General features: G+C 71.1%; 60 protein-coding genes (1 of these 60 cut by a window edge). 28 read left to right on the top strand and 32 right to left on the bottom strand.

Annotated features, from left to right (window positions below; all coding sequences use genetic code 11):
* The 12 genes from NE235_RS31620 to NE235_RS31565 all read right to left on the bottom strand — a co-directional run.
* Positions 1 to 58, bottom strand: partial view of a TOMM precursor leader peptide-binding protein gene (locus NE235_RS31620; RefSeq protein ID WP_252809462.1) — the 5' end (the start) only. 539 nt of this gene lie to the left of the window's left edge; only the first 58 of its 597 coding nucleotides appear in the window; it begins with the start codon at positions 56 to 58; its stop codon lies off the left edge, out of view.
* 5 nt (positions 59 to 63) lie between these two features.
* Positions 64 to 1,374, bottom strand: a complete 1,311-nt coding sequence (locus tag NE235_RS31615) for a YcaO-like family protein (RefSeq protein ID WP_252809459.1) — start codon at positions 1,372 to 1,374, stop codon at positions 64 to 66.
* Between the two features lie 23 nt (positions 1,375 to 1,397).
* Positions 1,398 to 2,348 (bottom strand): ATP-grasp domain-containing protein, encoded by a 951-nt coding sequence (locus NE235_RS31610; protein ID WP_252809457.1) that lies wholly within the window; start codon positions 2,346 to 2,348, stop codon positions 1,398 to 1,400.
* Between the two features lie 17 nt (positions 2,349 to 2,365).
* Positions 2,366 to 3,040 (bottom strand): GAF domain-containing protein, encoded by a 675-nt coding sequence (locus tag NE235_RS31605; RefSeq protein ID WP_252809455.1) that lies wholly within the window; start codon positions 3,038 to 3,040, stop codon positions 2,366 to 2,368.
* Positions 2,979 to 3,890, bottom strand: a complete 912-nt coding sequence (locus tag NE235_RS31600; protein ID WP_252809453.1) for a S8 family serine peptidase — start codon at positions 3,888 to 3,890, stop codon at positions 2,979 to 2,981. The genes NE235_RS31605 and NE235_RS31600 overlap by 62 nt, the downstream gene beginning before the upstream one ends.
* Positions 3,887 to 6,913, bottom strand: coding sequence for an AAA family ATPase (locus NE235_RS31595; RefSeq protein WP_252809450.1), 3,027 nt, complete (start codon positions 6,911 to 6,913; stop codon positions 3,887 to 3,889). The genes NE235_RS31600 and NE235_RS31595 overlap by 4 nt, the downstream gene beginning before the upstream one ends.
* 102 nt (positions 6,914 to 7,015) lie before the next feature.
* Positions 7,016 to 7,198: an aroma-sacti cluster domain-containing protein gene (locus NE235_RS31590; RefSeq protein ID WP_252775655.1), complete on the bottom strand. Its 183-nt coding sequence runs from the start codon at positions 7,196 to 7,198 to the stop codon at positions 7,016 to 7,018.
* A 25-nt stretch (positions 7,199 to 7,223) separates the two neighbouring features.
* Positions 7,224 to 8,510, bottom strand: a complete 1,287-nt coding sequence (locus tag NE235_RS31585; RefSeq protein ID WP_252809448.1) for an MFS transporter — start codon at positions 8,508 to 8,510, stop codon at positions 7,224 to 7,226.
* The gene (locus NE235_RS31580) at positions 8,507 to 9,088 is read right to left on the bottom strand and encodes a flavoprotein (protein WP_252809447.1); all 582 of its coding nucleotides are present in this window, start codon (positions 9,086 to 9,088) and stop codon (positions 8,507 to 8,509) included. The genes NE235_RS31585 and NE235_RS31580 overlap by 4 nt, the downstream gene beginning before the upstream one ends.
* Positions 9,085 to 10,452 (bottom strand): radical SAM/SPASM domain-containing protein, encoded by a 1,368-nt coding sequence (locus NE235_RS31575; RefSeq protein WP_252809444.1) that lies wholly within the window; start codon positions 10,450 to 10,452, stop codon positions 9,085 to 9,087. Before NE235_RS31575 ends, NE235_RS31580 begins: the two co-directional genes overlap by 4 nt.
* 82 nt (positions 10,453 to 10,534) lie before the next feature.
* Positions 10,535 to 10,741 carry an aroma-sacti cluster domain-containing protein gene (locus NE235_RS31570; protein WP_252809442.1) on the bottom strand — a complete coding sequence of 69 codons (207 nt, stop codon included), beginning with the start codon at positions 10,739 to 10,741 and terminating at the stop codon, positions 10,535 to 10,537.
* 74 nt (positions 10,742 to 10,815) lie between these two features.
* Complete coding sequence (locus tag NE235_RS31565) at positions 10,816 to 11,004, bottom strand: aroma-sacti cluster domain-containing protein (protein ID WP_252809440.1); 189 nt, start codon at positions 11,002 to 11,004, stop codon at positions 10,816 to 10,818.
* A gap of 356 nt (positions 11,005 to 11,360) precedes the next feature.
* Between NE235_RS31565 and NE235_RS31560 the strand changes: the two genes are divergently transcribed.
* Positions 11,361 to 13,379, top strand: a complete 2,019-nt coding sequence (locus NE235_RS31560; RefSeq protein ID WP_252809438.1) for a B12-binding domain-containing radical SAM protein — start codon at positions 11,361 to 11,363, stop codon at positions 13,377 to 13,379.
* Positions 13,380 to 13,533: 154 nt separating this feature from the next.
* Positions 13,534 to 15,369 carry a RiPP maturation radical SAM C-methyltransferase gene (locus tag NE235_RS31555; protein ID WP_252809436.1) on the top strand — a complete coding sequence of 612 codons (1,836 nt, stop codon included), beginning with the start codon at positions 13,534 to 13,536 and terminating at the stop codon, positions 15,367 to 15,369.
* Positions 15,370 to 15,393: 24 nt separating this feature from the next.
* Here the strand turns inward: NE235_RS31555 and NE235_RS31550 are convergent, their stop codons facing one another.
* The 4 genes from NE235_RS31550 to NE235_RS31535 form a co-directional block, all read right to left on the bottom strand.
* Entirely contained in the window at positions 15,394 to 16,362 is a 969-nt protein-coding gene (locus tag NE235_RS31550; protein ID WP_252809434.1) for a zinc-binding dehydrogenase, read from the bottom strand.
* Between the two features lie 32 nt (positions 16,363 to 16,394).
* Positions 16,395 to 16,823 (bottom strand): type II toxin-antitoxin system VapC family toxin, encoded by a 429-nt coding sequence (locus tag NE235_RS31545; protein ID WP_252809553.1) that lies wholly within the window; start codon positions 16,821 to 16,823, stop codon positions 16,395 to 16,397.
* Complete coding sequence (locus tag NE235_RS31540) at positions 16,810 to 17,079, bottom strand: hypothetical protein (protein ID WP_252809432.1); 270 nt, start codon at positions 17,077 to 17,079, stop codon at positions 16,810 to 16,812. Before NE235_RS31540 ends, NE235_RS31545 begins: the two co-directional genes overlap by 14 nt.
* Positions 17,080 to 17,238: 159 nt before the next feature.
* Positions 17,239 to 18,423, bottom strand: coding sequence for an NAD(P)-dependent malic enzyme (locus NE235_RS31535; protein ID WP_252809430.1), 1,185 nt, complete (start codon positions 18,421 to 18,423; stop codon positions 17,239 to 17,241).
* A gap of 335 nt (positions 18,424 to 18,758) precedes the next feature.
* On the opposite strand from NE235_RS31535, the gene NE235_RS31530 reads away from it, so the two are divergent.
* From NE235_RS31530 to NE235_RS31515, 4 genes are all read left to right on the top strand, one after another.
* Positions 18,759 to 19,589: an ABC transporter substrate-binding protein gene (locus NE235_RS31530; protein ID WP_252809428.1), complete on the top strand. Its 831-nt coding sequence runs from the start codon at positions 18,759 to 18,761 to the stop codon at positions 19,587 to 19,589.
* Positions 19,590 to 19,732: 143 nt separating this feature from the next.
* Positions 19,733 to 20,629 carry an ABC transporter substrate-binding protein gene (locus tag NE235_RS31525; protein ID WP_252809425.1) on the top strand — a complete coding sequence of 299 codons (897 nt, stop codon included), beginning with the start codon at positions 19,733 to 19,735 and terminating at the stop codon, positions 20,627 to 20,629.
* Complete coding sequence (locus NE235_RS31520) at positions 20,622 to 21,584, top strand: amino acid ABC transporter permease (RefSeq protein WP_252809423.1); 963 nt, start codon at positions 20,622 to 20,624, stop codon at positions 21,582 to 21,584. Before NE235_RS31525 ends, NE235_RS31520 begins: the two co-directional genes overlap by 8 nt.
* Complete coding sequence (locus NE235_RS31515) at positions 21,581 to 22,363, top strand: amino acid ABC transporter ATP-binding protein (RefSeq protein ID WP_289849473.1); 783 nt, start codon at positions 21,581 to 21,583, stop codon at positions 22,361 to 22,363. The genes NE235_RS31520 and NE235_RS31515 overlap by 4 nt, the downstream gene beginning before the upstream one ends.
* Before the next feature lie 4 nt (positions 22,364 to 22,367).
* Here the strand turns inward: NE235_RS31515 and sodX are convergent, their stop codons facing one another.
* Positions 22,368 to 22,715, bottom strand: coding sequence for a nickel-type superoxide dismutase maturation protease (gene sodX, locus NE235_RS31510; RefSeq protein WP_308206180.1), 348 nt, complete (start codon positions 22,713 to 22,715; stop codon positions 22,368 to 22,370).
* An 87-nt stretch (positions 22,716 to 22,802) separates the two neighbouring features.
* On the opposite strand from sodX, the gene sodN reads away from it, so the two are divergent.
* The 3 genes from sodN (at position 22,803) to NE235_RS31495 (ending at position 24,744) form a co-directional block, all read left to right on the top strand.
* On the top strand, positions 22,803 to 23,204 hold the full coding sequence (gene sodN, locus NE235_RS31505; protein ID WP_252809421.1) for a superoxide dismutase, Ni: 402 nt from the start codon (positions 22,803 to 22,805) through the stop codon (positions 23,202 to 23,204).
* Positions 23,205 to 23,459: 255 nt separating this feature from the next.
* Complete coding sequence (locus NE235_RS31500; RefSeq protein WP_252809420.1) at positions 23,460 to 23,879, top strand: ATP-binding protein; 420 nt, start codon at positions 23,460 to 23,462, stop codon at positions 23,877 to 23,879.
* 106 nt (positions 23,880 to 23,985) lie between these two features.
* Complete coding sequence (locus NE235_RS31495) at positions 23,986 to 24,744, top strand: RNA polymerase sigma factor SigF (protein ID WP_252809547.1); 759 nt, start codon at positions 23,986 to 23,988, stop codon at positions 24,742 to 24,744.
* A 92-nt stretch (positions 24,745 to 24,836) separates the two neighbouring features.
* Here the strand turns inward: NE235_RS31495 and NE235_RS31490 are convergent, their stop codons facing one another.
* The gene (locus tag NE235_RS31490) at positions 24,837 to 25,214 is read right to left on the bottom strand and encodes a hypothetical protein (RefSeq protein ID WP_252809418.1); all 378 of its coding nucleotides are present in this window, start codon (positions 25,212 to 25,214) and stop codon (positions 24,837 to 24,839) included.
* Positions 25,215 to 25,297: 83 nt separating this feature from the next.
* Here NE235_RS31490 and NE235_RS31485 point away from each other — a divergent pair, with 83 nt between their 5' ends.
* Entirely contained in the window at positions 25,298 to 26,224 is a 927-nt protein-coding gene (locus tag NE235_RS31485; protein WP_252809416.1) for a diacylglycerol/lipid kinase family protein, read from the top strand.
* 257 nt (positions 26,225 to 26,481) lie between these two features.
* Positions 26,482 to 26,736 (top strand): WhiB family transcriptional regulator, encoded by a 255-nt coding sequence (locus NE235_RS31480; protein WP_252809415.1) that lies wholly within the window; start codon positions 26,482 to 26,484, stop codon positions 26,734 to 26,736.
* A 159-nt stretch (positions 26,737 to 26,895) separates the two neighbouring features.
* Here NE235_RS31480 and NE235_RS31475 read toward each other — a convergent pair whose 3' ends face one another.
* Complete coding sequence (locus tag NE235_RS31475) at positions 26,896 to 28,407, bottom strand: histidine kinase N-terminal domain-containing protein (RefSeq protein WP_252809413.1); 1,512 nt, start codon at positions 28,405 to 28,407, stop codon at positions 26,896 to 26,898.
* A gap of 38 nt (positions 28,408 to 28,445) precedes the next feature.
* Here NE235_RS31475 and NE235_RS31470 point away from each other — a divergent pair, with 38 nt between their 5' ends.
* From NE235_RS31470 to NE235_RS31450, 5 genes are all read left to right on the top strand, one after another.
* Positions 28,446 to 29,612: an 8-amino-7-oxononanoate synthase gene (locus NE235_RS31470; RefSeq protein WP_252809411.1), complete on the top strand. Its 1,167-nt coding sequence runs from the start codon at positions 28,446 to 28,448 to the stop codon at positions 29,610 to 29,612.
* Between the two features lie 15 nt (positions 29,613 to 29,627).
* Positions 29,628 to 30,380: a GntR family transcriptional regulator gene (locus NE235_RS31465; protein WP_252809409.1), complete on the top strand. Its 753-nt coding sequence runs from the start codon at positions 29,628 to 29,630 to the stop codon at positions 30,378 to 30,380.
* 92 nt (positions 30,381 to 30,472) lie between these two features.
* Positions 30,473 to 31,126, top strand: coding sequence for a Uma2 family endonuclease (locus tag NE235_RS31460; protein WP_252809408.1), 654 nt, complete (start codon positions 30,473 to 30,475; stop codon positions 31,124 to 31,126).
* A 94-nt stretch (positions 31,127 to 31,220) separates the two neighbouring features.
* The gene (gene bioD / locus NE235_RS31455; RefSeq protein ID WP_252809406.1) at positions 31,221 to 31,958 is read left to right on the top strand and encodes a dethiobiotin synthase; all 738 of its coding nucleotides are present in this window, start codon (positions 31,221 to 31,223) and stop codon (positions 31,956 to 31,958) included.
* A gap of 103 nt (positions 31,959 to 32,061) precedes the next feature.
* Positions 32,062 to 32,823 (top strand): hypothetical protein, encoded by a 762-nt coding sequence (locus NE235_RS31450; protein WP_252809404.1) that lies wholly within the window; start codon positions 32,062 to 32,064, stop codon positions 32,821 to 32,823.
* A gap of 4 nt (positions 32,824 to 32,827) precedes the next feature.
* Here the strand turns inward: NE235_RS31450 and NE235_RS31445 are convergent, their stop codons facing one another.
* Positions 32,828 to 34,984 (bottom strand): transglycosylase domain-containing protein, encoded by a 2,157-nt coding sequence (locus NE235_RS31445; RefSeq protein ID WP_252809402.1) that lies wholly within the window; start codon positions 34,982 to 34,984, stop codon positions 32,828 to 32,830.
* 120 nt (positions 34,985 to 35,104) lie between these two features.
* Here NE235_RS31445 and NE235_RS31440 point away from each other — a divergent pair, with 120 nt between their 5' ends.
* From NE235_RS31440 to NE235_RS31415, 6 genes are all read left to right on the top strand, one after another.
* Positions 35,105 to 35,779, top strand: a complete 675-nt coding sequence (locus NE235_RS31440; RefSeq protein ID WP_252809400.1) for a response regulator transcription factor — start codon at positions 35,105 to 35,107, stop codon at positions 35,777 to 35,779.
* Positions 35,776 to 37,146 carry a sensor histidine kinase gene (locus NE235_RS38445; RefSeq protein WP_252809398.1) on the top strand — a complete coding sequence of 457 codons (1,371 nt, stop codon included), beginning with the start codon at positions 35,776 to 35,778 and terminating at the stop codon, positions 37,144 to 37,146. Before NE235_RS31440 ends, NE235_RS38445 begins: the two co-directional genes overlap by 4 nt.
* On the top strand, positions 37,143 to 37,754 hold the full coding sequence (locus tag NE235_RS31430; protein WP_252809397.1) for a hypothetical protein: 612 nt from the start codon (positions 37,143 to 37,145) through the stop codon (positions 37,752 to 37,754). Before NE235_RS38445 ends, NE235_RS31430 begins: the two co-directional genes overlap by 4 nt.
* A gap of 109 nt (positions 37,755 to 37,863) precedes the next feature.
* The gene (locus NE235_RS31425) at positions 37,864 to 38,124 is read left to right on the top strand and encodes a DUF3311 domain-containing protein (protein WP_252809395.1); all 261 of its coding nucleotides are present in this window, start codon (positions 37,864 to 37,866) and stop codon (positions 38,122 to 38,124) included.
* Between the two features lie 7 nt (positions 38,125 to 38,131).
* A complete protein-coding gene (gene mctP / locus NE235_RS31420) occupies positions 38,132 to 39,751 on the top strand; it encodes a monocarboxylate uptake permease MctP (RefSeq protein WP_252809393.1) in 1,620 nt (539 codons plus the stop codon).
* A 78-nt stretch (positions 39,752 to 39,829) separates the two neighbouring features.
* A complete protein-coding gene (locus tag NE235_RS31415) occupies positions 39,830 to 40,381 on the top strand; it encodes a GNAT family N-acetyltransferase (protein WP_252809391.1) in 552 nt (183 codons plus the stop codon).
* 101 nt (positions 40,382 to 40,482) lie between these two features.
* Here NE235_RS31415 and NE235_RS31410 read toward each other — a convergent pair whose 3' ends face one another.
* The 6 genes from NE235_RS31410 to NE235_RS31385 all read right to left on the bottom strand — a co-directional run bounded on the left by NE235_RS31410 (position 40,483) and on the right by NE235_RS31385 (position 45,978).
* Positions 40,483 to 40,695, bottom strand: a complete 213-nt coding sequence (locus tag NE235_RS31410) for a biotin/lipoyl-binding carrier protein (RefSeq protein ID WP_252809388.1) — start codon at positions 40,693 to 40,695, stop codon at positions 40,483 to 40,485.
* 97 nt (positions 40,696 to 40,792) lie between these two features.
* Positions 40,793 to 42,124, bottom strand: a complete 1,332-nt coding sequence (locus NE235_RS31405; RefSeq protein WP_252809386.1) for an acetyl-CoA carboxylase biotin carboxylase subunit — start codon at positions 42,122 to 42,124, stop codon at positions 40,793 to 40,795.
* 95 nt (positions 42,125 to 42,219) lie between these two features.
* Positions 42,220 to 43,488, bottom strand: a complete 1,269-nt coding sequence (locus NE235_RS31400; RefSeq protein ID WP_252809384.1) for an HD-GYP domain-containing protein — start codon at positions 43,486 to 43,488, stop codon at positions 42,220 to 42,222.
* A gap of 39 nt (positions 43,489 to 43,527) precedes the next feature.
* Entirely contained in the window at positions 43,528 to 44,868 is a 1,341-nt protein-coding gene (locus tag NE235_RS31395) for an HD-GYP domain-containing protein (protein ID WP_252809382.1), read from the bottom strand.
* Positions 44,869 to 45,094: 226 nt separating this feature from the next.
* Complete coding sequence (gene rsrA / locus NE235_RS31390; protein ID WP_252809381.1) at positions 45,095 to 45,361, bottom strand: mycothiol system anti-sigma-R factor; 267 nt, start codon at positions 45,359 to 45,361, stop codon at positions 45,095 to 45,097.
* Positions 45,358 to 45,978: a sigma-70 family RNA polymerase sigma factor gene (locus tag NE235_RS31385; RefSeq protein ID WP_406567655.1), complete on the bottom strand. Its 621-nt coding sequence runs from the start codon at positions 45,976 to 45,978 to the stop codon at positions 45,358 to 45,360. Before NE235_RS31385 ends, rsrA begins: the two co-directional genes overlap by 4 nt.
* 244 nt (positions 45,979 to 46,222) lie before the next feature.
* On the opposite strand from NE235_RS31385, the gene NE235_RS31380 reads away from it, so the two are divergent.
* Positions 46,223 to 46,984: a methyltransferase domain-containing protein gene (locus NE235_RS31380; protein WP_252809377.1), complete on the top strand. Its 762-nt coding sequence runs from the start codon at positions 46,223 to 46,225 to the stop codon at positions 46,982 to 46,984.
* 114 nt (positions 46,985 to 47,098) lie between these two features.
* Here the strand turns inward: NE235_RS31380 and NE235_RS31375 are convergent, their stop codons facing one another.
* Positions 47,099 to 47,431 (bottom strand): TraR/DksA family transcriptional regulator, encoded by a 333-nt coding sequence (locus NE235_RS31375; RefSeq protein WP_252809375.1) that lies wholly within the window; start codon positions 47,429 to 47,431, stop codon positions 47,099 to 47,101.
* Positions 47,432 to 47,452: 21 nt separating this feature from the next.
* A complete protein-coding gene (locus NE235_RS31370; protein ID WP_252809373.1) occupies positions 47,453 to 48,175 on the bottom strand; it encodes an SOS response-associated peptidase in 723 nt (240 codons plus the stop codon).
* Between the two features lie 138 nt (positions 48,176 to 48,313).
* Here NE235_RS31370 and NE235_RS31365 point away from each other — a divergent pair, with 138 nt between their 5' ends.
* Positions 48,314 to 48,838 (top strand): DoxX family protein, encoded by a 525-nt coding sequence (locus NE235_RS31365; protein ID WP_252809371.1) that lies wholly within the window; start codon positions 48,314 to 48,316, stop codon positions 48,836 to 48,838.
* 51 nt (positions 48,839 to 48,889) lie between these two features.
* Here NE235_RS31365 and NE235_RS31360 read toward each other — a convergent pair whose 3' ends face one another.
* Positions 48,890 to 49,615, bottom strand: a complete 726-nt coding sequence (locus tag NE235_RS31360; RefSeq protein ID WP_252809369.1) for an ATP-binding cassette domain-containing protein — start codon at positions 49,613 to 49,615, stop codon at positions 48,890 to 48,892.
* A gap of 181 nt (positions 49,616 to 49,796) precedes the next feature.
* Here NE235_RS31360 and aroA point away from each other — a divergent pair, with 181 nt between their 5' ends.
* Together aroA and rsgA are read left to right on the top strand one after the other, a co-directional pair.
* Positions 49,797 to 51,053, top strand: a complete 1,257-nt coding sequence (gene aroA, locus NE235_RS31355) for a 3-phosphoshikimate 1-carboxyvinyltransferase (protein ID WP_252809367.1) — start codon at positions 49,797 to 49,799, stop codon at positions 51,051 to 51,053.
* 3 nt (positions 51,054 to 51,056) lie between these two features.
* A complete protein-coding gene (rsgA, locus tag NE235_RS31350; RefSeq protein ID WP_252809366.1) occupies positions 51,057 to 52,076 on the top strand; it encodes a ribosome small subunit-dependent GTPase A in 1,020 nt (339 codons plus the stop codon).
* A 121-nt stretch (positions 52,077 to 52,197) separates the two neighbouring features.
* Here the strand turns inward: rsgA and NE235_RS38440 are convergent, their stop codons facing one another.
* Positions 52,198 to 52,878 carry a pentapeptide repeat-containing protein gene (locus tag NE235_RS38440; RefSeq protein WP_252809364.1) on the bottom strand — a complete coding sequence of 227 codons (681 nt, stop codon included), beginning with the start codon at positions 52,876 to 52,878 and terminating at the stop codon, positions 52,198 to 52,200.
* Positions 52,879 to 53,547: 669 nt separating this feature from the next.
* On the bottom strand, positions 53,548 to 54,231 hold the full coding sequence (locus NE235_RS31340; RefSeq protein ID WP_252809360.1) for an HAD family hydrolase: 684 nt from the start codon (positions 54,229 to 54,231) through the stop codon (positions 53,548 to 53,550).
* 82 nt (positions 54,232 to 54,313) lie between these two features.
* Between NE235_RS31340 and hisN the strand changes: the two genes are divergently transcribed.
* Together hisN and NE235_RS31330 are read left to right on the top strand one after the other, a co-directional pair.
* Complete coding sequence (hisN, locus tag NE235_RS31335; RefSeq protein WP_252809358.1) at positions 54,314 to 55,117, top strand: histidinol-phosphatase; 804 nt, start codon at positions 54,314 to 54,316, stop codon at positions 55,115 to 55,117.
* 307 nt (positions 55,118 to 55,424) lie between these two features.
* Positions 55,425 to 55,613 carry a hypothetical protein gene (locus tag NE235_RS31330; RefSeq protein WP_252809356.1) on the top strand — a complete coding sequence of 63 codons (189 nt, stop codon included), beginning with the start codon at positions 55,425 to 55,427 and terminating at the stop codon, positions 55,611 to 55,613.
* Between the two features lie 151 nt (positions 55,614 to 55,764).
* Here the strand turns inward: NE235_RS31330 and NE235_RS31325 are convergent, their stop codons facing one another.
* Positions 55,765 to 55,944 carry a DUF397 domain-containing protein gene (locus NE235_RS31325; protein WP_252809354.1) on the bottom strand — a complete coding sequence of 60 codons (180 nt, stop codon included), beginning with the start codon at positions 55,942 to 55,944 and terminating at the stop codon, positions 55,765 to 55,767.
* Between the last annotated feature and the right edge of the window lie 223 nt (positions 55,945 to 56,167).

Here is a 56,167-nt window from a genome sequence, read left to right as displayed (position 1 = left end):
CGATCTCGACGCGTGCGGCCGTGGCGGCTCGTACGGCCGTGGCGGTGTCATCGTCCATGGGCCTCACGCCATCGGTTGCGGGTAGGGGTTGAGGCGCCGCTCGGGCAGGGGCGGCAGGCCCAGCCGCTCGGCGGCCGTGCGGAGCCTGGGGTGGGCGCGGTACTGCACCAGCGGGCGAGCCGACATGGGCTGCAGCTCGGGCACGATCACCCGGACGGCGACGTGGCCGCTGTCCCGCAGTTCGCGCGTCGTCAGGTCGACCAGGAGCACCGTCATGTCCAGCTCCGCCAGCCGCCGCAGCAGGAACTCCAGGCGCGCGCGGTCCGAGCCCGGGTCACCGCCGGGCGGACGGGACGCCGGGAGGTCACCGGGCCGGTGAGGTGCCGGGAGGTCGCCGAGCAGGAACCCGAACGCGTCGCGGCGGGCCCGCGCGGCCATCACGGCCGCTCCGTCGTCCACCACCCGGTGGTCGGCGTACCGGCGGGGCGGCGCGGGCCGGCTCTCCATCCCCAGCCGCAGTCCCATGGCCTCCATCAGGGCGTGCTCGGCCAGCGAGGCGCCGTCGAACCCGCAGGCCGCGCCCACGAGCTGACCGGTGCGGGGGGCGTGCTCGGCCGTCTGCAGGCAGTACACGACCGGCACCCCGACGTCGGTGGTGGCGTCGTACAGGAACGACGCGATGCCGTGGTCGGCGCACCAGGCGACGATGGACCGCGCCGGTTCCGGCAGGCGGTCCTCCGCCAGCCGCGGAAGGGGCCGCCGCAGCAACCAGGTCAACGCGAGGGCGTCGCGTTCGATCAGCTCGCACAGCGCGTTCACCGCGGCCGCCTCGACGGTGCGGTGGACGGCGCAGCCGGTGGAGATGGGGATCCAGAAGTTCTCGGCGTCCAGCTCGGGGAACGTGAGGAACACCAGTACGGCCGGGACGAGCACCGGCCGGCCCGTGCGCAGGTCCGTGGCCGTGGTCCAGCGGATCGGCCGGGTCCGGTCGATGGCGTGGACCGGGCACCCCGGACGGCGCAGTTCCCGGGGTGAGCAGCGCGCGATGAGGTCCAGGTCCAGCGCGTCGCCGCCCAGCTCGGCCGCCGAGGCCAGGATCACGCCGCGTTCGGGGGCGACGAGACCCGCGTAGCGCTCCAGTGCCTCGGCCACCGCGAGCAGCCGCGCCCGGTCTGGGTCGCCGTACGCCCTGCCGGTTCCGTGACCGGCGCGCGCGTCGGCGCGGAACGGCCTGGTCACGGCCGACGGGTTGCCGGTGGACGCGGTGTACAGCACGCATTCGTTGGGCATCCAGCCGTAGGTGTTGACCCGCCGGGGCCGGCCGACCGCGCCGTACGGCCCGGCCAGGTCCAGCAGCGCGGACGCACCCTCCACGCGTGTCTCCTCTCCGGTCGTGATCACCCGGCCATCACCGTCAGCAGGTCGAACCCGGCCCGCCTGACCGTTCCGCCGCAGGCGGTGTGCAGGTCGCGGAGCATCAGCGCGAGCGCCCGGCTGACCGTGCGGACACCGGCCTTGGCCTCGTACCATCGCCAGTCGCCGTCGGCGTTCACCTCCAGGAACACCGCGCCGCCGTCGGTCGCGAGCACGTCGAACGCGCCGTAGCCGAGGCGCCAGCGTTCGGCGAGCCCGGTGACGGCCGCGGCCACGTCCGCGGGAGCGGCCACGGCACGGACGGCGACGGTGTCCGGATCCCGCCAGATCGCGTCCGGCGTGGGCTTGCGCACCTCGAAGGTGATCAGCTCGCCGCGCATGGCGTAGACGCGGTACTCGGCCGTGTGCCGCACGTACTCCTGGACGACGAGCGGGATCCTCGAGGTCGCGGCGAGCCCGGCGATCTCGGCGCGCGGCAGGACGCAGGGGAGGAAGCCGTGCAGCGTTCCCGGCGCCGACTCGACGAAGTGCGCGTCCAGCACCTTGACGACGAGCCGGTCGCCGGGCAGCCGGTCGGCGGCGCCGGCCACGTCGGTGCCGACGATGGTCGCCGGGACTCCGACTCCGCTCGCGGCGGCCCACGTGAGCTGTTCCAGGAGTCCGAGGCGCGGGCCGGGCAGCGCCGCGGGGGCCGACCTGGCGAGCTGGGCGGCGAGGGCGAGCCAGCTGTCGCGGTGCAGCACGTCGACCGGGGTGCGCGCGGGCGCCATGGCGGAGGGCCAGAACCGGCGCGTCCAGCTCGCCGTGGGGCGTACGGACCGGCCGCCGATCCGGATGGTCGCCGGGACGGTCGGCTCGACCTGGATCGAGCCGAGGTCGTCGGCGTCGATCCGCAGGGCCGGGACGCCGAGCAGGGTGAGGAGCCGTTCCAGCTCCGACACCTCCGCGTCCGCCGCCCGCGTGAAGAAGACCACGCTTCCCTCGTCCGGTGTCACGCGTTCGGCCGCCCACCGGTGACGACGTCGGCGGCGGCCTTCAGCAGGGTGGTCGCCAGCGTCACCGCGGCCGGGTCGGCCGTGCTCAGCCCCTCCCCGATGCGGTCCACCAGCAGGTACGGGTCGTCGGCGGCCGGGCGGGGGCCGGCCTGCCGGGGGACGGCCGGGCGCCGGCGCGCGCGGATGAAGATCTCCAGGCTGATGGCGGCCTGGACGGCGAGGAGCCCGAGCAGGTCCAGGTCGGTCAGCTCGCTGCGGGAGGTCTGCGAGGCGTCGAGGACCTCCAGCACCCCGAGGCAGTCCTCGCCGCGGATCAGCGGGGCGGCCATCAGACTGTCCGGCACGTAGCCGGTGGAGGCCGCCGCGTCTCGGGCGAACCGCGTGCTGCCGGACAGGTCGTCGACGTACATCGGCTGGCCGCTCGTCGCCACCCACCCGGCGATGCCGGTGCCCGCGGGAAACCGGGTCCCCGGCAGGTGCGCGTCGCCCTCCCCCGCGACCGCCTCGAAGACGAGCTCTCCGCTGTCATCGTCGATCAGGAAGATCGAGGACGCCGCCGCGCCGAAGACGTTGCGGGCGATCTCCACCACCGAGTGCAGGAGCTGGCGTTCAGTGAGCGACACGGTCGGGTCCGTGCGGGTGTCCGGGAGCGAGTAGTTCTGCAGCGGCATGGTCGACTCCGATGACGTTCTTGGCGGTCTGGTAGAGCACGGCCCTGAGCTGGAACGGCGTGAGCCAGCGGTGCTTGCTCAGGATCAGCGCGCACAGCCCGGTGATGTGGGGGGCGGCGAAGCTGTTGCCGGAGCTCCGGGTCCGCCCGCCGCCCGGCCACGCCACCGGGACGCCGACCCCGTTGGCGTAGAACTCCACGGGCGGCGACGGGTTGTAGTAGTGCAGGAAGGGGTCGCCCTGGTCGTGGCTGGCCACCGAGATGACCGAGGCGAACGGCCAGGGGTAGCTGGGGACCGGCATGTTGTGCGCGGAGACCACCAGCACCGAGCGCCGGAAGTACGCCCGGTCGGCCAGCTCGTGCAGAGCCGGGACGAACTCCGGTTTCCGCGTCGCCAGGCTCAGGTTGATGACGTCGAACCCGGCGTCGATCGCCCACTCCAGGCCCGCGAGCAGCGCCCGGCCGGTTCCGGCGATCGAGTCCGTCAGCACCCGCATCGACGACAGTGACACCGCGGGCGCCATCGACCGGACGATGCCCGCGCACGCGGTGCCGTGCCCGGCCGTGTCCATGGGCTCGGTCGGCACGACGCTCGGGTCGCCGTCCTCGCCGAAGACGACGGTCATCGCCTCGTCCACGGGCGCCACCTGCGGGTGGGTGCCGTCGACCCCGCTGTCGACGACGCAGACCCGGATGCCGCCGCCGTCGGCGCCGCCCCACGCCCAGTCGGGGGTGACATCCTCCAGGTGGACGACGGGCAGGGTCTGGAGCGGCACCTGTGACGTCGGCACTCCGAAGGCGGGGACGCCGGGGAAGTGCTCGGTGGCCGGCCGATGCCAGGGAAGCGTCATGCCGCGCCGCCCGTCTCCGCCGCGGCCCACCGACGCGCCGCGCCCGCGGGGAGGTCCGCGCCCTTCGCGGTGTAGCAGGTCTCGGCCTCGGCGACGGCCCACGCCGCCTCGTCCGCCCGGCCCGCCGCACGCGAGATGACGGCGTACTCGAACCAGGCGTCACCGCGCAGGCAGGGATCGTCGGTCTCCAGCGCGTCGAGCGCCCAGCGGGCCCGGTGGAACCCCTCACCGGGGCGGCCTGCCGCGCAGGCCAGCCGGGCGCGCAGCAGCCGCAGCCAGACCCGCGCGCGGGCGACCAGCTCGTTCTCGTCCAGGTCGGAGATGGCGCGGGCGGCCGCCTCCTCGCGGCCGGCGCGCAGCATCTCCCGCGCCGCGTACACCTCGAGCGTCAGCGCGGGCTGGAGATGGCCCTGGCCGCGCAGCATCCCGGCGGCCTCGGCGAACCGGCCGCCGGCGGCGGTGTGCTCGCCGAGCAGCGACAGCAGCACGGCCTCCGACTGGTTGATCGCGATCTCCGGCAGGGCCGCGTGCATCGCCGAGGCGTCCTCCCGCGCGGACGCCAGCGTCGCGCGCGCACCGGCGACGTCCCCGGAGAGGGCCAGCAGGCGGGCGCGCGTGGTCAGGATGGGGATGAGAAGGAGCCGGTCGGCGGTGAACCGCCGGCACAGCTCGTCGCACAGCTCCAGTCCCTCGCCGACCGTGGTCGGGGACCACTGGACCAGCTCGCACAGGGCGCTGGACAGACGGTCCGCGATCCAGGGCTCGTCCAGCCGCCGCGCCCGGTCGAGGGCGTCGCGGAACGCCGACTCGGCCCGGCCCACCCGGTCCGCGCTGAGCTCGACGAACCCGTGGAACTGGTGGAGCAGGCACCAGTTCAGGTGGTCGTCCGGCCGGTCGCGCAGTTCCGCCTCGTAGCGGTCCAGGCTCGCCCGTGCGGCGTCGAAGCCGGTACGTCCCAGGCGGAAGCCGACGATGTCGCGTTGCAGGCCCACCGTGATCCGATGCGCCGCGTCGGCGCGCCGGACGCCTTCGTCCAGGACGCGCAGCGTTCCGTCGCCGTCGCCGCGCGCCAGGATCGCCTCGCTCAGGCGGATGGTCACGTCCGCGTACCGGCGACCGCGCTCGGTCAGCAGGCGCAGCGCCCGTTCGAACAGCGACCGGGAGGCCCCGGTGTCGCGCCGGTGCAGCGCCGTCGTCCCCTCCTCGACGAGCAGCCGTACCGCGCGGTCGGAGAGCACGGCCAGGCGCGGGTCGTCCGGGCCGACGTCGCGGTAGAGCAGCGCGCTCCGCTCCGCGTGGTACATCGCCTCGCCGGGCGGCCCCGCCCGGTCCGACAACAGCGCGTGCCACCGTGCCCGCAGCGTCTTCGCCGTCATCCCGTAACACGTGTCGCGGATCAGCTGCTGCGCGCACTGCAGCCGGCCCGACGGGAGCCGGTGGACGAGGCCGCGCCGCGTCAGGCCGGCGAGCGGGCGTGCCACGTCGCCGCTGGGTGCCCCGCCCTCACCGCCGAGCGCGCGGAGCTGGTCGAGGTCGAAGTCGCGGCCGCAGGCGGCGGCCCACTGCAGCGTGCGTTTCTCGTCGGCGGGGAGGGCGTCGATCCGCGCGCGCAGCAGCGCCGCGATCGTGGGCGGGAGCTCCGGCACGGCCGGTTCGCCGTCCGCAGGCGTGACCGGGTCACCGCATGCGGCCATCGCCGGGTCACCGTCCGCGAGGGCGCCGATCAGCATCGTGGCGAACAGCGGGTTCCCCCCGCTGCGCTCGGCGATCCCGGCCATCGCGGGCCGCTCCTGCTGTGCGGTCACCTCGGCGAGGCCGGACGACAGCGCGCCCACCAGCGTGGACGTGTCGGCCGGGCCGAGGGGCCGCAGCCGGATCGTCCGCCCGGTGCTCGGCGGTGGCTCGTCCCGGGTCACGCGGACGACCAGGATGGGCAGGCCGGCCAGTTCGCCGGTGAGGTTCTCGATGAGGGCGGCGAGCATGGGCTGGGCCCACTGCAGTTCCTCCCAGACGAGGATCAGCGGCCGGTGCTCCGCGAGCGCGGTGAACAGCCGGACGGCGGCCCAGCGGATCTCCTCGACGCCGGCGGGGAGCCGTCCCGGGTCATCGCCGCCCGTGACGGCCGACAGCGTCCGCCGGGCCTGTGCGTCGTCGCCCAGCAGCCGTTCGACGGACGGCAGGCCGCCGGGCATCGAGTCGCGCAGCATCGACTGCAGCGGGTGGAACGTGATGTCCCGGCCGTATGGCTGGCAGGAGCCGGTCAGGACGACGGCCTCGCCGGGCGGGATCCGCGCGAGGAACTCCTGGACGAGCCGTGTCTTGCCGATCCCGGGCTCGCCGGCCACCAGGACATGGCGGCACTCCCGTTCGGCCACCACCTGCCGGTAGCAGGCGGTCAGGCTCGCCAGCTCCGCCGAGCGTCCGATCAGCGGGGCCCGGACCAGCGCCTGTTCGGGGGGCGCGGGCGTGACCTGCCACACCCGCGCCGGTTCGGCCTTGCCCTTCAGGGACAGCGGCCCCAGCTCCTCCAGGCCGACGCGGCCGCGTACGAGGTGCGCGGCCTCCGCGTTGATCAGGATCTCGCCCGGGGGCGCCGCGCTCTGCAGCCGGGCGGCGGTGTTGACGGTGTCGCCCACGATTCGCAGGTCGACGCCCGGACCGCTGATCACCGCGACCTCTCCGGAGGCGACGCCGCAGTGGACGCTCAGCCGGAGGCCGGGGAGCCGCCACTCCGCGGCGAGGCGGGGAACCGCCTCGACGATCGACATCGCGGCCTGCGCCGCCCGGAGGGCGTCGTCCTCATGGGTGACCGGCAGGCCGAACACGGCCATGACCGCGTCGCCGATGAACTTCTCGATCACGCCGCCGTGCGCGGTGACGGCGTCGCCGCACACGCCGTAGTAGCGCCGGAGGACGCCGTGCAACAGCTCCGGGTCGAACCGCTCACCCAGGACCGTGGAGTCCACGAGGTCGATGAACAGCACGGCGACGCTCTTGCGGACGTCGGGGCCCGGTTCCGTCACCTCCACCACGGCGCCGCAGAACGGACAGAACCGATGGCCTTCGGACAATCTTGCGCCGCAGGCGCGGCACGCCGTGTGGTCGGACACCGAGGCTCGCTTTCGTCACAGCAATTTGAGTTCCTGGCCCTGGACGTCCGGGGCCGCTTCGTCGAGCCGGTGTTTGATCCGGTTGAGCAGCCTCACCTCGTCCTCGGTGAGCTCGGCCAGGACCCGTCTCTGGTCCGCCGAGAGCAGGTCCACCCAGTGACCGCTCTCCCGCAGGGCCGACAGCGCGTCGAACGCCATTCGCCTCTCCCCCTCTCTGATCGCTTCAACCGGCCGGCCCGGCGGTGCCGGCCACCGGTTCCAGCTCTTCGGTGTACCGGTCGCCGGGGTTGACGTTCCGGAAGGTGGAGTGGGTGACGGCCCACAGGATCGCGACGGCGATGGCGCAGCCCGCGACGGGGAACAGCACGCTCACCCCTAGCCGGTCCACGGCCCAGCCGGACAGCGCGGCCGAGATCGGGAACGTGCCGGACATCGCCAGCAGCATGACGCTCATCACGCGGGCCAGCAGGTGCCGCGGGGCCCAGAGCTGCAACATCGTCATGAGGACGATCCCCGACCAGCCGTTGGCGACGGAGAAGGCGGTGATGCACACGGTCGCTCCGGCGAGCCCGCCGGTGAACGGCACCAGCGCGACGGACAGGCCCATGACGAGCCCCAGGATCGCCAGGAGGTACGCCGACCGCAGCCCCTGCCACTCCAGGCGGGCCAGCAGCGACCCGGCGATGAGGCCGGCGCTGAGCCCGGCGAGCATCGTGCCGTACCCGCCGGCGCCGTAGTCGCGGTGCGCGAGCGCGGGCAGCGCCACCTCCGAGACCCCGGTGTACACGAGGTTCCCGATGGCCGCCGTGACGAGCACGATCTGCAGGAACCGGCCGCGGAACAGGACGGCGCGGAACGTCACCGCCTGCTCCGCGTCCCGGTCCTGATCGGCGCTCGCCTTCGGCACCGCGAGCGCGTACAGGGTGGCCGCGGAGACCAGGTAGGTCGCGGCGTCGACGAACAGCGCGGGGCCGGGACCGAACGCGGAGATCAGGATGCCGCCGAGGGCCGGCCCGAGCAGGCTGCCGAGCCGGGTGGCGGTCGAGGACATCGAGTTCCCGGCGGTCAGGTCCGCGTCCGACAGGACCGACGGCAACAGCGCGAAGGAGGCCGGCACGAAGAGCCCGCCGCAGGCGCCGAGAACGAGCGCGATGGGGGCCAGCCACGCGAACGACGGGGTGACGGCGTAGGCCAGCACGCCGAGCAGCGCGGTCAGCGCGCACCGGACCAGGTCCGTCGACAACATGATCGGGCGCGCGCCGTACCGGTCGGTGAGGATGCCACCGAGGGGTATCGTCACGGCCCGGCTGATCCCGTAGCAGGCCAGCACGGAGCCGAGCAGGACGGGCCCGCCGGAGACGGACAGGATCAGCCACGGCAGCGCGATCGCCGTGCACATGTCCCCGATGCTGGAGGTGAACTGCCCGGCGACCAGCCGGGGGAACCCCCGTACGGCCATGGGGCCCGTGGTCAGCGGCGACTTGATCGCGGCGATCAGTGTCCGGATCACCGCGCCTCCTCGTCCGGCACGGCGGTCAGGTGCGGCGTGATGATCTCTTCGACGATCCCGGCGACCTGCGCCGGCGACGGCAGCCCCGGCCCGGTACGGACGGCCTCGCTCGCGATCTCCCAGGCCGGCGCCATCACCGGGTCGGCGACGTGATATCCGTCCGCCCGCAGCCGGGCGACGTTCCGCTGCACGCTCGGCTTGCGCCACATCGCCGCGTTCATGCTCGGGAAGAAGATCGCCGCGCCCTCGTGCGCCAGCAGGGTCGCGGTCAGCAGGTTCCCGGCGAGACCATGCGCCACCTGCGCCAGCGTGTGCGCGGTCGCCGGCAGCACGATGAACCGGTCCGCCCAGGCCGCCAGCCGCGCGTGGCCGGGATCGAGATTGCCGTCCCCTTCGCCGTACGCCGCGTCGCTCACCAGCCGTACGGTCTCGATCGGCAGCAGCCGGGCCGCGGTGCCCGTCATGACGACGTGCACCCGGACCCGCGGCAGCCGCCGCAGCGCGATCAGGTATCCGGGCAGATTGATCACGTTGGCCGCGCCGCTGGCGCCTACGAGCAGGTTGAAGTGGCTCTTCACAGCGGCATCAGGCCATCCGCCGGGACCGGCCGCAGGCCGAGCCGCCCGGCCATGAGGTCCAGCCGTCCCTGGGCGTTGTGCCGGTAGCTGGGGCACGGCGGATTGCCCTCGTGCCAGGCCTTGGGGCACGAGCCTCCGCAGGTGGGCAGGAAGACACAGTCCCTGCACCAGGATCTGCCCTCCGCGACCTCGTCGTGCCAGTCGTCGAACTCGCCCTTGGGGCGGATGTCCGGCAGGTCGGCCTGGGCGATGTGGGCGAGCACGCTGGTCCGTTCCGCCTCGGGCACGAGCGGGTGGTCGGTGCAGGAGAAGATGTTCCCGTTGCCGCCGATCAGCTCCGCGGTCCGCTTCACCGCCGGGCAGGTGATCCTCTTGGCGAGCGCGGGCAGGCGCGAGAACGGCAGGCCGTGCTCCTGCATGGCCGCCAGCCAGGAGAGCTCGCGTTCGGCGTAGTCCTTACCGGCCAGCTCGATGGCCGAGACGTCGTTCCCCCAGGGGCGCACCCGCGCGAGGGTGAAGTTCACGTTCGGGGAGGCGAACCCCAGCTCGGCCATCAACTCGATGTACCGGTGGATCACGTCCTGGTTGTGCACGTCGACGTTGGTCCGGAAGTCGAACGTCACGTGCTTGTAGTCGGCGTTGTCGAGCGCCGCGCGAACGGTGCGGATGATCTTCCAGAACGATCCGCGTCCGCTCTTCATCGGCCGGTGGACGTCGTGCACCTCAGGCGGGCCGTCGACCGTGAGGAAGAACTTCGCTATGCCGCACTCCCTGATGAGGACGTCCAGGTTCCTGGCGTTCAGCAGGGAGCCGTTGGTCACCATGGCGGACGTGTAGTCGACGCCCTTCTCGGCGGCGGCGCGCACGAAGTCGGGGGCGAGATCGCGGATGACGGCGTATCCCATCATCGGCTCGGCGCCGAACCAGTCGACGTTCAAGTGCCGGGTCGCCGGCAGCCGCAGGGCGCGCAGCACCCGCGCGCGGATCCGGTCGCGGTGGTCGGCGGTCAGCCGTCCGCGCACGTGTTCCTGCCCGCAGTACGTGCACCCCATGTTGCAGTACGACGTGGGCAGCAGGATGAAGCTCGCCGTCGAGGTGTCGAGGGCGGCGGTCCGGTTGCGCTCCAGGATCGCCTCGAGCTCGTCCTCCCCGTCCGGCACCACGGCCTGCGCCTGTCTCAGCTGGGCGAGCGTGGCCGGCGGGATGGCGTCCAGATCCCCGGCCCGTACGGCGTCGGCGATCCGTGGCACGACGAACAGCGCCTGCGCGGTCCGCGTCGCGTAGAGGATCGAAACCCGGAGCCCGTCGTCGTCACCGTAGACATGGTCGCTGACGACCACATATCGGCTGACCTTCTCCCTCATGCCCTCCACCTCACAGCGTTTGTTCTCCCGACCCGCCGGAGTGGCGGGCCGGGAATTCCGCCAGCGCGGTTCGGGAGATCCGCTAGCAGAGACAGTTGTTGTTGTTGCCGCCGCTGCCGGGGTCGGTGGTCTGGCCCTCGACGTCCGGCGCCACGGCGTTGAGCCGTTCCTGGATGGCGCCGGCGACCCGCAGCTCTTCCGGGCTGAGGTCTTCGAAGACGGCCCTCATCGGCTCGGGGAGCCGCTGCAGACCGGCCGCGTTGAGCGGGGCGAGCGGGTCCTTGGACATGCGTACCTCCTGAGGATTGAAGGATCTGCCGGATCAGTGGCCGATCCGCCTGTAATGGCGAGCCGTAATTGCCGCTAGCAGAGACAGTTGTTGTTGTCGTTCTGCTGGCCTTCGACGTCCGGCGCCACGGCGTTGAGCCTTTCCTGAATGGCGCTGGCGACCCGCAGCTCTTCCGGGCTGAGGTTCTCGAACACGGCCTTCATCGGCTCGGGGAGCCGCTGCAGACCGGCCGCGTTGAGCGGGGCGAGTGGGTCCTTGGACACGCAAACCTCCTGGTGATCGGGGACTGCCGCGAACATATGTCGCGCCCAGGCCGCCGTCCACCCCCGTGACGACCGGATTCTTAAGACACATCTCACGGCGTTCTAGAACCACTCGCCGGTGGTCTTAAGAACAGCACGATGACCGCGACTTCCCATTACCTGGACACCATGCCAAACTCGCGATCATTAATCCGATGGGCGGCTCCAGCGCGATCGCGGAGGAACAGGTGTCCACATTCCTGACCGAAAGACCTGCGATACGCAGCCGGCGGCGCCGGGAAAGCGACCTGCCGTATCTGTTGATCAATCCGCCGCTGACCGATCCGACTCAGCCCTATCATTCGATTCCGTATCTCGTGGCGGCGGCACGGCGCGCGGGATTCTCCGGCGGCCGGTGCGTCGACGCCAACATCGACGCGCTGAACCACCTGGCGCGCCCGGAGAACGTCGGCCGGCTGCTGGAGCGGGCGGCCGCGGTCAGGAGACGCATCGAGGCGTCCGCCGATCTCACCAGGGCGGACGAGCTCGACTACCGCGCCGCGCTCGGTGCGGAGGGGCTCAGCCCGGACTTCGTCAGCAGGGCCATCGACATCTTCCGTGACGGCCGGTCCTTCTACCACCATCCGACGTACCGGCAGGCCGTCCTGGCGATGAAGCGCTGGCAGGAACTGCTCGGTCTCGACGGGGTCCCCAAGAGCATCGCCGACTTCCAGATCCTGCCGGGCCCGGTGGTGAACCTCTCCTGCTACGCGGACCTGTGCGAGCCCGCCGTGATCGACCGGCTGACCGGGCCGTTCGACCCCTACGTCCGCGGGCCGTTCCTCGACCTGATCGGGGAACGCGAGTGGCGGGTGGTCGGGCTGTCGGTCGCCTACACCGGGCAGCTTCCGATGGCGCTGCGCCTCGCGCGGGAGATCCGCGCGCGGCGCCCGGAGACCGTCATCGTGTTCGGCGGCACCGAGGTCTGCGATCACGTCCGTTTCGCACGGGTCCCCGGGGACTACTGGCGGATCTTCTCCGACGCCGACCTCATCGTGCCCGGCGAGGGAGAGACGCCGTTCTGCGAGATCCTCACCGCCGTACGGGACGGGCGCGATCTCGCCGGCATCCCGGGCGTGCTGACGCGCGAGGACACGTCGCCGGCCCCGTCGATCAACTACGAGAACGTCGCGGAACTGCCGACGCCCGCCTATGACGTCTGGGACTGGGATGCCTACTGGTCGCCGGAGCCGGTGATCCTGTACAGCCCCACGCGGGGCTGCTACTGGAACAAGTGCACCTTCTGCGACTACGGCCTGAACTCCGACCGCCCGACCTCACCGTCGAGGGAGCGTCCCGTCGAAGCGGTGATCAAGGACCTGGAGGAGATCACCGGGTTCGGCCGGACCGTGTACTTCGCCGTCGACGCCATGTCCCCGCGGTACCTCCGCCTGCTCTGCGACGCCATGAAGGAACTACGCGATCCGGTCCGCTGGAGCGCCGAACTCCGCCTGGAACGGACCTTTCCCAAGCGGGACATGGCCAAGCGGCTCAAGGACGCCGGCTGCGTCGCCATCTCCTTCGGCTACGAGTCGGGGTCGCAGCGCGTGCTCGACCTGATCGACAAGGGCGTGCGGCTCACGGACGTGCCGGACATCCTCCGCGACCTGGTCAAGAACGACATCGGCGCCCAGATGATGGGATTCACCGGGTTCCCCAGTGAGCGCGACGACGAGGCGGCCCGCACGTACGACTTCCTACTCGAACACGACGACCTGTGGTCGCTCGCCGGAATCGGGACGTTCTCCCTGACGCCGGGCTCCATGGTCGCCAAGAATCCCGACGCGTTCGCCGTCGAGATCCTCCCGCTCCCGCCGAGCGAGGACGTCGCACGCTACCTGCCCTGGCGGGACACGACCCAGGGAGCGAACCGGTGGCCCGGGGAGATCGACCGGCGGGTCGACGACGAGCGCATGAGCCTCATCCGGCGCACGTCGGACGACCGGCCGTTCGTCGGCGGAATCGACACGGCCCACACCCTGCTGTACTTCGCGGCGTTCGGGCGCCGGCTCTGGCCGGGCCTGCCGCAGGACGACCCTCAGGTCGACCTCCTGCCGATCGCCGACCCGACGATCCCGTTCGCCAACATCGAGGCGTTCGCCGACTTCGAAGACGTACGGGACCAGTTCTTCCTCCTCAAGCGCAACGGGGGCGCGAGCAGTACGTCGATCGCTCCCTGGCTCGGCGGACGGGGCACCGCGCGCCGAGGCGACAGCTCGGTGGCGATCCTGCCCTCCGGCACGACGTTCACCATCCCGGTCGCCGGACAGGGGCTGACCCGCGACCGCCTGCGGGCGCTCATCAAGCTCACCGCGCGGCTCAACGGCGACATCTGAGCGCGCACGGCGCTCTTTCGCAGAGGAGGAGAAATTGCACCCAAGGGCCGGCGCCGGTGACCCGGCGGGAACCGGGGCGAGGACCAGAATGCTGCCACTGGCGCCGAAGGATAAGTCCGCACCGGTTCCCGGGCCCCCGCCACGGCCCCTCCGGGTGGCCCTGGTCAACATGCCGTGGTGCTGGGTCGACGCGCCCTCCATCCAGTGCGGTCTGCTGCAGGCGATCGTCAAGAGGGCCGGCCACCACTGTGACGTGCTCTATCTCAACCTCGAGCTGAGCGCACTGCTGGGCAACGGGATCTACGACCGGATCGCGCGGATGAACGACGACCGGTTCCACCAGCTGGGCGAGTGGCTGTTCTCCTACGCCGCCTTCGGGGAGATCCGGCCGGAGGCCGACTACTTCGCCGAGTACCCGGAGGTGCCGGCGTTCTGGTCGAAGGTCCTGGAGAACGGCCCCGACCAGTTGATCACTTTCCGCCGGGAGGTCCTGCCCGCCTGGATCGAAGGCTGCCTCGACTCGGTGGACTGGTCCTCCTACGACGCCGTGGGATTCTCCTCGACGTTCCTGCAGAACACCGCCTCCCTCGCGCTGGGACGCCGGCTGAAGGACCGCTTCCCGGACCTGCCGCTGATCTACGGCGGCGCGAACTTCGACGGCGGGATGGGCATCGCCTACGCCGAGGAACTGCCGTGGCTGGACTACGTGGTGTCCGGGGAGGGCGACATCGCCCTGCCCGCGCTGCTGCACGACCTCGCCGCCGGCGTGTCCCGCCCGATCCCCGGCGTGCGCCGCCAGGGAGCGGATCACGACGACGTCGGCGAGACCGCGCGCACGTACGACCTGAACACCCTTCCGGCACCCGACTACGACGACTATTTCCGCACCCTGGAGCGGCACGACCGGTCACGCGTCCTGGGCGAGGACGAGGTGCGGCTGCTCGTCGAGTTCTCCCGGGGCTGCTGGTGGGGGCAGAAGCACCATTGCACCTTCTGCGGCCTGAACGCCCTCGGCATGAACTACCGCAGCAGGGCCGGCGGGCGGGCGCTCGCCGACCTGGAGGGACTCCTCCGATCCCATCCGGTCCGCCGCGTCGACGCGGTCGACAACATCCTCGACATGGCGTACCTGTCCTCGTTCTGCGCCGAGCTGGCGGAGCGGCGCTGGGACCTCGACCTGTTCTTCGAGGTCAAGGCGAACCTGACGCGCGAGCAGCTCGCGCTCATGCGACGGGCCGGCATCCGGCGGATCCAGCCCGGCATCGAGAACCTGAGCACCCACGTTCTCGGGCTGATGCGCAAGGGCTCCAGCAGGCTCATCAACGTCCGGCTGCTGAAATGGGCGTGCTACTACGGCATCTCCACCGAATGGCACATCTTGCGCGGCTTCCCTGGCGAGACCGACCAGGACTACATCGAGCAGGCCGCGCTGGTCCCGCTGCTGCACCACCTGCAACCGCCCACGGGCCAGCTCGGCATCTGGCTCGAACGCTTCAGCCCCTACTTCACGGACCCGTCATTCGCGATCTCCGGCGTCCGCCCGCAGGCGAGCTACGCGTACGTCTACCCGCCCGAGCTGGACCATTCGCGGATCGCCTACTTCTTCGACTTCGAAGCCCCGGACGTCGCCTCCGCGGACAGCCACGAACTCCTGACGTCCGCGGCCCTGGAGTGGAAGCGCAGATGGGCGAGCGGCGACCGGCCGGTGCTCTTCTACGAGCGCCTCCCCGGCAGGCTGAAGATCCTCGACACCCGTTCGGGCCGGCCGCGGAAGGCGGTGCTGCACGGCTGGCAGGCCGAGGCGTACGAGGCGTGCGGCGACACCGCGCGGGCCGGCAAGCGCGTCCACCAGTCGCTGCTCGACCGGGGATTCGACCTGTCACTCGGCGAGGTCACCGGCTTCCTCGACGACTGCTGCGGGCTGGGCGTGATGATCTCCGAGGACGGCAAGTACCTCTCGCTGGCACTGCCGGAGAACCCCGGCTGGTAGCCGGGAGTGGTCCTAAGACCAACGTCACACGGTGAAAACGATCTTCCCGAAGACGTCACCCTCGATCATCGCGGCGAACCCGTCGCGCGCCTCGCCCAGCGGAAGCGCGCGGTCGATCCGCGGGCGCACCCCGGTCTTGTCGAGGAAGCGCGCGAGCCGTACGAGCTGGTCACGGGTGCCCATCGTCGAGCCCACCACCGACAACTGGAGGAAGAACACGCGGTTCAGCTCGGCCGGCGGCACCTGGCCGCTGGTCGCGCCGGACACGACGATCCGGCCGCCGGGGCGCAGGGACTTCAGCGAGTGCGACCAGGTGGCCTGGCCGACCGTCTCCATCACCGCGTCGACCCGCTCGGGCAACCGCGCCCCGGACTCGAAGACCTCGTCGGCGCCCAGCGCGAGGGCGCGCTCGCGCTTGTCCTCGGAACGGCTGGTCGCCCAGACGCGGTACCCGGCCGCCGCGCCGAGCGCGATCAGCGCGGTGGCGGCTCCCCCGCCCGCGCCCTGCACCAGGATGGTCGATCCGGGCTGCAGGCCCGCCTTGTCGAACAGCATGCGGTACGCCGTCAGCCACGCCGTCGGCAGGCAGGCCGCCTCCTCGAACGAGATCGACGCCGGTTTGGGCACGAGATTGCGGCGCGGCACCGCGACCTTCTCCGCGAACGTGCCGTCATAGGACTCCGACAGCAGTGAGCGCTTCGGATCGAGCGTCTCGTCGCCTCCGCCCCGCTCCGGATCGCCGATGACGGAGTGCACGATGACCTCGTTGCCGTCCGCGTCGATCCCGGCCGCGTCACAGCCCAGGATGATCGGCAGTCGGTCCTCCCGGATCCCGACGCCGCGCAGCGTCCAGACGTCGTGGTGGTTGAGCGCGGTCGCCTTGACCGTGACGGTCGTCCAGCCCTCCGGAACCGTCGGCTCGGGACGATCTCCCAGCTCAAGCCCGTTCAGCGGGTCGTCGGCATCGATGCGTGCGGCAGTGACGGCGAACATGCCCGCAGCCTAACCCGGCCTCCCGGGGAAGATCAGTCGAGGGGCCGCCGCCACCGCAGCCCAGGGAAGCGGCTGAAGCCTTTGTCCGTGGTGATGAACTCGCATCCATGCTCGATGGCGAGGGCGGCGTGATAGGCGTCCGCCACGTCGTTGCCGTTGGCCCCGGTCTTCTCGCAGAGCTCGGTGAAGATGGCCCAGTTACGCGGACCCGGTACGAGAGGGACACAGTTCGACCGGTTGCGCAGAGCGGACACGGCGGCCAACGCGGTAGTGAGTGGGGTTGGATCTTTGTAGATGCGGCGATTCGTCACCACCCGAACGAACCCACTCAGCACGAGATCTGACACCGCGAAGGGCTCCGGCCCGTCCATCATCTCGAAGAGCCAGCCCCGATACCGCTCGTGATCGGCCATGTCCGGGCGATGGGCGTATACGAGGACATTGACATCAACCAGCCGCATCACGGGCTCGCATCCTGTAATCCTCGTCTTCCTCTTCGTACATCAGGCTCTTGAGTACCCGAGGATCGTTCAGGTCGATATCGGGCCTGGCCGGTCCGGTGCCGCCGTAGGCAGGGAACGCGGCGGGCTCTCGAGAGGGAACGTCGGCGCGCCGCAGCAGCTGACGCAACGCATCCTCGATCACCGAGTTCAGGCTGCGATGCTGCTGAGCCGCGAACGCCTTGGCGTCCGCGAGTAGCTGATCGTCGATCCGCACCGTCGTCCTCCGCATGCCTTCAGTGTCGGCAGCGTGACATAAAGATGTCAATGATCACAACCAGTTTCGAGATGATTACCCTGAGCTCTCGTTCGACTGAAACGTGCCGCGGCCCGCGCGCCTGGTGAGGTGCGCGGGCCGCGGTCGTCGGCGGGTGGGTCAGAGGCGGGCGACGCCGTCCTTGCGGGCCTGGTCGGCGACCGCCCGGGTGACGGCGGGCGCGACGCGCTCGTCGAAGGGACTGGGGATGACGTAGTCCTCGGTCAGGTCGTCACCGACCACGTCGGCCAGCGCGCCGGCCGCCGCGAGCTTCATCCCCTCGGTGATCGTGTGCGCGCGGACGTCGAGGGCCCCGCGGAACACGCCGGGGAACGCCAGCACGTTGTTGATCTGGTTGGGGAAGTCGCTCCGCCCGGTCGCGACGACGCGGGCGTGGCGCCGGGCGATCTCCGGGTGGATCTCCGGCTCCGGGTTGGACAGCGCGAACACGACGGCGTCCTCGGCCATCACGTCGAGGCAGTCCTCCGGGATGGTGGCGCCCGACAGGCCGATGAAGACGTCCGCGCCGTGCAGGGCGTCCTCCGTCGAGCCCTTCAGCCCGGCGCGGTTGGTCTCACTGGCGAGCGCCTGCTTGATCGGGTTCAGCCCCTCGCGGCCCTCGTGGATCAGGCCCTTGCTGTCGGAGAGGGCGAGGTCTCCGATCCCGGCGTTCAGCAGGATGCGGGACACGGCCACTCCGGAGGCGCCGGCCCCGGCGACGACCGCCCGCATCTTCGACAGGGGCCTGCCGATGAGACGGGACGCGTTGCGCAGCGCGGCCAGCGCCACGATCGCGGTGCCGTGCTGGTCGTCGTGGAACACCGGGATGTCGAGGGCCTCGCGCAGCCGGTCCTCGATCTCGAAGCAGCGCGGCGCGCTGATGTCCTCCAGGTTGATGCCCCCGAAGCTGGGCGCGAGGCGGGTGATCGTCTCGACCAGTTCGTCCGTGTCCGTGCAGTCGAGGCAGATGGGCACGGAGTCGACTCCGGCGAACTCCTTGAACAGCAGCGCCTTGCCCTCCATCACCGGCATGGCCGCGGCCGGGCCGATGTCGCCGAGGCCGAGCACCGCGGTCCCGTCGGTGATGACGGCCACGACCTTGGAGGTCCAGGTGTAGTCGTAGGAGAGCTCGGGCCTCTCGGCGATCGCGGAGCACACCCGCGCCACGCCGGGGGTGTACGCCAGGGCGAGGTCGTCGTTGTCCCGGACCTGGACGGTGGAACGGACCTCGAGTTTGCCTCCGCGGTGCAACGCGAAGGCCGGATCAGCATCGTAATTGTGCGGTTCGACAGGCTCAACGGCCACAGCGACCCCTGCTACTAGTGGAAATACGGGCAGACGACCGCAGTTTGCCTCCGGGTCAATGGACAGCGCGGCCGTCTCTCGATGTGTACGGGGGTCACCCGTCGCCCAATCGTCCCACACTCCACGGTGCCGCTCAGTCAGGGGGACGCAACGGGTGAGTCACGACATCACCCGTTATCCATTCGTGTCATTGTTGATCACGATCCGGGCTGGAGTAGGCCAAGATGTCGTCTGACTCCCCCGTACGTCCCCCCGCCTCCGCCCCCCGAGGAGGAGCACTGCGTCCCCGTCCCTTCGCCCGCCGCCTGATCGCGGGGGGCCTTACCGCTCTCACGATGACGTCCGCCCTCTCGGCCTGCCGGGACGCCGACCCGGCGAGCGCCCTGGGCCGCGTGAAGAAGGCCAACAAGATCGTCATCGCGACCGACGCCCTGTACCCGCCGAACGAGTTCAAGCAGGGCGGGCAGATCGTGGGCTTCGACGTCGACCTGGGCACCGCCATCGCCCGGGAACTGGGCGTCGAACCGCAGTTTCAGGACGTGAAATTCGAATCGATCATGCCCGCGCTCGCCGAGGGCAAGTACGACCTCAGCCTCTCCTCGTTCACTGATACCCGCGAAAGGGAGACGCGGCTCGATTTCGTGACATACCTCTCGGCGGGCACGATGCTGCTGGTCCGAAAGGGCAATCCCAAACGGCTGCAGCCCGGCGACCTGTCCCTGTGCGGCCGGCGGATCGCCGTGGAGAGGGGCACGACGCAGGAGGACGAACTCACTCCCGCGAGCGCGGCCGAGCCGAACGCCGGCGCACGCCTGAGGGCGTGCAAGGACGCCGGTAGGCCCGCGCCCGTCCGGCTCTCCTTCGACGACCAGGCCGCCGCCAACGCCGCCCTCGCCAAGGGACGCGCCGACGGTGTCCTCGCCGACGCCCCCTCCGTGGTCTACGGCGCCAGGCAGTCCGCTGACCGCTTTGAACCCTCGGGGCAGCCGTACGGCACCGCGCTCTACGGCATCGCGATCCCCAAGCACCACGACAACCTGCGGGACGCGGTCTTCACGGCGGTCAAGGACCTGATCAACGACGGCACCTACCGGCGGCTCACCGACAAGTGGGGCATCTCCGCGGGAGCCGTCCGTGAGCCCAAGATCAACGCCGCGACGGGCTGACGACCTGCCACGGAGATCATCCGGCCGTTGTGGGATTGTTTCAAGGCAGTAATCGCACTTCGGACGGGGTTGCGCCAAGATGTCGCACAACCACCGTGCAATCAACCGGGGCGTGACGCCCCGTAAGCCTGGAGGAGGACGCCGTGCACAGCGGTCTTCGCCGTCACGCCATCGGGGCGGGCATCTCGGTCCTGGCGGCCGCCGTCGCCCTGTCCGCCTGTAACGCCAAGACGACCTCACGGGGCAGCAAGAGCGCACTCGATACGATCAAGAAGAACGGCAAGATCGTCATCGCCACCGACGCGTCCTACGCCCCGAACGAGTTCAAGCAGAACGGCCAGATCGTCGGGTTCGACGTCGACCTCGGCACCGCGATCGCCAAGAAGCTCGGCGTCAAGGCGGAGTTCCAGGACGTCAAGTTCGACAACATCCTCCCCGCGCTGCAGAGCAAGAAGTACGACATCGGCATGTCGTCCTTCACCGACAACAAGCAGCGCGAGGCCAGCTTCGACTTCGTCACGTACTTCACGGCGGGCACCGGCCTGATGGTCAAGGCCGGCAACCCCGAGAAGCTCAGCCCGGACGACCTGTCGCTCTGCGGCAAGAAGATCGCCGTCGAGAAGGGCACGACGCAGGAGGACGAGCTCACGCCGAAGTCCGCGGCCAAGCCCGACGCCGGCGCGCGCCTCGACAAGTGCAAGCAGGGCGGCAAGCCGGCGCCGACGAAGATCTCACTGGACGACCAGAACGCCGCCAACCTGGCCCTCGGCAACGGCCGCGCCGACGCCGTGCTGGCCGACTCGCCGGTCGCCGCGTACGCCGCCAAGGAGTCCGGAGGCAAGTTCGTCATCGCCGGCAACGCCTACGACACGGCCCCGTACGGCGTCGCGGTCCCGAAGAACGAGAACGACCTGCGCGACGGGATCCTGAAGGCCGTCAAGGATCTCATCGCGGACGGCACCTACAAGCAGCTGACCGAGAAGTGGGGCATCTCCTCGGGCGCCCTGACCGACCCGAAGGTCAACGGGGCGAGTGGCTGAGGCGAACGTGACCGAGATCGACAACACCGGATCGGCACGGCCTGAGAGCATCAGGGCCGTGCCGGTCCGGCACCCCGGCCGGTGGGTGAGCGGCGCGGTCATCCTCGTGCTGGCCGCGATGTTCGTCCACATGCTGTTCACCAACAAGAACCTGGACTGGACGACCTTCCAGAAGTTCTTCTTCGACGGCGGCATCCTCAAGGGCCTCGTCGCGACGCTGGAGCTGACGGTCATCGCGATGGCCATCGGCATCGTGGGCGGCATCCTCCTGGCGCTGATGCGGCTTTCGGCGAACCCGCTGATGTCGTCGGCGGCCTGGCTGTACATCTGGTTCTTCCGCGGGACGCCCGTCCTGGTCCAGCTGATCTTCTGGTTCAACATCAAGTCCCTGATGGGCGACATCTCGCTCGGGATCCCGTTCGGGCCGGTCTTCATCACCTGGGACGTCAACAGCCTGGTCACGACCTTCGTCGCGGCGATCCTGGGCCTCGGCCTGAACGAGGCCGCGTACATGTCGGAGATCGTCCGGGCGGGCATCCTGTCGGTGGACGAGGGCCAGACCGAGGCGGCGCAGGCGCTCGGCATGCGGCGGCTGCAGATCATGCGGCGCATCGTGCTCCCCCAGGCGATGCGCGTGATCATCCCGCCGACCGGCAACGAGACCATCTCGATGCTGAAGACGACCTCACTCGCCTCCACCGTGGCCTTCACCGAGCTGCTGAAGGCCGGCGAGGACATCTTCAACGCCAACTACAAGACGATCCCGCTGCTGATCGTGGTGAGCGTCTGGTACATCATCGTCACCTCGATCCTCTCGGTCGGGCAGTACTACCTGGAGCGTCACTTCGGCCGCGGCTCCGCGCGGGAACTGCCGCCGACCCCGCTGCAACGGCTGCGGCGGAACCTGACGACCTTCCACGTCAAGCCCCCGGCCGTACGAGAGGGGTCCGCATGACGGAGAACGCACCGGCGACCGACGTGATGGTCAAGGCCGAGGGCATCCACAAGTTCTTCGGCCGCCTGCACATCCTGCGCGGCATCGACCTGGAGGTCCGCAGTGGTCAGGTGATGTGCGTCATCGGCCCGTCCGGTTCCGGCAAGTCGACGTTCCTGCGCTGCATCAACCACCTCGAGAAGATCGACTCGGGGCGGCTCTGGGTGGACGGCCACCTCGTCGGCTACCGGCAGCGTGGCGACAAGCTGCACGAGATGCGGGAGAGCGAGGTCGCCGCGCAGCGCCGGGACATCGGCATGGTGTTCCAGCGGTTCAACCTGTTCCCGCACATGACGGCCCTGCAGAACATCATGGAGGCGCCGATCCGGGTCAAGGGCGAGCCTCGTCAGGTCGTACGCGAGCGGGCGCTCCGGCTCCTCGATCAGGTGGGGCTGTCCGAGAAGGTGGACAGCTACCCGTCGCAGCTGTCCGGCGGACAGCAGCAGCGCGTCGCGATCGCGCGGGCGCTGGCGATGGAGCCGAAGCTCATGCTGTTCGACGAGCCGACGAGCGCGCTCGACCCCGAGCTGGTCGGTGACGTCCTCGACGTCATGCGGCGGCTCGCGCAGGACGGCATGACGATGGTCGTGGTCACCCACGAGATGGGCTTCGCCCGCGAGGTGGGCGACTCCCTGGTCTTCATGGACGGCGGCGTCGTCGTGGAGGAGGGCGACCCCCGCGAGGTGCTCACCGACCCGCAGCACCAGCGCACCCGGGACTTCCTGTCCAAGGTGCTCTGAGGCTCTACGAGGCGTTCCGCGTCCGCGCGCTCCGGTTCCGCCGGGGCGCGCGGAGCCGTAGGGAGGGGCGTGGCCAGTACCGCGCGATGACCCGTCCGAGGATCAGATCGTCCGGTACGGCGCCGAAGTTCCAGCTGTCCTGCCGGCCGGGGGCGCGCTGGTTGTCGCTCTCCAGCCACCATCCGTCGCGGTCGCGCCAGGCCACCCGCTTGACGATCAGCCGGGCCTCGCGGGGATGACGCGCGACCACGATCTGACCCGGGGCGAGGCGGGCGCCGCGGCGTACGAGAAGCCAGTCGCCCGGCCGCAGGACCGGCAGCATCGACTCGCCCGTGACCTCGACCGTCTGCACGTGGGTTACCTCTCTGCGCGCGGGAAGGGTACCAGGAGTAGTGTCTGTCAGCGGAGCATGATCCGAAACAACGGAAGGGACACGCAGGTGCTTGCACGACTTCTGCGCCCCAGGACCACGGTGTCGGCCCACTGCGACCTGCCCTGTGGTGTGTACGACCCGGCGCAGGCCCGGATCGAGGCCGAGTCGATCAAGGCGATCATCGAGAAGTACCAGGCCAACGACGACCCGGTGTTCCGCGCTCGGGCTCTGATCATCAAGGAGGAGCGCTCTCAGCTGGTCAAGCACCACCTGTGGGTGCTGTGGACGGACTACTTCAAGCCGCCGCACTTCGAGAAGTACCCGCAGCTGCACCAGCTGTTCAACGAGGCCACCAAGCTCGCCGGCGCGGCCGGCACGAAGGGCACCCTCGACGTGGCCAAGGCGGATGAGCTCCTCGCCAAGATCGACGAGATCGCGAAGATCTTCTGGGAGACCAAGAACGCCTGATCTCCGGCCCGTTCGCGGTTCGGGATCGGATCGGTGGCGGGTCGGCCGCGCCCCCAGCCGGGGGCCGGCCGGCCCGCCACACGCCTTTCCCGACGGGGCGCGCGAGCGCGGGCCGTACGGACGGCCCCCTCGGCGGGGGAGACCCCGCCCGGCCTCTACGATCATCACTTCGAACCCGGAGCGCGGCGGATGCGCGCGCGGGTGCGTCGAGGCGGTAGTTTCGACATCAGCGGGTAGCCCCAACGAGGGAGTGACGTGACCGAGGAAACCGCGGCCAGGCCGGCGAGTGTGTCCGACGTGCGCGACGTCGTGACCGTACGGCTGCCGGCCGACAGCGCCTACCTTTCCGTGCTGCGCACGGCCACGGCCGGGCTGGCGGCACGCCTCGACTTCAACCTCGACGAGATCGAGGACTTGCGGATCGCGATCGACGAGGCGTGCGCGATGCTCCTGGCCCAGGCGGTGCCGGGCACGGATCTGACCTGTGAATTCGAGCTGACCGACGACGCGATGAGCATTTCGGTCTCGGTCCTGACCGTCGACGGCCTGGAGCCCAGCCGCGACACGTTCGCCTGGACCGTCCTGAGCTCGCTCGCCGGTGACGTCGACGCCGAGGTCGGCGTCGACGACCGGGTGACCATCGTCATGAACAAGCGGCGCGGGAAGACGTCATGAACGCCCCGACCCCCACGGCACTCGACCACCGCCCACGCGGCTTCGGGCCGCTGAGCGAGGTGGACGCGTGACCGAGAAGACCACGGTGGCCGGCAACGAGCACGGAGTGCCCGACCGCGCTCGAGCGCGTCAGCTGTTCGAGCGGCTCGCCACCCTGCCCGAGGGCGACCCGGAGCGCCAGCGCATCCGGGACGAGCTGGTGGAGCTGCATCTGCCGCTCGTCGAGTACCTCGCCCGCCGGTTCCGCAACCGCGGCGAGTGGCTCGACGATCTCGTCCAGGTCGCGACGATCGGGCTGATCAAGTCGATCGACCGGTTCGATCTGGAGCGTGGCGTGGAGTTCTCCACGTACGCCACGCCGACGATCGTCGGTGAGATCAAGCGGCACTTCCGCGACAAGGGCTGGGCGGTCCGCGTGCCGCGCCGGCTCCAGGAGCTGAAGCTCTCGCTGACCAAGGCCATCAGCGACCTCGCCCAGCGCGAGGGCCGGGCGCCGACCGTCAGCGAGCTGGCCGAGCACCTGCAGATGAGCGAGGAGGAGGTGCTGGAGGGCCTGGAGTCCGCCAACGCCTACTCCACCGTCTCCCTCGACGCGCCCGACTCCGGCGACGAGGACGCTCCGGCGGTCGCCGACTCCCTCGGCATCGTCGACGACGCCCTCGAGGGCGTCGAGTACCGCGAGTCGCTCAAGCCGCTGCTGGAGAAGCTCCCGGCCCGGGAGAAGCGCATTCTGCTGCTGCGGTTCTTCGGCAACATGACCCAGTCGCAGATCGCCGCCGAGCTCGGCATCTCGCAGATGCACGTGTCCCGGCTGCTGGCCCGCACGCTCGCCCAGCTACGGGACGGCCTCACCGCCGACGACTGAGCCCGTACGACGATCGAAAACGCCCGCCGGAACGTCCTCGTTCCGGCGGGCGCGTCGTTTCCGGCCGCTCCTCGTGCGGGTGCGGTGCGGGTCTACTCGTCGACGAGGGCGCGGGTCGTCGGAGGGCTGAGGAGGGCGGCGGCGCCGACGACGGCGACCACGACGAGGACGGCCCCCAGGACCTGCCGATGGCTCTGGAACATCGACACGGCGATGATCAGCGTGAAGATCTGGGTGAGGAGCGCGGGGGCGCGTCCCCAGCGGCGTACCTGCCACAGCCCCCAGCCGACCGCGATGATGCCGGCGCCGCCCAGGACGGCCATGAAGGCGAGGGCGACGGCGCTGGCGAGGTCGTGGGGACGGCCGATGACGGCCTCGACGCCGACGTACAGGCCGACGGCCAGCACGGCGACCCCTTCCAGGGCCTCGACGACGGCTGCGGCGCTCAGAGTGGCTGGACGTGTGGGCACACCCGGAACAGTAGCCGGGTGCGCGGCGCCGTGATGGCCAGGCCGCGCCATCCGCTGGTCTGCGGTGAAGCTACCCTTTTGGCGTGCGCGCTCTCTTGATCGCCAACCCGAAGGCGACGACAACGTCACGGCGAGCCCGGGACGTGCTGATGCGCGCGTTCGCCGGCGAGGTACGGCTGGAGCTGGCCGAGACCCAGCGGCGCGGGCACGCGACCGAGCTGGCCGAGCAGGCGGTCGGCGAGGGCTACGACGTGATCATCGCGCTGGGCGGGGACGGCACCGTGAACGAGGCCGTCAACGGGCTGCTCGCCGCGGGTCCGTCGCCGGACCTGCCGGCGCTGGCCGTGGTCCCCTCCGGCAGCGCGAACGTCTTCGCCCGCTCCCTCGGGCTGCCGAACAACGCCCTCGACGCGGCCGGGCAGGTCCTGGAGGCGCTTCGGGCCGGGCGGCACCGTACGGTCGGCCTGGGCATGGCGGACGACCGTTACTTCACCTTCTGCGCGGGTCTCGGGCTGGACGCCGAGGTCGTTCACGCCGTCGAGCAGCGCCGGGCCGCCGGGTCCCGCGCGTACTCCACGCTGTACATCCGCACGGCGCTGCGCCAGTTCTTCGTGCTGACGGACCGGCGCCGCCCGGCGCTCACCCTGGAGGTGCCCGGGAAACCGCCGCTCGGGCACATCTTCCTGGGCATCGTGTCGAACACCTCGCCCTGGACGTACGCGGGTCCGTGGCCGGTCGACCCGAGCCCGCGGGCGGCGTTCGCGACCGGCCTGGACCTGTTCGGGCTGCGGCGGCTCGACCTGGTGTCGACGCTGAGCGTGCTGTCGCAGATCCTGCCGCCGTTTCAGCGGCAGCCGCGCGGCGCCCACGTCCTCGGTCTGCACGACCTGACGGAGTTCACGCTGCGCTCCCACCGGCCCATCGCCTTCCAGGTCGACGGGGACTACCTCGGGCAACGCGAGGCGGTGACCTTCCGGTCCGTTCCCAAGGCGGTGCGGATCGTGATCTGAGTCACGAAGTCACGTTCATGTTTCAACCATGTGACACACGCGACAGCCATACTTTGAGAAAAGTTTCTCAAAGCTCTTGCGCCCTCTCTGGCGCCCTGGGAATCTCTAAGTGGCGCGCGGCATACGGGTATCACCCCTGGTCGAGACCGCCATGAACACTTCCCGGACCTTACCCACGGTCCTTGGACTGTTCGCGACATCGTGAAACCGTTCACAAGTGGAGTCGACACTTCACGCGCTACGAAGGAGTGGACCGCATGGACTGGCGCCACCGCGCTGCCTGCCGTGACGAGGACCCCGAGCTGTTCTTCCCGATCGGGAACACCGGCCCCGCGCTGGTACAGATCGAAGAGGCCAAGCAGGTATGCCGCCGCTGCCCGGTGACCGACGCCTGCCTCAACTGGGCGCTGACCTCCGGCCAGGACGCCGGGGTCTGGGGTGCCATGAGCGAAGACGAGCGACGCGCCCTAAAGCGGCGGAACGCCCGCGCCCGCGCTCGCGCCCACGCGTGAGAGACCACCCTGAGAGACGACATTCGCCGCATCGTGGCTCGCGGATCGGCCCACGACCTCGCGCCGGATCGACGCCCGTGACCCCAGGTCACGGGCGTCCGTGTTTCCAGACGTCCCTGTTACCGGAGATGTCCTCAGAAGATCGCGCCGCCGGCCGTCTCAGGCGGTCGGAACCGTGCGCGGCCCCTGGTCCAGGGGAATGTCCAGGACCACCTCCGTGCCCCCGCCCTGACGCGGCCGCAGGTCGATGACCCCGCCCAGCTCCCCCACGATCAAGGTGCGGACGATCTGCAGGCCCAGGCTCGCGGTCGACTCGACGTCGAAGTCGTCGGGCAGCCCGCTCCCGTTGTCGGCCACCAGGACCTTCAGCCGTTCGTCGCCGCGCGTCACCACCACTTCGAGGGAGCCGGCGCGGTTGGCCAGGCCATGCTCCAGGGCGTTCTGCAGCAGCTCGGCGAGGACCATGGCGAGCGGGGTGGCGATCACCGCGGGCAGCACGCCGAAGCTCCCGACCCTCTTCGGGCGGACCCGCGTCTCCGGCGCCGAGACCTCGCCGGCCATGGCCACCACCCGGTCCGCGATGTCGTCGAAGTCGACGAGCTCCTCGGGCGTGTGGGAGAGCGTCTCGTGGACGATCGCGATCGAGCCGACCCGGCGCACCGCTTCCTCCAGGGCCGCCCGCCCCTCCGGCACCCGGAGCCGCCGGGCCTGCAGGCGCAGGAGCGCCGCGACGGTCTGCAGGTTGTTCTTCACCCGGTGGTGGATCTCCCGGATGGTGGCGTCCTTGCTCATCAGCGCCCGGTCGCGCCAGCGCAGCTCGGTGACGTCCCGCAGCAGCACGAGCGCGCCCGTACGGTTCCCGTCCACGATCAGCGGGATCGCCCGCAACTGCACGATCGCGCCGTTGCTCTCGATCTCGGTCTCGCTCGGAGCGCGCCCGCCGGCGACCACCGCCAGTGAGTCGTCCACCGCGGTGTTCATGAGCCGGGCGGTGGTGTCCCCCAGGGGCGTGCCGACCAGATCGGTGGCCAGCCCGAGCCTGCGGTACGCCGACTGCGCGTTCGGACTCGCGTAGAGCACGCGCCCGTCCCGGTCGACCCGGATCAGGCCGTCACCGACCCGCGGGGACCGGGCGAGGTTCGGCTCCACCTCGCGGAAGGGGAACCGCCCCTCGTCGATCATCTTCGCCAGGTCGCTGGCGCTCTGCAGGTACGTCAGCTCCAGGTGGCTGGGCGTACGCGCCGAGCTGAGGTTCGTGCTGCGCTGGATGATGCCGAGGATCCGGCCGTCCCGGCGGACCGGGATCGCCTCCTCCCGGACCGGGATGCCGCTCCCCCACTCCGGGTCCCCCTCCCGGCAGATGCGCTGCTCCGTCCAGGCCACGTCGATCAGGCCTCGCCTGCCCGGCTCGACGACCATGCCGACGAGGTCGTCGGTGTACGCGGTGGGGCCGGTCGTGGGCCGGATCTGGGCGACGGCCACCCAGCCGCCGACGCCGGGCGGGCCGCCGCCCTGGCGTGGGCGGCGCCCGGTCAGGGGGACCCAGAGCACCAGGTCCGCGAACGACAGGTCGGCGAGCAGCTGCCAGTCCGACACGAGGGCGTGGATCCATTCGAGATCCGCCGCGTCCAGATCGGTGTGCTGCCTGGTGAGGTCGGTCAACGTGGGCACGTCTGCATAATCGCAGGCGGGGCTGGAATGATTTCCGGGTGGACCCACTTCAGCGGCTGAGGGCCGCGACCCGCGAGCGTACGGCCGCCGGCCTGCACCGGACGTTGCGCCCCCGCACGCCCGTCCCGTCGCTCCTTGATCTGGCCTCCAACGACTATCTCGGCCTGTCCCGCGACGCCCGGCTGGCCGAGGGGGCGGTCGAGGCCGTGCGCAAGTGGGGGGCCGGCTCCACCGGTTCACGACTCGTCACCGGGACGACGGAGCTGCACGCCGAGCTGGAGCACCGCCTGGCGGAGTTCACCGGGGCACCGTCCGCCCTGGTGTTCTCCTCCGGCTACCTGGCCAACCTGGGGACCCTCACCGCGCTACGGCCCCGGCTGATCGTCTCCGACCAGGCCAACCACGCCTCACTGATCGACGGGTGCCGGCTCTCGTGTGCGGCGGTCACCGTCACCCCGCACGGGGACGTCGCGGCCGTGGACGCCGCCCTGACGGGTTCGGCGGACGCGATCGTCGTGACCGACGCGGTGTTCTCGGTGGACGGTGACCTGGCCCCCCTCCGTGAGCTGCACCGGGTCGTCCGGCGCCACGGCGCGATCCTGGTGATCGACGAGGCGCACGCGCTCGGCGTCGTGGGACCGGGCGGCCGGGGCGCGGCGTTCGCCGCGGGGATCGCCGGCGAGCCCGACGTCGTCCGCACCGTCACCCTGTCCAAGGCGCTCGGCGCGCAGGGCGGCGCGGTCCTCGGCGCACCCGAGGTCATCGAGACGCTGATCGACACGGCACGGTCGTTCGTGTTCGACACCGGTCTGGCGCCGGCGTGCGCCGGGGCGGCCCTCGCCGCGCTCGACGTGCTGGGCGCCGACCCGGGCCTGCCGGAGCGTGCCCGCGCCGGCGCCCTCCGCCTGGCCGGCGCCGCCCGCGAGCTCGGGCTCACGACCACGTCCCCGGCCGCCGCCGTCGTCCCGGTCATCATCGGGGACCCCCACGAGGCCGTCCGCGCGGCGGACCTGTGCGCGGACCACGGGATCCGGGTCGGCTGTTTCCGGCCACCCTCCGTACCGGTGGGACGCGCCTGCCTGCGGCTCGCCGCCCGCGCCGACCTGGGCGAGGCGGATTTCACAGTCGTCACGCGAGCGCTGGCTACTGTCAAGAAGCGGACCAGACCGTACCCTGCTCCTAACGCCGGAGCGACGCGGCGGTGAACGTGAGGAGTGCGCGTGACGGCTGAGCAGGCACCGGAACTCGGAATCGAGCCACGGGTCCCGAAGTACTACCGGCTGAAGAAGCGCCTCGTCGAACTGACCGAGGCGCTGACCCCGGGTAGTCCCCTTCCGCCGGAACGCACGCTCGCGGAGAAGTACGGAACCTCCCGCACGACCGTCCGGCAGGCCCTCGCGGAGCTGGTGATCGAAGGCCGCCTGCAGCGGATCCAGGGCAAGGGCACCTTCGTCGCCAAGCCGAAGGTCGCGCAGGAGCTGCAGCTGGTCAGCTACACCGAGGACATGCGGCACCACGGCCTCAACCCCGAGACCCGCATCCTCGACATCGACTACGTCACCGCCGACGAGCGGGTCGCCGGTCTGCTCGGCATCCGTCCCGGCGGCCGCGCCCTGCGCATCCACCGGCTCCGCCTGGCCGACGGCGAGCCGATGTCGATCGACACGTCCCTGCTGCCGGCCCGCCGCTTTCCGGGGCTCCGCAAGGAGCTGCCGCGCCACGGTTCGCTGTACGAGACCCTCGCCACCGCGTACGACGTGCACCTCGCCGAGGCGGAGGAGACGATCGAGACCGTGCTGGCCACCCCCGACGACGCCCAGCTCCTCGGCGTCGACGTCGGCCTGCCGCTGCTCCTGCTGTCCCGGCACGCCTTCGACCTCGACGGCCACCCCGTCGAGTGGGCCCAGTCCTTCTACCGCGGCGACCGCTACAAGTTCATCACCCGCCTCCGCCGCCAGGGCGAGACGCCCTGATCAGGTCCGCTGGAATGTACGGTTCCAGGTACGGACGGCAAGCGGGTTCCCTACGATGACCGGAGCTGATCGTGAGGGAGGAGTCACGCAACGTGAGCGCGGTGGCCCATTACTACACGCTCCCGGACACCCCGTACGACCTGTGGGTCCGCGGCGAGCTGGCCGACTTCCTCCACCTCCCTGACGACGGCACGAGGGTCGAGGTCATCGGAGGGGAAATCGTCGTGTCACCGGGTCCGACGGTCGGCCATAACGGCATAGTCCAGGACATCGCCGACAGCCTGGTCGAGGCACGGATCGCCGATCCGACCTTCCCCTGGCGGTGCATTCAGGTGACCGACCTCAACCTCAGCGACATCCGGGACGGCTACATCCCGGATCTCATCGTCCTGGACGTCGATGTGCAGGACGAGGCCCGCAAGTCCGATGCCCGGCATCTCCTCCCCGGCCAGGTGAGTCTGGTCGTCGAGGTCACCTCCCGGTCGAATGCCGCGTGCGACCGCCGGCCGGGTCCGAGACGCGGTGCCGCGACCAAGTGGAGCGGCTACGCCCAGACCGGAATCCCCAACTACATCCTCGTCGATCGGGACCCGCGCGCCGCGCAGACCCTGTTCTTCTCTCACCCGGATCGAAGCAGCGGGACGTACCGGCACCTGCTGTCATGGGAGTTCGGTGAGACGATCCGTCTGCCGGATCCGTTCGGCTTCGAGATCAAAACCGACAAGTGGGAGCCCTGGGACGACTGAGAACGTCCGCGCCGAGGATAGGGGTTGCCAGGGGCACGGAAATCCTCGGTGCCGAGGGTCTCGCTCGGCTCCGCTCCTCGTTACCCTCACTCAGGTGAGCGTGCTCGTGGTCAGCGGAACGGATACCGGGGTCGGCAAGACGGTCGTGACGGCGGCCGTCGCGGCGTTGGCGCGGGCGCGGGGTGCCTCGGTCGCGGTGGTCAAGCCCGCGCAGACCGGAGTCCGGCCCGACCAGGCCGGGGACCTGGAGGAGGTCAGGCGGCTCGCGGGCGTCGGCGACCTGCACGAGTTCGCGCGCTACGGCGACGCGCTGTCCCCGGCGGCGGCCGCCCGGCGGGCCGAGCTGCCGCCGCTCGACCTGATCACCGCCGCCGAGCGGATCCGCGCGCTCGACCGTGACCTCGTCATCGTCGAAGGGGCCGGCGGCCTCCTGGTGCGCTACGACGAGGACGGCGCCACGCTGGCCGACCTCGCGCATCACCTGCGGGCCCCCGTGCTGCTCGCCGTACGCCCGGGGCTGGGCACGCTGAACCACACGGCGCTGACGCTGGAGGCGATGGCGAACCACGGGCTCGAGCCGGCCGGGGTCGTCATCGGCTCCTGGCCGCGCCGGCCCGGCCTGGACGACCTGTGCAACGTCCGCGACCTGGAGACCATCGCCGCCCGCCCGCTGTCCGGCGCCCTGCCCGAGCGGTCCGGGAGACTGTCCGGCCCGGAGTTCCTGCTCGCCGCCCGCGACGGCCTGGCCCCGCACCTCGGGGGCGTCTTCGACGCCGCGGCCTTCCGCGCGGACTGCGCCGCACGCGCCGGTAGCTGGAACCTCATCCCCTGATCCCCTCCCCGTACGACCCGCTCCCCCCGACCTGTCAGGGAACCGCGCGACCCCGGATGACGTCTGACTTGCGGGGACGCGCCACGCGCTGAGGAGCGAACCTATGAAGGCCATGGTCGTGGTGGCCGCCGCGCTGGTGGCGGCGGTGGGCTGTTCCGGACGTTCGGACGCCGGGCTCGATCCCGCCCCGGCGCCATCGCCTGCGCACTCGACGGCGTCCGCGCCGCCGGGCGCGGGGCGGCTGGTGCTGCGAACGAGCACGAGTGGCGGCATCGCCGGGCTGGGCGGCCCGGGGAGCCTGCCGGACTTCTCGCTGTACGGCGACGGCCGCGCCATCGCCGGGTCGTCCGGCACGCTGACCGAGTACCACCTGACGCCGCGGGCGGTGCGGAGCATCGTGTCGGCGGCTCAGGACGCCGGGTTGGCGACGCCGCGGACCGTGGAGAGCCCGAACATGGCGGACGCGATGTACGCCGTCGTGACGTTCGTCGTCGACGGGCGGCCGCGCACGACGCGGCTCGTCGAGCCGGTGAGCGACGGCAGGGCGGCGGCGTTGCTCGGCAGACTGAATCCGTCGGCCTGGCCGCGCGGCGACCTCGCGGCCGCGCCGCGTCCGTACCGGCCGGCCAAGGTCGCGGCGCTGGCGCTGCCCGGGTCCGCGACGGGCGCGCCGCGGTGGCCGTTCGCGAAGCCGCTCGGCTCGGGAACGCGAGTGGGCACCCGGACCTGCACCGTCCTGACCGGCGCGGACGCCCGGAGGGCACCGGCCGGCCGGTGGAGCGAATGGACGGATCACGGCCGGTCCTACCGGGTGATGCTCCGCCCGCTGCTGCCCGACGAGGCGGACTGCGCGTCGCTCGCCTGACCGGTCAGGACGTCGCCTCCTGCTCGTTCCCCGTGTCATCGGTGTCATCCGTTTTCCCGGAACCACGCTTGTCTCCGCTCCCACCGGGGTCCGCGCCGTCACCGGCGTCCCCTTCGTCACCCGCGTCCCCGCTGCCCCCTTTGACGGGCTTCGGGGACCGGCTCGCGAGAGCATCCTTCTTCCGGCGCAGGCCCTCAGGGTCGGGGGACGACGGCGGCGTGGGAAGTCCCGTCTTCCCCTGCGAGGCGTCCGGTGGCGTGCCCGCTGGTGACGTCGGCGTGGAGGGGTTCGGTGTGGTGAGGGTCGGCGTGGGTGTCGCGAAGAGGCGGGCCTTGCCGACCCAGGCGGGCGGCGGGAAGTCCTCGAAGGGCCGGCCCGCGAGGGCGGTCGTCATGACGCCCTTCCAGATGGCGGTCGGCGTGCCGGCCGCCTCCCGCAGGGGCGCGTCGCCACGGTTGATCAGCGGCCGGTTGCTGGCGCGGTAGGTGACGACGGCGGTGGCCACGCTCGGGGTGTAGCCGCAATACCAGGCGGCGGCGTTGGACTCCGTCGTACCGATCTTTCCCGCCATCGGCCTGTCGAGGAGGCCGGGCCCCGAACTCCACTTCGGGGACGGCCTGAGGGCGAGGGTGACATCCGCCGCCGCGCCTGGGGACAGCGCCCGCCGGACGCGCGGTCGTACGGTCAGCAGGGTCTTCCCGGACGAGTCCCTGACGCGGGCGACGAAGTGCGGTTCGGCGTACCGGCCGTCGGCCAGGGCCGCGTACGCCGCGGCCTGGTCGATGACGTGGACCCGCGGCCTCGGCCGGGTCGGGAGGCCGACGCGGCCGGCGGCGGACGCTCCCGTCTCGGCTTGCAGCCGCGCGAACGCCGTGTTGAACGAACGCCCAGTGGCCTCGAGGAGGCTTATCGCCCCGGCCTGCGCGTCATTGTCGTTGCGGACGCCCTTCAGGGGAGAGCCGTCCACGACGCTGCGCAGGCCGATGCCGTGCTCCAGCGCCGTCCCGAGGACGAACGGGTCGAAGGATGACCCGGCGGGCAGGTCGGCGAGGAACGCGTTGTCGTACTGGTGCTTGAGATAGTCCCGTCCGCCGTACTCGGCGAGGATCTCACCGGTACCCGGCCGTACGGAGGCGAGCCCGGCCTCGATGTCCTTGTCCCCGTGCACCGCCCCGGCCACCGCGCGCGGCGCCTCCTCCTGGGTCGCGCGGTCGAGGGTCGTGGTGACCCGCAGGCCGCGCCGGTAGATCGCGTCGTCGTCGAAGCCCCGCCGGTGCAGCTCGGCGGTGATCCGTTCGATCAGATAGCCGCGCTGCCCGCCGTACAGCGGGTCGGTGTGCGCCGGTGCGACCTTCGGGAACGCCGGCCGTGGCCCCTTCGGCAGCACGCCCGTGCTCATCATCCCGTCGATGACGTACCGCCAGCGGGACTGCGTCTGCGCGGTGTGCCCGAGCGCGGGGTCGAGGTACGACGGCGCCTGGATCACTCCGGCCAGCAGCGCGCTCTCGGCCGGGGTGAGGGCGCCGACGTCCTTGTGGAAGTAGGCCTGCGCGGCGGCCTGCACCCCGTACGCCCCGCGGCCGAAGTAGACGGTGTTGAGGTACTGCTCGAAGATCCAGTCCTTGGATCGGGACCGGTTCAGCTTCACCGCGATGAACAGCTCCTTGACCTTGCGGTCGAGCGTCTGGCGGGGGCTGAGGTAGGCGACCTTGACGTACTGCTGGGCGATGCCGGAGCCGCCCTGGCGCGGCCCGCCGGACACCGCGGCCCACATCGCACGGGTCAGGCCCTTCGGTGAGACGACGGGCTCCTGGTAGAAGCCGCGGTCCTCGGCGGCGAGGACCGCGCCGCGCAGGTGCGCCGGGATCGCCCGCAGCGGCACGGCGACGCGGTTGAGCCGCCCGACCTGGGCGATCGGGGTTCCGTCTCGGTAGTACAGGATGCTCGCCTCCGCCCGGGCGGCGGCGCTGACCGGTGGCACCTTGACCTGCGTGTAGACCACCCACAGGCAGATTCCGAGGATTACGACGAGGCCGCCGAGCACGTAGCCCGCCCGGCGGAGGTATCGAAGCCTGCGGCCCTTGCGCGGTACGAGTGCCCCGAGGCCGCGCATCGCGGTCCGGGCCCATCGTCTCCGTTCGCGTCTTCGCTTTCCCGCCATGTCAACCGACCTTGGCGACGAAGCGTCATTGAACTGTCGGGGTCCGGTCACACTTCCCGGAAAATGTCTTGATTTGGTGACAGACACCCGCCACCGGGCCGTCGCCCAGATAATGAGCGCATGGTCGCGATCTTGCTCGTCGAGGACGATCCGTCGGTCCGGACGGGCCTGGAGCTCGCCCTGACCCGTCAGGGGCACTCGGTCACCGCGCGGACGACCGGCGAGGAGGGCCTGGAGTACGCGCGAGCGCGCCGTCCGGAGATCGTCGTGCTGGACGTCATGCTGCCCGGGCTGGACGGCATCGAGGTGTGCCGCCGCCTCCGTAAGTCCGACGAGATCCCGATCATCTTGCTGACCGCGCGCGGCGAGAGCCTCGACGTGGTCGTCGGCCTGGAGGCGGGCGCGGACGACTACGTGGTCAAGCCCGTCGAGCCGGCCGTGCTGGACGCGCGGATCCGCGCCGTCCTGCGGCGCGCGGAGAAGACGCCGATGAGCCGGTCGAGCTTCGGCGACCTGGTCATCGACCGGGCGGCGCTGCGCGTCACGAAGGCCGGCGCGGACGTTCACCTCACCCCGACCGAGTTGCGGCTGCTCCTGGAGCTGACCCGCCATCCCGGCCAGGCCCTCCCCCGCGGCCACCTGCTGCGGGAGGTGTGGGACCACGGCTACGCCGGTGACTCGCGTCTCGTGGACGCCTGCGTGCAACGGCTGCGCGCCAAGATCGAGACGGATGCCGCCGCGCCGACCCTGATCCAGACGGTACGCGGCTTCGGCTACCGGTTCGCGGCTCCGTGATCAGCGGACTGCGCGGGCGCCTGTTCCTCGCGTTCGTCGCCGCCTGCCTCACCTCCACCGCGCTCGTCGCAGGCATCGGGTACGTCCTCGTCCGCCGGGCCATCCTGCAGCGGGCGCAGGACGCCGTCCTCATCGACACCCGCGAGACGCTCGCGCACAACGTGCCCGGGGACCTGACGGCTCCCGTGCCGGAGCGGACGCTGAGCGACGTGGCGACCTCGCTCGTCCGTCCCGACCGGTACGTGGTCGTGACCGACGGCATCACGACGGTCGCCACCGGGGAGTTCGGCCGGGGCGACGTGCCCGCCGGCCTGGCCGCCCAGGCCGCCAGGGGCCTGTACTTCCAGCGGGTCGTCATCCGCGGGAGGCCCTGGCTGGTCGCCGCGACGCGCGTACAGGGCCGCGACGGGGCGCCGCTGCCGCTCACCGTCACCGTGTTCGCCTCTCTCGCCAAGGAGAACGCCGACCTGCGCCGCATCCAGAGCGCCCTGACGCAGGCGGGCGCGCTGACGGTCGTCCTGGCCGTGGTCCTCGCCGCGCTGCTCGGGCGCAGCGTGCTACGGCCGCTGCGCCGCCTCGCCCGGGCCGCCCGCTCGCTCGGCAGGGGCCAGCTGACCGCACGAGTCGACGTGCGCGGCCGGGACGAGCTGGCCGACGTCGCGCGGATCTTCAACGAGAGCGCCGCGTCCCTCGAGTACACCGTCGGTGAGCTGCGCCGTCTGGAGGCGACCGCCCGGCGGTTCGCCGCCGACGTGTCGCACGAACTGCGCACCCCGATCGCCGCGATGACGGCCGTCACGGACATGCTCGAGGAGGACGCCGCCCGGCTGCCCGCGGACACCGGTACGGCCGCCCGGCTGGTCGCCGAGCAGACCCGGCGTCTCGGCGCCCTGGTCGAGGACCTGCTGGAGATCAGCAGGATGGACGCCGGTACGGCCGACCTGACCATGGACGACGTGCCGCTCGCCGCCCTCGTCCGCGAGTGCGTGACCACCCGCGGCTGGGCCGACCAGGTGATCATCGAGATCCCGTCCGGCCTGCGCGTACGGCTCGACCCGCGGCGCTTCGACGTGATCATCGCCAACCTGGTGGCCAACGCGCTGCGGCACGGTGCTCCGCCCGTCCGCGTCACCGGACGTCCCGGGCTGGAGGTACGTGTGATCGACAATGGTCCCGGCATCCCGGAGGACGTGCTACCCCACGTGTTCGACCGGTTCTTCAAGGCGGATCCGGCGCGCCCGGCGGGCAAGGGCACCGGGCTCGGGCTGTCGATCGCCCAGGCGAACGCCGCGCTGCACGGCGGGAGCATCGAGGCGGGCAACGCGCCGGGCGGCGGCGCGGTCTTCATCGTGCGGATCCCGGCATGACACGGGTCGTACGCGCGGTCTGGGCGGCCGCCGCGATGTGCCTGCTCGCGGGATGCGGAGTGCGCCCCACCGGCGTCGTCAGCGCCGGAGAGGCGCCGACCGCGACCGCGACCTCCCTGCCCAAGGCGCAGGTGTACTTCTTCCGCGATGACGCCCTGGAGGCCGTGGAGCGGTCGGTGCCGCCGTGGGACATCCAGGCGGTGTTCGACGCACTCCAGGCCGGTCCGACCCCTCAGGAACGCGAACGGGGCCTGCGCACGCGGCTGTCGGCGGGTCTGACGATCCGCGCGATCGGCACGAGGGCGGTCTTCGTCGAGTTCCGGCGCCGGATGACGAGTAAGGAGGTGGACGGCTACCTGCAGGTCGTCTGCACGGCGCGCATGCTGCCCGGCGCGCCGTTCGTGAAGCCCCCGGACTCCGCCGACCCGATCATCGAGAAGAAGCTGATGTCCCAGGACCTGTGCCCGGCGGACGGCGGTCCGGCCGGAGCCCCGTCCCCCGAGCCGCTCCAGTCTTCGCCCGCGGAGCCTTCGCCGGAGGTCATCCCCCCGGAGAAGGTCGACCGGTCCGGGCGCGGCCCCACGTTCTCGCCGGAGCCGGCGGACTGAACGCTGGGACGTTACCGGTTCGTTATCTACGCGCGGCATGCCGAGATCGGATCGTGACCGGGCGCCTTCACAGTGGCGGGAGCGAAACTTTGTTCCGAAGGGGCCCGACATGCCGAACAAAGCCGCCCAGCCGACCCGGCCGCTCGTCCGGGTCGTGACCGCCGTCCTCCTGCTCGCGCCCTTCGTCATCTACCTCGCCGTCCCGAGCTACGCGAAGATCAAGCCCCGTCTCGCGGGCTTCCCCTTCTTCTACTGGTGGCAGCTGCTCTGGGTGATCCTCACAGCGGTCTTCATCGGCCTCGCGTACGCCCTCACCCGCCGTGGAGCCGGCGGCTCTCCCTCCGGCCAGGCCGACGAGAAGGGCGAGTGAGGTACCCATGGACAACGTCAACGGCGTCGAACTCGCGGTCTTCGTCTTCTTCCTCGCCGTGGTGACCGTCGTCGGGTTCGCCGCCGCCCGCTGGCGGCGCGGCCAGACGCTGCTGCACCTGGACGAGTGGGGCCTCGGCGGGCGGAGCTTCGGAACGTTCGTCACCTGGTTCCTGCTCGGCGGCGACCTCTACACGGCCTACACGTTCATCGCGGTGCCCGCCGCGGTGTTCGCCAGCGGCGCGATGGGCTTCTGGTCCCTGCCGTACGCCGCGATCGCCTACCCGATCGTCTTCCTGATCGGCCCCCGCCTGTGGTCGGTGTCCCACGTGCACGGCTACGTCACGCCGGCCGACTTCGTCCGGGGCCGCTTCGGCTCCAAGAGCCTGGGCCTGGCCGTGGCCGTCACCGGGATCCTGGCGATGATGCCCTACATCGCGCTGCAGCTCGTCGGCATCCAGGCCGTCCTCACCGTCATGGGGGTCAAGGGCTCCGGACTGGCCCGGGACCTGCCCCTGTTCATCGCGTTCGCGCTCCTGGCCGCCTACACCTACACGTCCGGCCTGCGCGCCCCGGCACTGATCGCCTTCGTCAAGGACGCGCTGATCTACCTCGTGATCATCGTGGCGATCATCTACATCCCGACGAGGCTCGGCGGCTGGGGCCACATCTTCGACAGCGCCCAGGCCTCCCTCACCAAGGTCAATCCGGCGACCCGCAAGCCCGGCGGATCGATCGTCACCAGCGACCTGAACCACTGGGCGTACGGCACGCTGGCCCTGGGCTCCTCGCTCGCGTTGTTCATCTACCCGCACACGGTCACGGGGGCGCTCGCCGCCGGCCGCCGCAACGTGATCAGGCGCAACGCCGCACTCCTCCCGGCGTACTCCCTGCTGCTCGGGCTCCTCGCCCTCCTCGGTTACATGGCGCTGGCCAAGCCCGACGTGGCGGCGGCCGTGAAGGCCGCGAAGAACCCGCAGCTGGCCGTGCCGACCCTCTTCGACCACGTCTTCCCCGACTGGTTCGCCGGAGTCGCCTTCGCCGCGATCGGCGTCGGCGCGCTCGTCCCGGCGGCGATCATGTCGATCGCCGCCTCGAACCTGTTCAGCCGCAACGTCTACAAGGCCTTCTTCCGGCCGGAGGCGTCCCCGGCCGAGGAGACGCGGGTGTCGCAGTTCGTGTCCCTGCTGGTGAAGGTCGGCGCGCTCGTCTTCGTCCTGGCCTTCGACAAGTCGCTTGCGATCAACCTGCAGCTGCTCGGCGGCATCTGGATCGTGCAGACCTTCCCGTCGCTGGCGCTCGGGCTGTTCACGCGGTGGTTCCACCGCTGGGCGCTGCTGGCGGGCTGGGCGGTGGCCATGGTGTACGGGACGGTCACGGCGTACCGGCAGTCCTCGCCGACGCAGAAGCACTTCGGCCAGCCGATCGCCGACATCCCGCTCATCCATCACACCGGGTACATCGCGCTGACCGCGTTCGTCCTCAACATGGTGGTCGTGGTGGTGCTCACCGTCCTGCTGCGGGCCCTGAAGGTCTCCGCGGGCGTGGACGAGACCAGGCCGTCCGACTTCCTCGCGGACGCCGACGACCCGCGCGTCCGCGACCTCCCCGAACCGGCCACCGGCTGAGCTCCTGCGATGGTCCTTCAGGACCACCGCAGGCCACTGAGGTACGTGGTCGGTTATGTCGTGTTCTAAGCTGCCATCGTGAGCCAGGAAGAACCTCCGGCGCCAGGTTCACCGGGGGAACCGTCCGCGACCGGGACGGCGGCCGACATCGAGATCCGCGTCGCCCGCCCGGAGGAACTACGCGCGATCGGCGAGCTCACCGCGACCGTCTACGTCGCCGCCGGCTACATCAGCCCGAACGGCGGCTACGTCCCCCACCTGCGAGACGCCGCCGCCCGCGCCCGCGAGGCCGAACTGATCGTGGCCACCCGGCACGACGAGCCGATCGGGACCGTGACCTACTGCCGGTACAACAGCTCCTGGGCCCAGCTGGCAGGACCGGACGAGGCGGAGTTCCGCATGCTCGCGGTCAACCCGAAGGCGCGCGGACTGGGCCTCGGCGAGGCGCTGGTGCGCTACTGCATCCACCGCGCCCGCGAGGACGGCTGCACGACGCTACGCCTGTCGACCGAACCGGTCATGCACGCCGCCCACCGCATCTACCGCCGGCTCGGCTTCGTCCGCACGCCCGACCGCGACTGGAGCCCCACCCCCGGCGGCGAGCTCCTGACCTACGCCCTGGCCCTCTGACCACCGCCACCCGAAGAAGCAGTAACCCCGGCGGCGTGCCGCAGCAGAGGCCGTCCGGGGTCTTCGCCCTCATCATGGTGACCGGGTGTCTCTCCCCGTGGCTACTCGATGACGGCGATCAGGTCGCCTTCCTGGATGACGTCGCCCTCGGCGACCTTCAGGGTGGAGATCGTGCCGGAGTCCTCGGCGAGCACCGGGATCTCCATCTTCATCGACTCCAAGATCACCAAGGTGTCGCCGTCCTCGACCTGGTCACCCTCGCTGACGAGCACCTTCCAGACGTTCGCCACCATTTCCGCGCGGACCTCAGCCACTGCGGCTCCTCTCCTCAAACGCCGGCGTACGCCGGACGCACGTTATCCATCGGACGAAGGCTCTCGTTCGCGTCTTCGCAGTGTGCCGTACGGTCCATCACCGGGCTCGCATCCGGTCCACCAGACCGGTGTCGTAGTCACCGGTGGCGAAGCCCGGGTCCTCCAGCAGCTCGGTGAAGAACGGCAGGTTGGTCTTGAGACCCTCGATCCGGAACTCCGCCACCGCCTTCCGGGCGGCGGCGAGCGCCTGAGCCCGGTCCGGGCCGTACACGCACAGCTTGGCCAGCAGCGGGTCGTAGAACGGGGTGACCTTGTTGCCCGCGCGGTAGCCGGAGTCGACGCGGACGACCTCGCCGGCCGGCTCCTCCCAGACGGTGATCGAACCGGGGCTCGGCAGGAAGCGTTTCGGGTCCTCGGCGTACACGCGGAACTCGATGGCGTGGCCCCGCGGCTGGACGGACGTGAAGGAGACCGGCTCGCCGGCGGCGATCAGCAACTGCTGTTCGACCAGGTCCAGGCCGGTGACGAGCTCGGTGATCGGGTGCTCGACCTGAAGGCGGGTGTTCATCTCCAGGAACACGAAGTCCTGCGCGACCGGGTCGACCAGGCACTCGACCGTACCGGCGCCGCGGTAGCCGACGGCCTCGCCTGCGCGTACGGCGGCGGCGAGCATGCGGGCGCGCAGCTCCAGGCCGACGCCGGGCGACGGGGTCTCCTCGACGATCTTCTGGTGCCGGCGCTGCACGGAGCAGTCGCGCTCGCCCAGGGCCACGACCGTGCCGTCGGCCAGGCCGAGGATCTGCACCTCGACGTGCCGGGCGTGCTCGATGTAGCGCTCCAGCAGGATGTCCGGGTTGCCGAAGAACCGCTCGGCGCGGGTGCGGGCCGTGTCGTACGCCTTGCGCAGCTCCGCCTCGTCGCGGGCGACGCTCATCCCGATGCCGCCGCCCCCACCGGCCGCCTTCACCATGACGGGGTAGCCGATGCCCGCGGCCACCGCCGCGTCGGCGTCGGGGACGGGCTCGCGGGTGCCGGACGCGACGGGCACGCCGGCCTTCTCCATGAGGTTCCGCGCGTTGATCTTGTCACCCATCGCGGAGATCGCCTCGGGCGGCGGGCCGATCCAGACCAGTCCTTCGGCGATGACCCGCTCGGCGAACGCGGCGTTCTCGGCGAGGAAGCCGTACCCGGGGTGGACGGCCTGCGCGTTGGTGCGCTTGGCCGCCTCCATCACCGCGTCGATGTCGAGGTAGCTCTGGGCGGGCTGGGCGGGGCCGATGAGGATCGCCTCGTCCGCCTCGTCGACGTACGGAAGGTCGGCGTCGGCCTCGGAGTGGACCGCGATGGCCTTGATCCCGAGGGCGCGCACCGTGCGGATCACCCGTCGGGCGATCTCTCCGCGGTTGGCCACCAATACGGACTCGAACACCGATCCTCCTCATTCGCACTCGGCCCAGCGAGAATAACCATGCGATGCCCGATGTACCGTCGCGCGCGGCGACAAAAACCGGTGGGGTCGACTTGTCACCGCATCCGGTCGACAGCGTGGCCGAGGGCCTCGATGACCGTGGGGTCGTACTCCGCCGCCGAGTCGAGGCGGAGCCGCTCCAGCACGGCCGCCGACCGGTCGCGGTCGGCCGAGTCACCGACGAGATCATCGTAGGCGTTGGCCACCTTGATGACACGGCTCGCGAGGGGTGGCGCCGATCCGTCGCTCACGCGGTACGGGTCGGACTGGCGGCGTACGATCTCGGCGACCTCGTCGAGGACGCCGGTCTTGGTGATCACGCCCGCGCCGAGTTCGGCGATGCGGCGCTGCTCCTGGGGGGAGGCGAGGACGGTCGCGCCGCCGGGGATCGGGTCGCGCAGCGAGAGCTGCCCGATGTCGTGCATGAGCGCGGCGTACTCCAGCTCGAGGAGCTCCTCCTCGGTCATGCCGAGCTCCCGGCCCATCGCGACGGCGAGCCGGCTGACGCGCCGGGAGTGCCCCGCCTCGACGTACCCGCCGACCTCGGTGACCTGGGACAGGGCGCGGACGGTCTGCAGGTAGGTCGCCCGGATTCCGGCGAACCGCCGGAACGCGACCTGGGTGACGAGGATCGGCGCGGTGAAGACGAGCAGCGCGGCCGGGCCCATGACGAAGGTGCTGACCGCGAGGAGCATGCCCGTCGCGCCCGAGGCCGCGCACAGCGGCCCCATGGCCTGGATCTCGTCGCCGAGCGCGATGCCGAACCGGGCGCGTACGGCCTCCGCCCGGATCATCGCCGCGACGCTGACGTCGACGACGCACGACAGGATGACCGTCAGCACCATCACGGTGATGAGCGCCGGCCAGTGCGCGCGCAGCGACGAGTCGATGACCGGCCGGAAGATGAACGCCACCACCGCGGGGGTGATGATCCGCCGGGCCAGCGCGTCGAGCCTGGGGATCCGGCCGACCGCGATGTGCGGCAGCGCGCCGGCGAGGGTGCCGCAGGCGGTGACGGTCACGACCTGGAACGCCGAGTGGGCGGCGGACTCGGCGCCGACCTTCAGCAGGAGCGCGTACCCGAGCGCGCCCGCGCTGGCGATCGGCGCGACCTCCCGGTTGCCGGGGACGTTCATGCGCAGCAGTTCACCGACCGCGATCAACGCGCCGAACAGCACGGCGGTGCGGGAGTCGACGACGCCGACCGCGGCGACCTGGGTGACCGAGCCGATGACGAGCAGCCCGGCGACCGCGCTCAGGAGGAGCTGCGCGGAGTCCAGCGCCTGGCCGATGGTGCGCCGCCGTGCGGGCGCCGGCGCGCTCACGGGCGTCTTGTCCTCATCTGTGGTCCTCCCGGCTCGCGGTCACGAGCGGACGCCTTCACCGGCGACGCGCAGCGGCACGCTGGGATCGTCGTGGTCCTGCTGGGCCGTCTCCTCGCCCTCGGGGGGAGCGACGGGATCGGGCCGGGTCCAGCCGTCGCGCTCCACCGCGGTGACGAACGCCTCGACCAGCGCGGGATCGAAGTGGGTGCCCGCGCACCGCCGCAGCTCGGTCATTCCGGCCTCGAGGGACATGGCCGGACGGTAGGAGCGGGTCGAGGTCATCGAGTCGAACGCGTCCGCCACCGAGATCACCCGGGCGAACTCGGGGATCTCCGAGCCGGCCAGGCCCATGGGGTATCCGGTGCCGTCCATCCGCTCGTGGTGGTGCATGATCCCCGCCAGGGCCTCGTCGAGGAAGCCGATGTCGCGGACGATCTCCAGGCCGCGCATCGGATGCAGCTGGATGGCGGCGAACTCCTCCTCGGTCAGGGCGCCCGACTTCTGCAGCACCTTCGTCGGCACGCCGAGCTTGCCGACGTCGTGCAGCATGCCGGCGTACCGGACCGCGCCGACCCGGTCGGGCCGCATCCCGATCTCCCGGGCGATCATCGCCGCGCCGCGGGAGACCCGCTCGCTGTGGCCGCGCGTGTAGTAGTCCTTCGTCTCCACCGCCTGGCACAGCGCCGCGATCGTGGCGGCCTGGGCCTCCTGCTGCGCCTGGGTCTGTTCGAGGGCCCACCGGGCGATGAACATCGGCAGCAGCACCAGCACCGCGGAGAACGGGCCGACGACCCCCCAGGGCGCGGCGATCAGCAGGCCGAACATGCCGTAGGCCAGCTGACCGCTGGCCAGCTGGCCTACGGGCCCCCAGCGGAAGCCCCACAGGGGCGCCTGTTCGACCAGCACCAGGATGACGGCGATCAGGCCGAGGTTGACCGCGACGTAGGTGACCAGCGCCGCGACGTAGGGCGGGATGATGGCGGGGAACGATCCGTTGCTCGGCAGGCCGACCGTGCCTCCCGCCACGCGGTACACCACGCCCGCGAGGTATCCGGAGAGCGCGAACTGCGCGCCGTTGAACACTCTTTTGACGAGGGCGACGTCACGCCGGCCGGTGACGACGGCCGACGCGCCCACCAGGGCGGCGCCGACGGGGCCGAGGAGCACCACCGAGGCCAGTCCGGCCGAGTAGCTCAGCGAGACACGGGCGCTGGCGCTGCTGAGCAGCGCCGGCACCGACTCGCAGATCACGGAGAGCACCGCCAGCACCGCGAGCGTCGTCCAGTCCATGTGATCGAACGACGAGAGAGCGATGCAGGAGGTGCCGAGCGCGACGACCGTACAGACGTAAGCCCATGCGGCCAGGGGTAGTCCACGCAATGCCGCCCCCACGAGGTAATGGGCTAAGCCCAGGACACGCCTACTCGCATGTGTTTCTGCCTCCCCTGCCGGGCCCGGAGCACCTGGCGGTGCGACGCCCCGACGACGACTCGACGATGCCCGAATGATCGGGGGTAAGCCTAACCCGCCGGCGCCGGGTCACGCAGACGCCCGCGGAAACGTGAGCGAAGCGTGAACCAATCGTCACCTACGGTCCTGATCCGCCTTACTCGGTCAGTGAGGAGCGGACCTGCTCGATGCGGCCCATGACCTTGGCGCGTAGGTCCTGCGGCACCGGGTCGCACCCGCACGACCGGTGCACGAGCTTCTTGACGGCCTCCTCGAGGCCGTACTCCTTCAGGCAGGGGCCGCACTCGTCGAGGTGCTGCCGGATGTCGGAGCAGCCGCCCTGGTCCAGCTCACCGTCGAGATAGTCGTAGATCCGGCCCAGGACCTCAGAGCAGGGGGTCTCGTGCGGCTTGCCGCAGCTCATGACTGGTCCTCCCTACGCTGGCCGCCGTTCGCGCGGGCGAGGCCGTGCTCACGCGCGTAGTCCTCGAGCATCGACCGCAGCTGACGCCTGCCGCGATGCAGCCGGGACATCACCGTACCGATGGGAGTGCCCATGATGTCGGCGATCTCCTTGTACGAGAAGCCCTCCACGTCGGCGAAGTAGACCGCCATGCGGAAGTCCTCGGGCAGCGCCTGCAGGGCCGTCTTGACGTCGGAGTCGGGCAGGTGATCGAGCGCCTCGGCCTCCGCGGACTTCAGCCCGCTGGAGGTGTGGGACTCGGCCCGCGCGAGCTGCCAGTCCTCGATCTCCTCGGCGGCGGACTGCTTCGGCTCCCGCTGCTTCTTGCGGTACGAGTTGATGAACGTGTTGGTGAGGATCCGGTAGAGCCAGGCCTTGAGGTTCGTGCCCTCCTGGAACTGGTGGAAGGACCCGAACGCCTTCGCGAAGGTCTCTTGAACCAGGTCCTCGGCGTCGGCCGGGTTCCGCGTCATGCGCAGGGCGGCCGAGTAGAGCTGATCGAGGAACGGCAGCACGTCACGCTCGAAGCGCCTGGTCCGCTCCTCCAGAGTCTCCACTGCCTCGGAAACCTGACCCACCTCCTCCGTCCGGTCGGCGTCGGCATCAGAACCGTACGCACCAGACGATAGCGGGTCCGCCGGAGAGGCCTGCCGACGGTCCGCGAGCAGAAGGCTCATCATCACCTCGAACTAATCCAAGTCACTGACCGTTATGACGCAGTGCAACACCTCGCATGGCCGCGTGATTCCCGGGAAAGAGGAATCCTCGGTCACCAGTGACAACGGGTGAAGCCATGCCGCCGACAGGGAAGGATTGGGATAAATGCATCCCCGAGGAGCCGCCGTGCTGTCGATTCCGGCGAAGCATCCCGCTGTCGGCGAGTCCGAGTCGCTCGCGAGCTACTGGACCTTCTACTGGGCCGTGGCCGCAGCCCAGCTCTCCCGCTGGCTCCCGCGCCGGCCGTCCCGCATCCTCGACCTGTCGGGTCCGCAGGCACGGTGCGCGCCGCAGGCGGCCGCGGCGGGCCACACGGTCGTCGAGATCCGGGAGACACCGCGCAGCGGGCCGCGCTCACGGCGGGTACAGCCGGTCGTGGCCGATCCCGCCTCGCTCGGATTCCTCGCCGACGGCTCCTTCGACGCCGTGGTCGCCGAAGGACGGGTCCTGTCCCGGTACCTCGTCACCGAGAACGTCGTGACGGAGATCGCGCGGGTGCTCCGGCCGGGCGGCCGGGTGCTGATGTGCGTCGACTCGCTCGTGCTCGGGATGGCGATCCTCGCCGAGCAGAACTTCTGGGCGCACCTGTCGGACGTGCCCCGTTCCGAGGTCGTCCTCGTGCCCTGGCCGGACGGCTCGATCACCCGCTGCTTCGGCGCGGAGCAGCTGCGGGAACTGCTCACCGACAGCGGTCTCGAACTGGAGTGGATCAAACCGCGGACGACCCTGTCGCCCTCGACGGTCGAGCACGTCCTGACCATGAGCCCCCAAGCGCTCCCGCGCCTGGTCCGCGCGGAGCTGACGGCGCCGCTCGGCGACGAGCCGGTCGGCATCCACCTGGTCGCGAGCGCGATCAAGAGCTCCTGAGGCCGGCCGTCAGGCCGCGCGAACGGTCAGGCGCACCCGGTCATCAGGGCCCGTCTCGAAGTCCCCGTCCGCAGCAGTGGGACAGCGGGGCTTTGAGACGGGCCCCAGAGCGGGTCAGCGCCGGAACCGATCGTGCTTGGCCTGGCACGTCACGCAGCGGGCGGCGGCGGGCCGAGCCTCCAGCCGCCCCTCCGGGACCGGCCGGCCGCAGTCGACACACTTGCCGTACGTCCCGGCCCGGGTCCGGGCCAGGGCGGCCAGCACCTCGGCGCGCTCACGGCGCATGGCGTCCAGCGCGGCCTCCGCCCGGTCGGTGGCGGACAGGCTCGCGCCGGCGTCGGCGGTGTGCTGGTCGGCCTCCGGGTGTTCGCTCCGCAGGACGGCGATCGCCTGATCAAGATCGGCGAGCATGTCCTCCAGGCGCCTCTGCGCCGTGTCAACGACCATGCGTACCTCCCGGCGAGGCGGTCAGAACAGCGTGGGGGTCTCGCCAGTAGAGATACCCATATCGGACAGTGGTTTGACCAGTTCAGGCCCGTTATTTCGAACTTTGTTCACTGCCGTCGAAACGGGATATGCCTCCAGCCGGCCCGCGGCGGCGGGCACCAGCAGGGACCGGACCTCGTCCGGCGCGGTCAGCTCCGGGTCGAGCCACGCGCCGAACCGCTCCGGCTCGACCAGCATCGGCATGCGATCGTGGATGCGGCCCACGTCGTCGCTCGCCTGCGTCGTGATGACGGTGCAGGTCAGCAGCCACTCCTCCTCCGGAGCATCTTTCTCGGGCCGCCAGAGCTCGTACAGGCCGGCCATCGCGAGCATGCTCCCGTCAGAGGGCCGGATGAAGAACGGCTGCTTGCCGCCCTCCTCCCGCGTGTACCACTCGTAGTAGCCGTCGGCGGGCAGCAGGCAGCGCCGCCGGGCGAAGGCGCGCCGGAAGGCTGGCTTCTCGTGGACCGTCTCGACCCGCGCGTTGATCATCCGAGAGCCGATCGCCGGGTCCTTGGCCCAGGACGGCACCAGTCCCCAGCGCGCCACGTGGAGCTCGCGGACGTCCCGCGTCAGGATCAGCGGCACCGGCTTGGTCGGCGCGACGTTGTAGTCGGGTTCGAGCGCGTCGGCGGTGTCGCGCTCGACGTCGAAGGCGTCGATGATCTCCTGGCGCCCGCGCGCCGTGGAATACCGCCCGCACATGGCTCCCGCGTCCCCTTCCGTCCGTACGGCGCACCGCGCGCCGGACGCGCCAAGCTTGCCAAAGAGGTGGGCTTGGCCGCGCGTACGATGGGCATGACGGGTGTCATGCAACCCATCAGGACTCTCGCTCGTCCCCTCATGGCGGCGCCGTTCGTCGTGACGGGCATCGAGACGCTGCGCGATCCCGGCTCCCGTGCCGAGAAGATCGCCCCCGTGATCAAACCCCTTGCCGACCGTGTGTCCTGGCTCCCCACCAAGGACCCCGAGTCGCTCGTACGGCTGCAGGGAGCGTTGGCCCTCGGCACCGGCGCCCTGCTGGCGCTGGGCCGGTTCCAGCGGCTGTCGACGCTCGTGCTCGCCGGCCAGCTCGTCCCCAGCCTCCTGGCCGAGCACCGGTTCTGGGCCGAGGACGACCCGGAGCGGCGCGCCGCGGAGCGGTCCCAGTTCTTCAAGACCGCCGGGCTGTTCGGGGCGCTGCTCGTCGCCGCGACCGCGCCGAGCAAGTACCGCCCGATGAAGGCGGCCCGTGCGGGCGCGCACGAGGCGAAGCTGCAGGCCGCGCTCGCCCGGTCGGAGGCGAGCCGCAAGGCCGAGCGCGCCCGGCGCAAGGCCGCCAAGCGCATGGCGAGCACCCGTAAGAAGGCCGCGAAGGTCGGACACTGACACCGGTCACGCCGGGGCCGGCCGCCGTACCGCCGCCGCGCTCGCGAACGGTCAGATCTCCAGGACCTCGTCGACGTGGCGGAGGATCGGCGCGGCCCCCGGCAGGACCGCGCGATGCATGATCAGCAACAGCGTGCGGCCGTCGGCCGCGGCGATCAGCTCGGCCAGCGCGGCGTCCGCGCCGTCATCGCCGGGGCCGGTGTCCGGCTCGTCGAGGATGAGGATCGGCAGGTCGGCCAGGAGGGCGCGGGCCAGGGCGACGCGCCGGCGTCCGGCGCCGACCACGACGCTCTGATCGTCCACGCGGCTGTCGGGCGGCAGGTCGACCCCCGCGTCGCGCAGCGCGCGGGCGACGTCCTCGTCCGTGGCGTCCGGCCGGGCCACCCGGACGTTCTCGGCGATCGTGGTGTCGAAGAGGTGGGCGTCGTGCGCGCAGAGCCCGATGACCCCGCGGACGTCCTCGTCGGCGAGATCACGAAGTTGCACGTCGTTCAGCGTGGCGATGCCCTGGTAGTCCAGGAATCCCAGCAGTACGGCCGCCAGCGCCGAGGCTCCCACCCGGCTGCGGCCCAGCAGCGCGACCCGGCGCCCCTGGGGCAGCAGCAGGTCCGCGTCACCGAAGCCGATGACCTCTCCGCCCGGCCAGCGGGTCCGCAGGTCGGCGAGGCGCAGCTCGTACGGCGGCGGGGGCAGCGGCGCCGATCGCCGTCCGGCCGCGGGCGTGTCCGGAGCGGCCGGCGCACGCCGGGCCCGGCGTGACCGTGGCGATGCGTCCACTGTCCTCCCTGCTGTCGCGTCGATCCGGCCGCCGTTCGTCAGGCCGGCCGGCTGCCGTCAACGTAGCGACCGGTCAGGTCCCGCCGCCCGGGGATCTACCGGCGCATTCCCCTCTCCCGGCAGTCTCGGGGCCCGGGCTTTACGCGCCGTTCGCCGCGGCCGCGCCCGGTACCCTTCAGTCATGCATCCTCTGTGGTCCGCACCTGCCGCCGACGGGCCGGTCGACGCCGTCATCGCGCTGCCGGGGTCCAAGTCGATGACCAACCGCGCGCTGGTCCTCGCGGCGCTGTCCGACGAGCCCTCGCTGATCCGGCGGCCGCTGCGCAGCCGCGACACGCTCCTCATGGCGGGCGCCCTGCGGTCGCTGGGCGTGGCCGTCGACGAGGCCGAGGAGGGCGCCTGGCGCGTCACTCCCGGCGAGCTGCGCGGCTCCGCGACGCTCGACGTCGGGCTCGCGGGCACGGTGATGCGGTTCGTCCCCCCGGTCGCGGCGCTGGTGACCGGCGCGGTGTCCTTCGACGGCGACCCGCGCGCCCGGAGGCGGCCGATGGGCCCCATCCTGGCCGCCCTGCGCGCGCTCGGCGTGGAGGTCGACGGTGACGCGCTCCCCTTCACCCTGCACGGCACCGGCGCCGTCCCGGGCGGTTCGGTGACCATCGACGCGTCGGGGTCGTCGCAGTTCGTCTCCGGCCTGCTGCTGGCCGCCCCGCGCTACGCCAAGGGGATCGAGGTCCGCCACGAAGGCCCGCCGGTGCCGTCGGCGGCGCACCTGGCGATGACCATGCGGATGCTGACCGACGTGGGCGTCTCCGTGGAGAGCGGCCCGGACGTCTGGCGGGTCCACCCGGGCGGTCCGCGTCTCGGCGAGATCGACATCGAGCCGGACCTGTCGAACGCCGCCCCGTTCCTCGCCGCCGCGCTGGTGACCGGCGGCCGGGTGACCGTCCACGGCTGGCCGGCCGAGACCACCCAGCCCGGGGACGCCCTGCGCCACCTGCTGACCGACATGGGCGGCTCGGCGGCGTACGACGCGGGCGACCTGACCGTGCGCGGCAGCGGCCGGATCCACGGCATCGATGTCGACCTCGGCGACGTCAACGAGCTCACCTGCGTGATCGCGGCCCTCGCCGCCCTGGCCGACGGCCCCTCGCGGCTGCGCGGCATCGCCCACATGCGCGGCCACGAGACCGACCGGCTCGCCGCGCTCACCGCGGAGATCAACGGACTGGGCGGTGACGTGCGCGAGCTGCCCGACGGGCTGGAGATCCGGCCCAAGCCGCTGCGCGGCGGAGTCTTCCACACCTACGACGACCACCGGATGGTGATGGCCGGGGCGGTCCTCGGCCTCGCCGTGCCCGACGTGGAGGTGGAGAACCTCCCGACCGTCGGCAAGACGCTCCCCGAATTCGGCGAGCTCTGGACGGAGATGCTCCGCTAACCGATGGCGCGCGACTGGGGCAGGCTCGACGAGGACGACGTTCGGGTGCGCCCGGGCCGCGGCTCCCGGCCGCGTACCCGGCGCCGCCCGGCCCACGAGGACGCCGTCGGCGGGTTCGTGATCGCGGTGGACCGCGGTCGCTACACCTGCCTGGTCGGCGAGGACGGCGCGGGCCGGAGCGGTGACCGCCCCCGTACGGTCACCGCGATGCGCGCCCGGGAGCTGGGCCGCAAGAGCGTGGTCGTCGGCGATCGCGTACGCCTGGTCGGCGACGTGTCGGGCCGTGCGGACACCCTCGCCCGGGTGGTCCGCATCGAGCCCCGCACGTCCACGCTCCGCCGGACCGCCGACGACACGGACCCGGTCGAGCGGGTGATCGTCGCCAACGCCGACCAGCTTGTGATCGTCACCGCGCTCGCGGATCCGCCGCCGCGCCCGGGGATGATCGACCGGTGCCTGGTCGCCGCGTACGACGCGGGCCTGGAGCCGCTGCTGTGCCTGACCAAGGCCGACCTCGCGGCCCCGGACCCGCTGCTGGAGACGTACGCGCCGCTGGGCATCCCGTACGTCGTGACGCGCAAGGACGAACCGGTCGACCACCTCGACGAGCGCCTGTCCGGGCGGCTGAGCGTGCTCGTCGGCCACTCGGGCGTCGGCAAGTCGACCTTGGTGAACGCCCTCGTTCCCGACGCCGAGCGCGCCGTGAGCGAGGTGAACCCGGTGACCGGGCGCGGCCGGCACACGTCGTCCTCGGCGGTCGCCCTGGAACTGCCCTCCGTGGAGGGCTGGATCATCGACACCCCGGGCGTGCGCAGCTTCGGGCTGGCCCACGTCACGCCCGACGACATCCTGGGGGCCTTCCCCGACCTGGTCGAGGGCGCCGCCGGGTGCCCGCCGCACTGCACGCACCTGCAGGACGACTGCGCCCTCGACGCGTGGGCCGCCGCCGGCCACGCCGACGCGGCCCGCCTCGACTCGCTGCGCCGCCTGCTGGCCGCCCGCGAGGGCGACGACACCGACTGACCCAGGGCAAGCCTGATCTCAAAGTGTTCGATGAGGAACGAGTTCTGGCCCTACCTCGGGCTGAAGCTCGGAGGTACCCCTACACCCGATCTTCAGTTAGCGGCCTGAGGTCCACGGCCGGCTAATGGCACTCGCGTGGGTCCGATCCCCACTTGGTCATCTCGTCCGCCTTCGCTACCTTACGGATGACCTCGCGCCTTTCACTCGACCGCAGATCCGCGGCGCTGAAGTCCGCGCCGTCCAGTCTGGCGCCGAACAGGTTCGCGCACCGCAGGTCCGCACCCACTAGGTTTGCGCCGCGCAGATCCACGTTGATCAGAGCCGCATCGGTCAGGTTCGCATGGTAGAGGTTCGCGTAGTACAGGCTGACCTTGGTGCCGTACAGGGCGTCAGCGGGGGTCAGGACCGCGTCGGTCAGGTCCGCGCCGGTCAGGTCCGCGCCGCTGAGGTTCACGCCCGCCAGGTTCGCGCCGCGCAGGTCCGCTTGATACATATGGGCGCCGTTGAGGCGCGGGTCGATCAGATCCGCACCGACTAGATCGGCCTTGACCAGACTGGCGCCCGGGGTACGGATGCCGTGCAGGTCGGGTGGATTGGTATTCGCGTTGCGGTGGAGGCGTCCGATGACGGCGAGGGCGGCCGTGACGTCGGTGTCGGGCTCCGCGGGAAGCTTGGTGTCGGAGATGGCTGGAGCCGGGTCGTGCTCGCGGATGAATGCGGCCAGGACATCGCTGATCGCGGCAAGGTCACGGGGGGAATCGCCGGTGATGCATTCCAGAGCGTAGATGGCGCTGATCCTCACATCGCGTTCGGCCGCGCCGAGTTGCTGGGTGGCTTGGATGTATCGACCGGTGATCTGTCCTTCTTGTGCGGTGCGCAGTTCGTTTTGACCGGCCCGCAGCGTCAGTGCGGTCGCGATCGGGCCGCCGCAGTGAACAGGGCACCGAACAGGATTCCTACACTGTTGAGCATCTGATGGCGGCTGGCCCGCTGCTTGTCCAGCAGGTCTAGCCGGTCCCGGACCGTCAGCGCATCTAATTCCTCCTGGCTCGGCCTGGTGACCCGGGGACGGCGCCGTCGCCAGCGGCGAATCGGAGTGGCGGGTCCCGCCCCCGGATCGACACGGGAAATCGGTTCATGGAGGTCGCCCGTACCGACGAGAGGATCGGGGGCGGGGCCGCCGTGCTCATGCGACTCGCTCACACCACTTCAGACGGGAACCATCGGCCCCCCCGATTACCTAACCCATGAAATCCATCCTGAAGGTGACATCGAGCAGACCCTCCATCAGAGAGTCCCGACGAGTCGCCGCAAAAGCTCGACCTTGTTTCTCGCCGCCACCTGCGCCCCCGCCACCAGCTCGACGAGGTGATGGGGGTTCCGCAAGGGCCGGCGGCTCCGGCTCGGCGGTGGGAGTGATGGATGTAGACGCTGTGCCAGATTCCGAGACGGTGGGTCGGCCGGATCGTGGTCAGATCGTCTGACGTAGACCGAGTTCGTCGATTCGGGTCAGCATGTCGGCGGGGTCGGTGTAGACCCGGAAGGCGCCCGCCCGCTCAAGCTCCTCGCGGCCGTAGCCACCGGACTGCAGGCCGATCCCCAGCGCTCCGGCGCGGCGGGCCGCGAGCAGGTCCCACACGCTGTCGCCGACGACCATCGCATGGCGCGGTTCCACCCCGACCAGGGCCGCCGCAGCGAGGAACAAATCCGGATCCGGCTTGGCGAACCGCACCATGTCCCGGGTGATCATCGGGGTGTCCTCCGGCAGCCCCAGCATCGCCAGCGCCGAATGCGCCGTCTCCATCCGCCCGCTCGTGGCGATGGCCCACGGCACGCCCCGCTCGGTGAGGAAGCCCAGGAGATCGGCCGCGCCGGGCAGCGCCCGTACGGAATCGACCTGTTCGAGGTAGGCCCGCGCGTGCAGGCTCTGCAGCTCCTCGATCTCCGCCGGGGTCAGCGACACCCCCGTCTCCCGCAGCAGCGCCGACACGAACAGGCCACCGCTCATGCCGATGCGCCGGTGGATCCGCCACACCGACAGGTCGATCCCCACGACGGTCAGCGCGTTACGCCAGGCGATCACATGCTGGTACACGCTGTCGATCAGCGTGCCGTCGAGATCGAACAGCAGCGCCGGCGTCGGCGGCTCGGGCATCGGCCGGGATTCGGAAGATATTGAGGTGTTCACGCCGTCTAGTGTGTCTGCCAGGGGCCCTGTCGCGATACGGTTGCCCTTCGTGGCGGACTATTCGGATGACCTGCGGCTGGCACACGTCATGGCGGACGCGGCCGACGATGTCTCCACGCGCCGGTTCCGGGCCCTCGACCTGCGCGTCGAGACGAAACCCGACCTCACCCCGGTGAGCGACGCCGACCGGCTCGTCGAGGAGTCACTGCGCAACACGCTCAAGCGGGCACGGCCGCGCGACGCCATTCACGGCGAGGAGTACGGCCGCACCGGCTACGGTCCCCGCTGCTGGGTCATCGACCCGATCGACGCGACGAAGAACTACGTTCGCGGCGTTCCCGTCTGGGCCACGCTCATCGCCCTCATGGAGGGCGACGAGGTCGTCGTGGGGCTCGTGTCCGCGCCGGCGCTGAACCGCCGCTGGTGGGCCGCTCGAGGCGGCGGCGCCTGGACCGGTCGCAGCCTCGCCAAGGCCACGCGCTGCCAGGTCTCGGGCGTCACGGAGCTCGCGGACGCCTCCTTCTCCTACTCGAGCCTGACCGGCTGGGAGGAGCAGGGCCGTCTCGAGAAGTTCCTCGACCTGGGCCGCAAGGTCTGGCGCACCCGGGCGTACGGCGACTTCTGGTCGCATGTGATGGTCGCCGAGGGCACCGTGGACGCCTCGGCCGAGCCCGAGGTCTCCCTGTGGGACGTCGCGGCCCTGCAGATCATCGTCGAGGAGGCAGGCGGGATCTTCACCGACCTGTCCGGTGTGCCCAGCCCCGACGGCGGCAGCGTCGTCTGCAGCAACGGCCGGCTCCACGCCGAGCTCCTCGAGCAGCTGGGCGGCGGGCCGCTCACCCTCCGCGTCTGAGGCGGACCGAACGCCCTGAGGCAGACCTCACCCCTGAGGCAGGCCCGAACGCCTTGCCGGGCGTACGCGGCCGTGTGCGCCCTCCTGGCGGTCTTCCCGGGCCCCTCTGGTCAGGGGACGGCCGCGGCCGGGCTCCGCCGGATCGGATCGCCCGACCGGTCCGACGGCTGACGGCCGACTCGTACTCCCGCGCGGGCCGTCCGGGATGCCGCACGCCGTACGGAAAAGAAGATATATCGCGGTTCCCGGAACACCGGCCACCGTGCTGCTCGTTCCTCTAGGCGAAGTCCTCGGAACGGAGGCTGACGTGGGACGCACCGGATATGTCGTAGGCGGCGTGGCCGTGGCGCTGATCGCCTGGTGGCTGCTGCCCGGATGGGTGACCCTGCTGATCGTTCTCGGCCTCATCGCCGCGCCGATCGCCGGGTACCTTATGCTCGACCCGTCTCAGCGACGGCGACTGCGCGGTCAGGCCCGCAAGCGGATCGGGAGCTGAGACGGCTCTCGGTCGGCGGCCGCGGCGACCTTGTCGGGAGGCCGGTCGATGGCTCGACCGGCCCTCCGGAACGGAACGCGTGCCGACGCCGTCCGCGCGTCAGGGGTGCCTCGGACGTTGAGCGATGCCCAAGGCCGGTCCCGGGCGCCGGTCAGCGAGCGAAACGCTCGTCGAGGCCCTCGCGCATGTCCTCCGGCAGCTCATATTCGCCGGCCTTGATGCGGTTGAGGAAATCTCGCCATGCGCTCACGCTGAAGAACAGCTTGGGACCGTCAGGATCTTTGCTGTCGCGAACCGCGATGACGCGCTCGCCCTGGCCGTCGTTGGACACCACGCACCTCAGTTCCCCGGGCGGTCGGATGACCGCTGCTGCGCCGCCTGTCGAACGGCACGTCCCTCAACGTAGCAGGACCCGCTGCATCCAACCCGTTCTTTGCAGTTCCGGACAAGCCTGAACGGGTGAATCCAGTGCGTCATGAGAGCCGCACCGACAAGCCCGGTAAACGCAGGAAAGCCCGCCGGCGAATGCCTGGCGGGCTTTCCTGATCTATGTA

This window comes from Actinoallomurus spadix (assembly GCF_024055725.1).
Classification (GTDB): domain Bacteria; phylum Actinomycetota; class Actinomycetes; order Streptosporangiales; family Streptosporangiaceae; genus Actinoallomurus; species Actinoallomurus spadix.
The sequence above is the reverse complement of the archived record's forward strand: the minus strand, read 5'-3'. Positions and strand labels throughout refer to the sequence as shown.

Bases quoted from the DNA above. Each gene is read 5' to 3' on its own strand.
- NE235_RS31605 (WP_252809455.1), bottom strand. From the start codon at position 3,040: ATGCCGCTGCAGAACTACTCGCTCCCGGACACCCGCACGGACCCGACC.
- NE235_RS31600 (WP_252809453.1), bottom strand. From the start codon at position 3,890: ATGACGCTTCCCTGGCATCGGCCGGCCACCGAGCACTTCCCCGGCGTC.
- NE235_RS31590 (WP_252775655.1), bottom strand. From the start codon at position 7,198: ATGGCGTTCGACGCGCTGTCGGCCCTGCGGGAGAGCGGTCACTGGGTG.
- NE235_RS31575 (WP_252809444.1), bottom strand. From the start codon at position 10,452: ATGAGGGAGAAGGTCAGCCGATATGTGGTCGTCAGCGACCATGTCTAC.
- NE235_RS31570 (WP_252809442.1), bottom strand. From the start codon at position 10,741: ATGTCCAAGGACCCGCTCGCCCCGCTCAACGCGGCCGGTCTGCAGCGG.
- NE235_RS31550 (WP_252809434.1), bottom strand. From the start codon at position 16,362: ATGTTCGCCGTCACTGCCGCACGCATCGATGCCGACGACCCGCTGAAC.
- NE235_RS31545 (WP_252809553.1), bottom strand. From the start codon at position 16,823: ATGCGGCTGGTTGATGTCAATGTCCTCGTATACGCCCATCGCCCGGAC.
- NE235_RS31530 (WP_252809428.1), top strand. From the start codon at position 18,759: ATGACGTCCGCCCTCTCGGCCTGCCGGGACGCCGACCCGGCGAGCGCC.
- NE235_RS31515 (WP_289849473.1), top strand. From the start codon at position 21,581: ATGACGGAGAACGCACCGGCGACCGACGTGATGGTCAAGGCCGAGGGC.
- NE235_RS31480 (WP_252809415.1), top strand. From the start codon at position 26,482: ATGGACTGGCGCCACCGCGCTGCCTGCCGTGACGAGGACCCCGAGCTG.
- NE235_RS31450 (WP_252809404.1), top strand. From the start codon at position 32,062: ATGAAGGCCATGGTCGTGGTGGCCGCCGCGCTGGTGGCGGCGGTGGGC.
- NE235_RS31445 (WP_252809402.1), bottom strand. From the start codon at position 34,984: ATGGCGGGAAAGCGAAGACGCGAACGGAGACGATGGGCCCGGACCGCG.
- NE235_RS31440 (WP_252809400.1), top strand. From the start codon at position 35,105: ATGGTCGCGATCTTGCTCGTCGAGGACGATCCGTCGGTCCGGACGGGC.
- NE235_RS31430 (WP_252809397.1), top strand. From the start codon at position 37,143: ATGACACGGGTCGTACGCGCGGTCTGGGCGGCCGCCGCGATGTGCCTG.
- NE235_RS31425 (WP_252809395.1), top strand. From the start codon at position 37,864: ATGCCGAACAAAGCCGCCCAGCCGACCCGGCCGCTCGTCCGGGTCGTG.
- mctP (WP_252809393.1), top strand. From the start codon at position 38,132: ATGGACAACGTCAACGGCGTCGAACTCGCGGTCTTCGTCTTCTTCCTC.
- rsrA (WP_252809381.1), bottom strand. From the start codon at position 45,361: ATGAGCTGCGGCAAGCCGCACGAGACCCCCTGCTCTGAGGTCCTGGGC.
- NE235_RS31380 (WP_252809377.1), top strand. From the start codon at position 46,223: ATGCATCCCCGAGGAGCCGCCGTGCTGTCGATTCCGGCGAAGCATCCC.
- NE235_RS31375 (WP_252809375.1), bottom strand. From the start codon at position 47,431: ATGGTCGTTGACACGGCGCAGAGGCGCCTGGAGGACATGCTCGCCGAT.
- NE235_RS31370 (WP_252809373.1), bottom strand. From the start codon at position 48,175: ATGTGCGGGCGGTATTCCACGGCGCGCGGGCGCCAGGAGATCATCGAC.
- NE235_RS31365 (WP_252809371.1), top strand. From the start codon at position 48,314: ATGGCGGCGCCGTTCGTCGTGACGGGCATCGAGACGCTGCGCGATCCC.
- aroA (WP_252809367.1), top strand. From the start codon at position 49,797: ATGCATCCTCTGTGGTCCGCACCTGCCGCCGACGGGCCGGTCGACGCC.
- rsgA (WP_252809366.1), top strand. From the start codon at position 51,057: ATGGCGCGCGACTGGGGCAGGCTCGACGAGGACGACGTTCGGGTGCGC.
- NE235_RS31340 (WP_252809360.1), bottom strand. From the start codon at position 54,231: ATGCCCGAGCCGCCGACGCCGGCGCTGCTGTTCGATCTCGACGGCACG.